At 49.6% G+C, this 56,798-nt stretch carries 57 protein-coding genes, 5 pseudogenes and 1 riboswitch (1 of these 63 running past the window's edge); of the genes and pseudogenes, 10 read left to right on the forward strand and 52 right to left on the reverse strand.

Going from position 1 to position 56,798, the window contains the following annotated elements; genetic code table 11:
- Positions 1–349: 349 nt before the first annotated feature.
- Positions 350–559, reverse strand: a riboswitch (cobalamin riboswitch).
- A gap of 58 nt (positions 560–617) precedes the next feature.
- The 14 genes from LKD71_RS11565 to LKD71_RS11630 form a co-directional block, all read right to left on the reverse strand.
- Positions 618–1,376: a class I SAM-dependent methyltransferase gene (locus LKD71_RS11565; RefSeq protein ID WP_178045279.1), complete on the reverse strand. Its 759-nt coding sequence runs from the start codon at positions 1,374–1,376 to the stop codon at positions 618–620.
- A gap of 15 nt (positions 1,377–1,391) precedes the next feature.
- Positions 1,392–2,147, reverse strand: coding sequence for an ABC transporter ATP-binding protein (locus LKD71_RS11570; RefSeq protein ID WP_227615530.1), 756 nt, complete (start codon positions 2,145–2,147; stop codon positions 1,392–1,394).
- The gene (locus LKD71_RS11575; protein ID WP_227615531.1) at positions 2,147–2,743 is read right to left on the reverse strand and encodes an ABC transporter permease; all 597 of its coding nucleotides are present in this window, start codon (positions 2,741–2,743) and stop codon (positions 2,147–2,149) included. The genes LKD71_RS11570 and LKD71_RS11575 overlap by 1 nt, the downstream gene beginning before the upstream one ends.
- Before the next feature lie 61 nt (positions 2,744–2,804).
- Positions 2,805–3,527: a class I SAM-dependent methyltransferase gene (locus tag LKD71_RS11580; RefSeq protein WP_227615532.1), complete on the reverse strand. Its 723-nt coding sequence runs from the start codon at positions 3,525–3,527 to the stop codon at positions 2,805–2,807.
- A gap of 162 nt (positions 3,528–3,689) precedes the next feature.
- Positions 3,690–4,817 carry a DUF3786 domain-containing protein gene (locus LKD71_RS11585; protein ID WP_227615533.1) on the reverse strand — a complete coding sequence of 376 codons (1,128 nt, stop codon included), beginning with the start codon at positions 4,815–4,817 and terminating at the stop codon, positions 3,690–3,692.
- A gap of 9 nt (positions 4,818–4,826) precedes the next feature.
- The gene (locus LKD71_RS11590; protein ID WP_227615534.1) at positions 4,827–5,924 is read right to left on the reverse strand and encodes an LCP family protein; all 1,098 of its coding nucleotides are present in this window, start codon (positions 5,922–5,924) and stop codon (positions 4,827–4,829) included.
- A 148-nt stretch (positions 5,925–6,072) separates the two neighbouring features.
- Positions 6,073–6,336, reverse strand: coding sequence for a heavy-metal-associated domain-containing protein (locus LKD71_RS11595; protein ID WP_227615535.1), 264 nt, complete (start codon positions 6,334–6,336; stop codon positions 6,073–6,075).
- Positions 6,337–6,364: 28 nt separating this feature from the next.
- Positions 6,365–8,911: a heavy metal translocating P-type ATPase gene (locus LKD71_RS11600; RefSeq protein WP_227615536.1), complete on the reverse strand. Its 2,547-nt coding sequence runs from the start codon at positions 8,909–8,911 to the stop codon at positions 6,365–6,367.
- Between the two features lie 146 nt (positions 8,912–9,057).
- The gene (locus LKD71_RS11605) at positions 9,058–9,378 is read right to left on the reverse strand and encodes a metal-sensing transcriptional repressor (RefSeq protein ID WP_178045268.1); all 321 of its coding nucleotides are present in this window, start codon (positions 9,376–9,378) and stop codon (positions 9,058–9,060) included.
- A gap of 206 nt (positions 9,379–9,584) precedes the next feature.
- Positions 9,585–10,613 carry a zinc-dependent alcohol dehydrogenase gene (locus tag LKD71_RS11610; protein ID WP_227615537.1) on the reverse strand — a complete coding sequence of 343 codons (1,029 nt, stop codon included), beginning with the start codon at positions 10,611–10,613 and terminating at the stop codon, positions 9,585–9,587.
- 216 nt (positions 10,614–10,829) lie between these two features.
- Positions 10,830–11,792: an ROK family protein gene (locus tag LKD71_RS11615; RefSeq protein ID WP_331466453.1), complete on the reverse strand. Its 963-nt coding sequence runs from the start codon at positions 11,790–11,792 to the stop codon at positions 10,830–10,832.
- Positions 11,793–11,868: 76 nt separating this feature from the next.
- Positions 11,869–12,075 carry a hypothetical protein gene (locus LKD71_RS11620; protein ID WP_178045265.1) on the reverse strand — a complete coding sequence of 69 codons (207 nt, stop codon included), beginning with the start codon at positions 12,073–12,075 and terminating at the stop codon, positions 11,869–11,871.
- A gap of 21 nt (positions 12,076–12,096) precedes the next feature.
- Positions 12,097–12,630, reverse strand: a complete 534-nt coding sequence (locus LKD71_RS11625) for a glycosyl-4,4'-diaponeurosporenoate acyltransferase CrtO family protein (RefSeq protein WP_227615539.1) — start codon at positions 12,628–12,630, stop codon at positions 12,097–12,099.
- Positions 12,631–12,632: 2 nt separating this feature from the next.
- Positions 12,633–12,776, reverse strand: a complete 144-nt coding sequence (locus LKD71_RS11630; protein ID WP_178045281.1) for a response regulator — start codon at positions 12,774–12,776, stop codon at positions 12,633–12,635.
- Between the two features lie 344 nt (positions 12,777–13,120).
- Here LKD71_RS11630 and LKD71_RS11635 point away from each other — a divergent pair, with 344 nt between their 5' ends.
- Positions 13,121–13,753, forward strand: a complete 633-nt coding sequence (locus tag LKD71_RS11635) for a 4'-phosphopantetheinyl transferase family protein (protein ID WP_227615540.1) — start codon at positions 13,121–13,123, stop codon at positions 13,751–13,753.
- A gap of 114 nt (positions 13,754–13,867) precedes the next feature.
- Here the strand turns inward: LKD71_RS11635 and LKD71_RS11640 are convergent, their stop codons facing one another.
- From LKD71_RS11640 to LKD71_RS11665, 6 genes are all read right to left on the reverse strand, one after another.
- Entirely contained in the window at positions 13,868–14,680 is an 813-nt protein-coding gene (locus LKD71_RS11640) for a hypothetical protein (RefSeq protein ID WP_178045261.1), read from the reverse strand.
- Between the two features lie 102 nt (positions 14,681–14,782).
- On the reverse strand, positions 14,783–16,396 hold the full coding sequence (locus tag LKD71_RS11645) for an ABC transporter substrate-binding protein (RefSeq protein ID WP_227615541.1): 1,614 nt from the start codon (positions 16,394–16,396) through the stop codon (positions 14,783–14,785).
- The gene (locus tag LKD71_RS11650; RefSeq protein ID WP_178045259.1) at positions 16,393–17,256 is read right to left on the reverse strand and encodes a carbohydrate ABC transporter permease; all 864 of its coding nucleotides are present in this window, start codon (positions 17,254–17,256) and stop codon (positions 16,393–16,395) included. Before LKD71_RS11650 ends, LKD71_RS11645 begins: the two co-directional genes overlap by 4 nt.
- 10 nt (positions 17,257–17,266) lie before the next feature.
- Positions 17,267–18,163: a carbohydrate ABC transporter permease gene (locus LKD71_RS11655; protein WP_227615542.1), complete on the reverse strand. Its 897-nt coding sequence runs from the start codon at positions 18,161–18,163 to the stop codon at positions 17,267–17,269.
- 14 nt (positions 18,164–18,177) lie between these two features.
- A complete protein-coding gene (locus LKD71_RS11660; RefSeq protein WP_227615543.1) occupies positions 18,178–19,269 on the reverse strand; it encodes an ABC transporter ATP-binding protein in 1,092 nt (363 codons plus the stop codon).
- Between the two features lie 26 nt (positions 19,270–19,295).
- On the reverse strand, positions 19,296–19,880 hold the full coding sequence (locus LKD71_RS11665) for an NUDIX hydrolase (RefSeq protein ID WP_178045256.1): 585 nt from the start codon (positions 19,878–19,880) through the stop codon (positions 19,296–19,298).
- A gap of 306 nt (positions 19,881–20,186) precedes the next feature.
- Here LKD71_RS11665 and ilvB point away from each other — a divergent pair, with 306 nt between their 5' ends.
- Together ilvB and ilvN are read left to right on the forward strand one after the other, a co-directional pair.
- Positions 20,187–21,905, forward strand: coding sequence for a biosynthetic-type acetolactate synthase large subunit (gene ilvB / locus LKD71_RS11670; protein WP_227615544.1), 1,719 nt, complete (start codon positions 20,187–20,189; stop codon positions 21,903–21,905).
- Between the two features lie 12 nt (positions 21,906–21,917).
- Positions 21,918–22,427 (forward strand): acetolactate synthase small subunit, encoded by a 510-nt coding sequence (gene ilvN / locus LKD71_RS11675; protein WP_178045677.1) that lies wholly within the window; start codon positions 21,918–21,920, stop codon positions 22,425–22,427.
- 56 nt (positions 22,428–22,483) lie between these two features.
- On the opposite strand, the gene cytX is transcribed toward ilvN, so the two are convergent.
- The 4 genes from cytX to thiM form a co-directional block, all read right to left on the reverse strand.
- A complete protein-coding gene (cytX, locus tag LKD71_RS11680; RefSeq protein ID WP_227615545.1) occupies positions 22,484–23,656 on the reverse strand; it encodes a putative hydroxymethylpyrimidine transporter CytX in 1,173 nt (390 codons plus the stop codon).
- Between the two features lie 3 nt (positions 23,657–23,659).
- Positions 23,660–24,469 carry a bifunctional hydroxymethylpyrimidine kinase/phosphomethylpyrimidine kinase gene (thiD, locus tag LKD71_RS11685; RefSeq protein WP_227615546.1) on the reverse strand — a complete coding sequence of 270 codons (810 nt, stop codon included), beginning with the start codon at positions 24,467–24,469 and terminating at the stop codon, positions 23,660–23,662.
- A 79-nt stretch (positions 24,470–24,548) separates the two neighbouring features.
- Positions 24,549–25,190 carry a thiamine phosphate synthase gene (thiE, locus tag LKD71_RS11690; RefSeq protein ID WP_178046307.1) on the reverse strand — a complete coding sequence of 214 codons (642 nt, stop codon included), beginning with the start codon at positions 25,188–25,190 and terminating at the stop codon, positions 24,549–24,551.
- Entirely contained in the window at positions 25,177–25,998 is an 822-nt protein-coding gene (thiM, locus tag LKD71_RS11695) for a hydroxyethylthiazole kinase (protein WP_227615547.1), read from the reverse strand. The genes thiE and thiM overlap by 14 nt, the downstream gene beginning before the upstream one ends.
- A gap of 533 nt (positions 25,999–26,531) precedes the next feature.
- Here thiM and LKD71_RS11700 point away from each other — a divergent pair.
- A complete protein-coding gene (locus tag LKD71_RS11700) occupies positions 26,532–27,812 on the forward strand; it encodes an amidohydrolase family protein (protein ID WP_227615548.1) in 1,281 nt (426 codons plus the stop codon).
- A gap of 3 nt (positions 27,813–27,815) precedes the next feature.
- Here LKD71_RS11700 and LKD71_RS11705 read toward each other — a convergent pair.
- From LKD71_RS11705 to LKD71_RS11725, 5 genes and pseudogenes are all read right to left on the reverse strand, one after another.
- Positions 27,816–27,929 (reverse strand): annotated as a pseudogene (locus LKD71_RS11705) (DUF6440 family protein); the annotation flags it as partial.
- Between the two features lie 12 nt (positions 27,930–27,941).
- Positions 27,942–28,343 (reverse strand): GNAT family N-acetyltransferase, encoded by a 402-nt coding sequence (locus LKD71_RS11710; protein ID WP_227615549.1) that lies wholly within the window; start codon positions 28,341–28,343, stop codon positions 27,942–27,944.
- 35 nt (positions 28,344–28,378) lie between these two features.
- Positions 28,379–28,831, reverse strand: a complete 453-nt coding sequence (locus LKD71_RS11715) for a GNAT family N-acetyltransferase (protein ID WP_227615550.1) — start codon at positions 28,829–28,831, stop codon at positions 28,379–28,381.
- Between the two features lie 4 nt (positions 28,832–28,835).
- A complete protein-coding gene (locus LKD71_RS11720) occupies positions 28,836–29,162 on the reverse strand; it encodes a MazG-like family protein (protein WP_227615551.1) in 327 nt (108 codons plus the stop codon).
- Positions 29,163–29,175: 13 nt separating this feature from the next.
- Positions 29,176–29,540, reverse strand: a pseudogene (locus tag LKD71_RS11725) (DUF1848 family protein).
- A 163-nt stretch (positions 29,541–29,703) separates the two neighbouring features.
- Here LKD71_RS11725 and LKD71_RS11730 point away from each other — a divergent pair.
- Both LKD71_RS11730 and LKD71_RS18565 read left to right on the forward strand, forming a co-directional pair.
- The gene (locus LKD71_RS11730) at positions 29,704–30,063 is read left to right on the forward strand and encodes a FeoA family protein (RefSeq protein ID WP_227615553.1); all 360 of its coding nucleotides are present in this window, start codon (positions 29,704–29,706) and stop codon (positions 30,061–30,063) included.
- Between the two features lie 14 nt (positions 30,064–30,077).
- Positions 30,078–30,284, forward strand: a pseudogene (locus LKD71_RS18565) (phage integrase N-terminal SAM-like domain-containing protein); the annotation flags it as partial.
- A gap of 168 nt (positions 30,285–30,452) precedes the next feature.
- On the opposite strand, the gene LKD71_RS11740 reads toward LKD71_RS18565, so the two are convergent.
- Positions 30,453–31,058, reverse strand: coding sequence for a glycerol-3-phosphate acyltransferase (locus LKD71_RS11740; protein WP_227615554.1), 606 nt, complete (start codon positions 31,056–31,058; stop codon positions 30,453–30,455).
- Positions 31,059–31,275: 217 nt separating this feature from the next.
- Between LKD71_RS11740 and LKD71_RS11745 the strand changes: the two genes are divergently transcribed.
- The 3 genes from LKD71_RS11745 to LKD71_RS11755 all read left to right on the forward strand — a co-directional run bounded on the left by LKD71_RS11745 (position 31,276) and on the right by LKD71_RS11755 (position 34,487).
- On the forward strand, positions 31,276–31,725 hold the full coding sequence (locus tag LKD71_RS11745) for a MarR family winged helix-turn-helix transcriptional regulator (protein WP_178045015.1): 450 nt from the start codon (positions 31,276–31,278) through the stop codon (positions 31,723–31,725).
- 170 nt (positions 31,726–31,895) lie between these two features.
- Positions 31,896–33,104 carry an iron-containing alcohol dehydrogenase gene (locus LKD71_RS11750; protein WP_227615555.1) on the forward strand — a complete coding sequence of 403 codons (1,209 nt, stop codon included), beginning with the start codon at positions 31,896–31,898 and terminating at the stop codon, positions 33,102–33,104.
- Between the two features lie 3 nt (positions 33,105–33,107).
- Positions 33,108–34,487 carry an aldehyde dehydrogenase gene (locus LKD71_RS11755; protein WP_227615556.1) on the forward strand — a complete coding sequence of 460 codons (1,380 nt, stop codon included), beginning with the start codon at positions 33,108–33,110 and terminating at the stop codon, positions 34,485–34,487.
- A 50-nt stretch (positions 34,488–34,537) separates the two neighbouring features.
- Here LKD71_RS11755 and LKD71_RS11760 read toward each other — a convergent pair whose 3' ends face one another.
- The 18 genes and pseudogenes from LKD71_RS11760 to LKD71_RS11845 form a co-directional block, all read right to left on the reverse strand.
- A complete protein-coding gene (locus LKD71_RS11760; RefSeq protein WP_227615557.1) occupies positions 34,538–34,732 on the reverse strand; it encodes a helix-turn-helix domain-containing protein in 195 nt (64 codons plus the stop codon).
- Between the two features lie 84 nt (positions 34,733–34,816).
- Entirely contained in the window at positions 34,817–36,085 is a 1,269-nt protein-coding gene (locus tag LKD71_RS11765; RefSeq protein ID WP_227615558.1) for a hypothetical protein, read from the reverse strand.
- Between the two features lie 4 nt (positions 36,086–36,089).
- On the reverse strand, positions 36,090–37,400 hold the full coding sequence (locus LKD71_RS11770; RefSeq protein WP_331466454.1) for an ATP-binding cassette domain-containing protein: 1,311 nt from the start codon (positions 37,398–37,400) through the stop codon (positions 36,090–36,092).
- Between the two features lie 12 nt (positions 37,401–37,412).
- Positions 37,413–39,161: an oligopeptide/dipeptide ABC transporter ATP-binding protein gene (locus LKD71_RS11775; RefSeq protein WP_117764194.1), complete on the reverse strand. Its 1,749-nt coding sequence runs from the start codon at positions 39,159–39,161 to the stop codon at positions 37,413–37,415.
- An 11-nt stretch (positions 39,162–39,172) separates the two neighbouring features.
- Positions 39,173–40,141, reverse strand: coding sequence for an ABC transporter permease (locus tag LKD71_RS11780; RefSeq protein ID WP_178046329.1), 969 nt, complete (start codon positions 40,139–40,141; stop codon positions 39,173–39,175).
- A 5-nt stretch (positions 40,142–40,146) separates the two neighbouring features.
- Entirely contained in the window at positions 40,147–41,718 is a 1,572-nt protein-coding gene (locus LKD71_RS11785) for an ABC transporter permease (RefSeq protein ID WP_227615559.1), read from the reverse strand.
- A gap of 98 nt (positions 41,719–41,816) precedes the next feature.
- Positions 41,817–44,063, reverse strand: a complete 2,247-nt coding sequence (locus LKD71_RS11790; protein ID WP_227615560.1) for a peptide ABC transporter substrate-binding protein — start codon at positions 44,061–44,063, stop codon at positions 41,817–41,819.
- A gap of 961 nt (positions 44,064–45,024) precedes the next feature.
- A complete protein-coding gene (locus LKD71_RS11795) occupies positions 45,025–45,666 on the reverse strand; it encodes a hypothetical protein (protein ID WP_227615561.1) in 642 nt (213 codons plus the stop codon).
- Between the two features lie 262 nt (positions 45,667–45,928).
- Positions 45,929–46,618: a DNA/RNA nuclease SfsA gene (gene sfsA / locus LKD71_RS11800; RefSeq protein WP_227615562.1), complete on the reverse strand. Its 690-nt coding sequence runs from the start codon at positions 46,616–46,618 to the stop codon at positions 45,929–45,931.
- A gap of 293 nt (positions 46,619–46,911) precedes the next feature.
- Positions 46,912–47,718 (reverse strand): N-acetyltransferase, encoded by an 807-nt coding sequence (locus LKD71_RS11805; RefSeq protein ID WP_334302594.1) that lies wholly within the window; start codon positions 47,716–47,718, stop codon positions 46,912–46,914.
- A gap of 240 nt (positions 47,719–47,958) precedes the next feature.
- A complete protein-coding gene (locus LKD71_RS11810) occupies positions 47,959–48,618 on the reverse strand; it encodes a vWA domain-containing protein (RefSeq protein WP_227615563.1) in 660 nt (219 codons plus the stop codon).
- Between the two features lie 184 nt (positions 48,619–48,802).
- The gene (locus tag LKD71_RS11815) at positions 48,803–49,819 is read right to left on the reverse strand and encodes an O-acetyl-ADP-ribose deacetylase (protein ID WP_227615564.1); all 1,017 of its coding nucleotides are present in this window, start codon (positions 49,817–49,819) and stop codon (positions 48,803–48,805) included.
- 131 nt (positions 49,820–49,950) lie between these two features.
- Complete coding sequence (locus tag LKD71_RS11820; protein WP_117765422.1) at positions 49,951–50,502, reverse strand: flavin reductase family protein; 552 nt, start codon at positions 50,500–50,502, stop codon at positions 49,951–49,953.
- A 143-nt stretch (positions 50,503–50,645) separates the two neighbouring features.
- Positions 50,646–50,822, reverse strand: a pseudogene (locus tag LKD71_RS11825) (relaxase/mobilization nuclease domain-containing protein); the annotation flags it as partial.
- Between the two features lie 239 nt (positions 50,823–51,061).
- Positions 51,062–51,364, reverse strand: a pseudogene (locus LKD71_RS11830) (ATP-binding protein); the annotation flags it as partial.
- Between the two features lie 314 nt (positions 51,365–51,678).
- Positions 51,679–53,022, reverse strand: coding sequence for an MATE family efflux transporter (locus tag LKD71_RS11835; protein WP_227615565.1), 1,344 nt, complete (start codon positions 53,020–53,022; stop codon positions 51,679–51,681).
- Positions 53,009–53,221, reverse strand: a complete 213-nt coding sequence (locus LKD71_RS11840; RefSeq protein WP_331466456.1) for a hypothetical protein — start codon at positions 53,219–53,221, stop codon at positions 53,009–53,011. Before LKD71_RS11840 ends, LKD71_RS11835 begins: the two co-directional genes overlap by 14 nt.
- Before the next feature lie 360 nt (positions 53,222–53,581).
- Positions 53,582–53,998 carry an ornithine cyclodeaminase family protein gene (locus LKD71_RS11845; protein WP_227615566.1) on the reverse strand — a complete coding sequence of 139 codons (417 nt, stop codon included), beginning with the start codon at positions 53,996–53,998 and terminating at the stop codon, positions 53,582–53,584.
- Between the two features lie 62 nt (positions 53,999–54,060).
- On the opposite strand from LKD71_RS11845, the gene LKD71_RS11850 reads away from it, so the two are divergent.
- Positions 54,061–54,498, forward strand: a complete 438-nt coding sequence (locus LKD71_RS11850) for a MerR family transcriptional regulator (RefSeq protein ID WP_227615567.1) — start codon at positions 54,061–54,063, stop codon at positions 54,496–54,498.
- 106 nt (positions 54,499–54,604) lie between these two features.
- Here LKD71_RS11850 and LKD71_RS11855 read toward each other — a convergent pair whose 3' ends face one another.
- From LKD71_RS11855 to LKD71_RS11870, 4 genes are all read right to left on the reverse strand, one after another.
- Positions 54,605–54,790 (reverse strand): hypothetical protein, encoded by a 186-nt coding sequence (locus LKD71_RS11855; protein WP_118770644.1) that lies wholly within the window; start codon positions 54,788–54,790, stop codon positions 54,605–54,607.
- Positions 54,787–55,713: a ketopantoate reductase family protein gene (locus LKD71_RS11860; protein ID WP_227615568.1), complete on the reverse strand. Its 927-nt coding sequence runs from the start codon at positions 55,711–55,713 to the stop codon at positions 54,787–54,789. Before LKD71_RS11860 ends, LKD71_RS11855 begins: the two co-directional genes overlap by 4 nt.
- Complete coding sequence (locus tag LKD71_RS11865; RefSeq protein ID WP_227615569.1) at positions 55,710–56,552, reverse strand: class I SAM-dependent methyltransferase; 843 nt, start codon at positions 56,550–56,552, stop codon at positions 55,710–55,712. Before LKD71_RS11865 ends, LKD71_RS11860 begins: the two co-directional genes overlap by 4 nt.
- 165 nt (positions 56,553–56,717) lie before the next feature.
- A protein-coding gene (locus LKD71_RS11870; protein ID WP_227615570.1) for an alpha/beta fold hydrolase crosses the window boundary here: on the reverse strand, positions 56,718–56,798 show its end. It continues 537 nt past the right edge of the window; only the last 81 of its 618 coding nucleotides appear in the window; its start codon lies off the right edge, out of view; the stop codon is at positions 56,718–56,720.

Raw genomic sequence — 56,798 nt, forward strand, 5'->3', positions numbered from 1 at the left:
TTTGAGCAGATATGCTCAGATGTGCAATTCATCTCACCACCTGAAGAGGTGGGAGAATTCTTGCTACATTTGTTAAACTCAAAAAAGGTCCACTGGACCTTTTTCTCATATGCATGGCAACAAAATGACCCGGAGAGTTCCCTGTCTGAAACTCCCGGGCCACTTCGTCCAATCAGGCAGATGCGGATTTTCTGCCTTTTTTAGAAGGAGGTATTAAACTTTGTGTATCTTAATATATGCACAGCGAGATGCATACAATCATTTCATAAACAAATGTCTGCCTACCCATGGCGACAAGCTGCGGATAACTGTGGAAGTATCCGGATTGGATGTTTGACTTTCATCGGAAGCCCATCTCAAATATCAAGCAGGTTTCCTGGCTCACAGATCATCATGTCTGCTCCCCTTCTCACATAAGTTTCCTGGGTAATGCAATGGGATAACTGAGCGACACTCCCTGTTCACAGTGACCGGATCGTCCAGGATTCTCACCTGGTTCCCTCTTCAGACAACAGTCTGCGGAATGACTGCTGGCTGCACTTGATACTGCAATATTAAATTACACGCCTATACCATAGCATGCCATTCCAAGATTGTCAAGAGTTTAACACTCTTTTTTATTTTCTTCCCGTCACCAGGAACATGGGCGTGGATTCCCCGTTGATCTGATCTGCCCGGCTTAAAATTCTCTCGTTGACGGTTTCGTCCGAGCGGCAGTCCTGAAAGCCGATTTCTTCCATCACATGAAGGTCCCAGGCCGGACGGAGGATTTCCGTCAGGGGCACAGCGGCGGCAATCCGCTCCATCTCCGCAATATCCGTTCCCTCGTAGTAATCTTCCACCTGCTGCTCTTTTGTCTTCTTCCGGTCTTCCTCATAGCCCTTCCGGAGCTCTTCATCGCAGAGATAGCGGTACCAGTTGGCATCAAAATTCAGCAGCACTCCGTCCTTTTTGAGAACCCGGTACCACTCCTGATAAGCCCTCACCGGATGCTCCAGGTTCCAGGTCACGTTTCTGGTGATCACCGCATCAAAGGTTCCATCGGGGAACTCCAGATTCTGGGCATCCATCTGCTGAAAATGAATCTTCTCTGAGAGCTCTCCGGCGTTGGCTTTCGCCTCTTTCAGCATCTCTTCCGTATAATCCACAGCCGTCACCTGAATCCCTGCCTCCGCCAGAATGATAGCAAAAAAGCCCGGGCCGGTTCCCACATCCAGAAGATGGATCTCCGTAAGGGGTTTGTCCGGAAGTTCCGCAAGGATTGCCTGCCGCCATTTTTCCCTCTGTTCTCCGGAAAGCTCTCCCTGATTGTACTCGGAATAGCCTTTCGCCCGTTTTGTCCAGTATTTTCTGATATCTTCCAGTAATTCACTCATATTTCTCTCCTCTATTTATAGTACAGAATCGATCAGCTGCCTGGTGTAGGCTTCCTTCGGCCGGCTGATGACGTCCTCTGTCTTTCCCTCTTCGACGATTTCTCCCTGATACATGACCAGCACCCGGTCACAGAAGTCCTGAACCAGGGCCAGGTCATGGGAGATGAAAAGAAAAGACAGCTTTTTTTCATTTTTCAGGCGGAGCAGAAGCTCCAGGATCTGTTTCTGCACGGTCACATCCAGCGCGCTCGTGGCTTCGTCACAGATCAGAAGCGACGGTTCCACTGCCAGTGCCCTCGCGATGGCCGCCCGCTGACATTCGCCGCCGCTCACCTCCCCGGGATAGCGCTCTGCAAAATTCGGTGTCAGGCCACAGGTAGAGAGAAGCTCCGCCACTTTTTCTCGGACTTCCTTTCTCTTCAGCCCTGAATTTCTTAAGCTCTCCCCAATTCCGCTTCCCAGCGTTTTTCCGGAATCGAAGGACTCCTTCGGAAGCTGAAACACCAGCTGCATTTCCCGATAGCACTTCCTCCATTCTTTACTCCCCGCATGGGTAAGATCTCTGCTCAAAAACTCTATTTTCCCTTTGGTCGGCGCAAGAAGCCCGGTGAGCATCCGCACCAGTGTACTTTTTCCGGAGCCCGATTCGCCCACAATTCCAATGGCCTCTCCCCGGTAAAGTGAAAAGCTTACATCCCGGACTGCCAGAAAACGTTCTCCCTTGTTTTCAAAGGCTCTCGTCAGTCCTTCTGCCTTAAGAATCTTCTCCATCAGCGCCCCTCTCCTTCCTCTTTTGCCCGCCGCAGGGTAAGGGTGGAAGACAAAAGCTGCCGGGTATAGGCTTCCTTCGGATGCTCCAGCACCTCTTCCAGCCTGCCATACTCCACCATGCAGCCCTCCTTAAGCACCAGCACCTGATCCGCCATAGCCCGCACCACACCGATATTGTGGGTGACAACCGCCATGGCCGTCCCTTCTTCCTTTCGAAGCTCCAGAAGCTTTTCCACTACCTGTTTCTGGAGCGTCACATCCAGCGCACTCGTGGGCTCGTCCGCCAGAAGGAGGGTCGCAGGAAGCTTCGCTGCAAAAGACGCAGCCACATCCTGATGCGAGACATAGCTTTCTCCCAGATTTCCTGTAAGCATTCCTTTCAGCCATTTTCCATACTGTACCAGAAAAGGCTGATCCAGACCATATTCTGCTCTGGCCTCATTGATGACCTCCTGTGAGACGGCGGTACCGGCATTTTCATACATGTAGGTCACTGCATCCCCGCCCGCCAGACGCATCATGGCAAAGGACAGGAACGTAATGCCCAGCACCACGGGAATCAGCTGGAGCAGCCTTTTTATTACATATTTTCCCATTTTTTCTCCTGTTTAAAACAGCTGTACAAACCCGCCCCGGGGGATGTACAGCTGTCTTCTTTCACTCTTTTACTGCTTTTAATGCAAACATAGGCGTAGGATTATAGAACTTGTCAAAATTCCGGTAGATCCGGTCTGATAAAGTCTCATCCACCGTAACGGAGGCATATCCCATTTTTCCCAGCACTTCCAGGTCCCACTGGGGGCGCAGCTTTCTGCTGATCTCCAGCTCATCCTTGATGGCCTCACATTCCTGCACCAGCCCCTCTTTCAGACGGCAGTGGGCATGCTCCGGAGGAAGCTTTTCCTCATCTCTCGTGAAATCATCGTGACCGTAGTCCGCATCGAAATTCAGGAGGACCCCGCCCTTTTTCAGGACTCTGGTCCATTCCCGGTAGGCTTCTTCCGCATGAGGCAGCGTCCAGGTCAGGTTTCTGGAAACCACCACATCAAAGGTCGCATCCGGGAACTCCGGCTTTTCCGCATCCATGACAAAAAACTCCGCCGAAGATTTCTGCTCCTTTGCCAGCTCTCTGGCATGGTAGATCATATGATCCGTCAGATCAATTCCCATCACCTGATGGCCTCTTGCCGAGAGCATCAGCGCAAAAAAGCCGGTGCCAGTTCCCACATCCAGAATCTTCAGTTTTCTGCCTTTCGGAAGATTTTTCTCAATCTCTGAAAGCCATTTTCGTCCCATCTCGGAGTTCTGTTCCTCCGTCCGAAGATCGACAAATTCATGGCTTCTCTCGGACCAGTAGTTGATAATACGCTCTTTTTCCATTTATCCGCTATTTTAGGCAGCGCCTGTTTTATCCGCGCTTGCGCTACCTTCCTTTCTCTGTATAATTGCCCGTTTCTGATGATTATACGTTTTTGGAAAAGAAGCCGCAACCCTGACCGGGGGATGTTTTCTGTCTTGTATCAAAAAAAATTCATGTAGGGGTTATTCCACTGTGATCTTTCGGATCACCGGCATTTTCACTGGCTTATTCCAGGTTTCCGGACCGTAGGTGGGCTCGTCGGCAATTTTATCCAGAACGGAAAAGCCCGAGAGCATCTCGCCGAAGGCGGCGTAACGGCCGTCGAGCTTCGCCGCATCCTTATGTACCACAAAGAATTGGGTGTCCGCCGTATCGTAGGCGTCGTCTCTCGCCATGGAGATGGCTCCCCGGACGTGTTTCAGGGGATTATCCACACCGTTTTCCAGAAATTCCCCTTTGATATGCCAGTCGCACTCGGCCATGATATCGTTGGTCCGGGAGCCGCCCTGGATCACATAGTCCTTCACGATCCGACACCAGCAGAGGCCGTCGTAGAAGCCCTCGTTGGAAAGCTTTTTAAAAGATTCCACAGTGATCGGCGCATATTCCGGATAAAGCTCAAAAACCATGGTTCCAAAACCCTCGGTCTCAATTGTGCAGCGGCGGGTATCCAGCCGGACAAGTTCCTCCTTAATCCGGGATAAAATGTGGCCCATGACATAGAAGGCCGTCTCAAAACGGAGATAATCCAGCGTATTTTCATCCCACATAAATTTCAGCGTGGCCGGAAATTCCTCATCGGAATGCCAGAACTGAAAGATCACCGGCAGGAAATCAAAAACCGGAAGCTTTGCGGCCGCATCCCCCGGATGGTCTTTCGTGCCGCCCAGGTTTTCCAGCACTTTCTGGAGCTTTTCCGTATTCTCGTCAAAGAGTTTCTCATAGGTAGTATAGAGGCCGGAGCCCGGCGTCGCCGCATAGCGTACAGACTTCATCCGGTCGATCGTATTATAAGTTCCGGCCAGCTGGCAGTCGTCCTTCGAGCTGCAGAGCACATCCATGATAGCCAGAGTTTCCTCAAACCCTGCCTGGGCCGGCTCAAAATAATCTTTCCCGATCTCTTCCCGGTTCCACTCGATCCTTCCGTTCTTTCGGCTGATTCGATAGTCTCTTCCCACAAAGCGGAGATAGAGATAGTTTTCATCCGCTTTCAGGCTGAATTTCCGGATCATTTTTTCCTGATCATAGGCGAGGAAACGCTGCTCCGCATCCTCCCGGGTCTTATCATAGTTTGTCTTCTTCTCTTCCATAACTGCTCCTTATTCGGTCTCGCTTTCTGTCTCAGTCTCTGTTTCAGCAACGTTTCCGGCTGCATCCACGCCGTAGATGAACTGCTGGAGGTAGCTGCTGTTGGCCGAAAGATCCGGAATCAGGACCTCCATTCCGGCAGACAGAGTCACGCAGTTATATGTGCCGTCCACGGGAATGCGGTAGCTCTCGATGCCATCGATGCCGCCGGTGAGCACCGTATAAATGTAGCCCACGATCTGGCCGATGGAAAGGTCTGTCGTAAAATTCGGGAAAATTTCATAGGCCAGCCGGATGAGATTGAAGGGACTCATATTTTTTGCTTTTTCATAGGCTGCCATCAGTACCTTGCGCTGACGCTCTGTCCGCTCCCAGTCGGAATTTCCGATAAAACGGGTCCGGGAGTAGGCCAGAAGCTGGGCCGGAGTCATGGAATTGACACCTTTTTTCAGGGTCCAGCCGTTTTCGTCAGTTTCCGAAAGATCGGAATGTGCATTCAGATACTTTGCCTCGGTGGCATTGAGCTCAATATCCAGATTTCCAAGTACGGAAAGAGACTCCATGAAACCGTCGAAGTCCACCTCCACATTTCCGTCGATGTGGACACCTAAGTTTTCCTCGATGACCTCATCCAGAAGTTCCATGCCTCCGAACTGATAGGCCGCGTTGATCCGGTTATCTTTATAGCCCGGAATCGGCACATAGAGATCACGCATAACGGAGGTCAGGATGATTTCTCCTTTATCCTTGTTGACACTGCAAATAATGATGGAATCGGAACGCTGGCGGTCTTCTCCCTTCCGGCGGTCCTGACCGATGAGAAGAATGTTGGAGACCTCCTCATCTTCCATAACCTGAATCTCTGCCTTTCCCCAGTCAATGGAATCTGCATCCAGGCCATCCACACCTTCGGCCTCTGCCTGATCCAGGCTGTTCAAAAGCTCCAGATCTTCCTGGCTGTAAACGGTCTCGGCCTCCGTTTCACTCTCCGTCTCCGCCGCCTGCACAAAGGAGCAGCTTCCGGTAAAATTCTGACCCACGGTTCCCGCAAAGCAGGCAGCTGCCAGAACTGGCGCGCAAAGTTTTTTCCATCTTCTAACGTTTCTCATCGGTATCCTCCAATCTCATCCCTTTAAAATAGGTAATATCTGACATCATTATAATATAGGAAAATCCCCTTGTCCATCCAAAAAAAGAAGACTGCACAGCTCCTGATTTTGGCACTGTACAGCCTTCTTATGAGTTTTGTCTGATGGATCAGTCTTTTTTTAAGCGGGAGAAGAAGCCTTTTTTCTCATAGGGGTTTCTCGTGATACCGGTGACGGTATAGCCGGTCTTGTCGATGACCTCGCGGATCTTCTCATCCGGAATATCCTCCTCGATCACGATGACCGTTTTTCCTGCTCCGTGGGAAGAAGAAACCTTCTTCACCGTCGGGAAAGCAGCGCGCACTGCGTCGTTTACATGGCTCTCGCACATACCGCACATCATTCCATCTACACCAACTGTAATTTCCTGCATGCTCTTATTCCTCCTTAAATACTTATCTTCAGGCAAGTACCTTATAGCCTGCGTCCTCTACTGCTTTTTTCAGGATTTCTGCCGGTACCTCTTTGGAGAGAGTTACCACAGCGGTTCCTTTCTCGTGGCTCACCTCTGCGGAGACTACGCCGTCGATCTCCTCCAGGGCTTTTTTCACTCTGGCCTCGCAGTGACCGCACATCATTCCTTCTACTTTCAGTGTCATATTTTCACCTCCTTTATTCTGAGGAGCGGCAGAACCGCTCTTTTCTATGAGTTTCTGGCTTCCCAGAGCGTCTTTTCTCTTCCTGTCATGGCTCGCGTCGCCCATCTTAAAGAGATTCAGGCGAAGGGCATTGGTCACTACGCAGAAGCTGGAAAGGCTCATGGCCGCAGCTCCGAACATGGGATTTAAGGTCCAGCCAAAGATCGGAATCCAGACGCCGGCTGCCAGCGGAATACCGATAATATTGTAAATGAAAGCCCAGAACAGGTTCTCGTGAATGTTCCGGAGCGTTGCCCGGCTCAGACGGATTGCAGCCGGCACATCGGAGAGACGACTTTTCATCAGGACGATATCCGCCGCATCGATGGCGATATCTGTTCCGGCTCCGATGGCGATACCGATGTCGGCTCTCGTAAGTGCCGGAGCGTCGTTGATGCCGTCGCCCACCATGGCTACCCGGCCTTTTTTCTTCAGTTCACTGATGACGGCTTCCTTGCCATCCGGCAGAACGCCTGCCACCACTTCATCCACACCGGCCTGTTTTCCGATGGCCCGGGCGGTACGCTCGTTGTCTCCGGTCAGCATCACCACATGGATGCCCATGTTTTTCAGCTCCTGAATGGCTCTGGGGCTGTCTTCCTTAATCACATCTGCCACAGCGATGATACCCATGAGGTGGCCGTTCTCTGCAAAGAAAAGCGGAGTCTTACCTTCCTCTGAAAGGGCTGCTGCTTTCTCGGAAAGCTGTCCGGAAACCGTGCTCTCTTTGCTGATGAAGGAAAGGTTTCCTCCGGCCAGCTTCTTTCCGTTCAGGCTTCCGGTGAGGCCATTTCCGGGAACTGCCTGGAAGTCTTCGATTTCTGATGCGGAAAGCTTTCTCTCCTCCGCCAGTGTCAGGATCGCTCTTGCCAGCGGATGCTCACTCTTCTTCTCCAGGGCATAGGCTTTTTTCAGAAGCTCCTCTTCCGTATAGCCATCGGCCGGGAGAATATCTGTCACCTCCGGCTCGCCGCTGGTGATGGTTCCTGTCTTGTCAAGAGCCACGATCTGGATCTTACCGGTCTCCTCCAGGGAAACGGCGGTCTTAAACATCGTTCCATGCTTGGCGCCCATACCGTTTCCTACCATGATGGCCACGGGAGTCGCAAGGCCCAGAGCGCAGGGGCAGCTGATTACCAGAACAGAAATACCTCTGGCCAGGGCAAAACCGATGTCTTTTCCTGCCAGCAGCCAGACCGCAATTGTGATGAGGGCGATCGTGATAACCGCGGGCACGAAGATACCGGATACCCGGTCTGCCACCTTGGCAATGGGCGCTTTGGTTGCCGCTGCATCGCTCACCATTTTGATGATCTGGGAAAGTGTCGTGTCCTCGCCTATCCGGGTGGCCTCACAGACCAGATAACCGGACTGGTTCAGGGTCGCTGCGGAGACAGGGTCCCCGAGCGCCTTATCGGCCGGGATGCTCTCACCGGTCAGTGCTGCCTCGTTGACCGCGCTGTTTCCTTCCCGAACAATACCATCCACGGGTATATTTTCACCGGGGCGCACCACAAAGAGATCGCCGATCCGCACCTGCTCGATGGGAACTTCTTTCTCCGCGCCGTCTTTTCTTAAGACTGCGGTCTTCGGAGCCAGTTTCATAAGGCTCTTGAGTGCATCTGTGGTCTTTCCCTTCGAGCGGGCCTCCAACATTTTTCCGACGGTGATCAGGGTCAGAATCATGGCCGCGGATTCAAAGTAAAACTCGTGCATGTAGCTCATGACAGCATCCATATCGCCTCTTACCTGCGCTCCCGTCATTGCAAAGAGCGCGTATACACTGTATACAAAGGATGCAGTGGAGCCCAGCGCCACAAGCGTGTCCATGTTCGGGGCCCGATGTGCCAGGCTCTTGAAACCGCTGATGAAGAATTTCTGATTTACCACCATGATAGCTACCGTAAAAAGCAGCTGTACGAGGCCCATGGCGATGTGGTTTCCATCAAAGAAGGCGGGCAGCGGCCAGCCCCACATCATATGGCCCATGGAGAAATACATCAGCGGGATCAGAAGAGCCACGGAGACGATGAGACGTTTTTTCATCTTCGGGGTCTCTGTGTCCTTCAGCATGTCGTCATAGTCGGAAGCGCCGCCCTGCGTTTTTTCAGTGCCTTTTAAGGATGCGCCGTAGCCAGCCTCCGTTACAGCAGCGATAATCGCAGACGACGAAGCGGTTCCTTCCACTCCCATGGAGTTGGTCAGAAGGCTTACCGAGCAGGAGGTCACGCCGGGCACCTTGGAAACGGCTTTTTCCACCCGGGCACTGCAGGCTGCACAACTCATGCCGGTCACGTTGTATTGTTCCATATTGTTTTGTCTCTCCTTTCCAGGGGGACGGTGTTTTTGGCTTTTTTCCTGTCCCCGTTGGTATTTTTCATAGTTGTCTGTTTCTCACGTCAAACGCCTGTTTCTGTAATCAGAAACGGCGGTCCTTTGAACTTTTCACCCAAGCCTCACTTCATCAGCTTCTGCAGTGTTGTTACCAGTTCATCGACAACTTCATCATTTCCTTCCCGGATGTTGTCGGCCACACAGGTACGGATGTGATCTGCCAGAAGCACCTTGTTAAAGCTGTTCAGTGCGGCGTTTACTGCAGCCACCTGGGTCAGAATATCCGTACAGTAGGCGTTCTTCTCCAGCATGTTCTGGATTCCTCTTACCTGACCCTCGATCCGTTTCAGGCGATTCATCAGGTCTTTGTATTCTTTATCTGTCCGTACCTTCGTCTTACCTCCGGTCATCTCACAACAACAGCAATGTTTCTCTTCTGCCATGCATTCATCTCCTCTCCGTATACCCCTCACCGGTATTTTACGAGTGCATTATATACCCCCTGTAGGTATTTTGTCAAGAGGACTATGTGAGAAATTTTGTCACTGTCAGTCTGCACCGTAAAAGCGCCGGTTAATCATTTTCCTCGTCGCCATAACAAAAAAGAAGACACCGCCGGGATGTCTCCTTTTTTTCATGTCTTCCACCTTTATTTTTCCTGTACATTGATAATCACTTTCATTGTCGTCTCTCGATTTGCATCGATGTACTGATATGCTTTCAGATAATCTTTGAACGCAAACACCTTGGAAATCAGTGGTTTCAGATATACCTTTCCCCCGTTTACCAGTGCAATACCCTCCACATAATCATCATGACGGTACATCATGGTACTCTTAATATCCAGTTCATGGTCATTTGCGACTGCAAGATCAATGGTTGCCATATCCGCAAAGACAGCTACCAGAACGATCACGCTTCCTTTTCTCGCATATTTGATGGCCTGTCCCATGGTAATATTATTTCCGGCACAATCATAAATCACATCTGCTTTATCCGGCCCAAAAGCTTCAATCATAGCCTCACCGAAATCCTTCTCTTTTGTATTTACACATACATCAATTCCACATTCCTTTGCTTTATCCAGGCGAAGATCACTAATGTCCGTAATCATAACCTTTGCTGCTCCCATTCCTTTTGCAGACTGTGCAACCAGATTGCCGATTGGTCCTGCCCCGAGAACAGCAATGTTCATTCCTTTCACATCCCCCATCTGTTTCACCGCATGTACAGCGACAGCCAGCGGCTCAATCATCGCACCTTCTTCGTAAGACATCTCTTCCGGAATCGGCGTTACTTTGGACGCATCTACCGCAAAATATTCTGAAGCAGTTCCCGTTGTCTGAAAGCCCATCACCTTCAGTTCTTCGCAAAGGTTGTACTTTCCATGGCGGCACGGATAACAGTGTCCACAATAAACCTGCGGTTCAATCGTCACCTTCTGGCCTTCATGAAATTCTGTAACATCCTTTCCGATCTTTGTGATCTCTCCGGATACTTCATGCCCCTGGGTAACCGGATATCTGGTAAAGGGGTGTTTTCCATGGTACACATGAATATCCGATCCACAAATCCCAATGTTCCGGATTTTCACTAATACCTGATCATCCTTTACTTCTGGAACCGGCACCTCTCTGAAAATAATTTCTCCTGGTTTTGTCATTACCTGCTGTAACATCCTGCAACTCCTCCTTTTTTATTATCTTTTATTAAATATTTTATTAAAGTAATTATATTATTATCTCAACAAACGGCTTTGTCAATACCTTTTCTATACTTCTGCCCATTGCACAAAATTACATAAGTAAATTTATACAATGTTTCCAACTATAAAAGCCAGCGGAAAAAACATACTTTCATACGTTTTCCCGCCGGCCTCTCATCCAGACGATTACTACATCTCTTTTATAAACTTCTGTAAAAAATATTTTGCCGCACCTACCGCAGAGGCTTCTCTTTTATAAGCACAGATTTTCAGATATCTGGCGTCATGATCAAAGCCGTTATAAGCCATCACCTTTTCTCCCAATGTAAGCATCGCATTCGCCAGATATCCTCCTACTTCTCCCCCAAGGATGATATCCATATCATAGGCCATCCGTAAGTTTGAAATCAGAATTGCCAGCTTATCCAGATATTCCTGCCAGATCTGTTCCGCCTCCCTTTCTTTTTCTCCCACCCGCTTCATAAACTGTTCCAGGCTCTGACCTGTCTCATCTGTCAGCACCTTTGCCGCGCAATAGGCATCCGCACAGCCCTGCTTCCCGCAATAGCACCTCTTTCCTCCCGGAACCAGGATCATATGGCCAAACTCACCGGCCTTCTGATTTTCTCCCGAAACCAGTTTGCCATCAATGCAAAAGGCTCCGCCAAGCGTACTATTTAAGGACAAATACAATGCATTTTTGTATGTGTTCTGGTTCTCTGCCATCATAGCCGCGTTCGCATCGTTCTCAAAATATACCGGCAGCGAAAAAATCTGCTCCAGAAACGTAAGGCTGTAATTTTCCAGCTGAAGCGCATGGGATTTGATCAGCATTCTCTCTTTTGCATTTATAATTCCCGGAATGGAAATACCAATTCCAAGAATCCGCCCGGGATTTTCCATATCTGCAAGAAAACGCTCCAGTTCTTTCCGAAGCTGTAAATAATAAGATGTTTCCGGAGAAAATTCCAGGAAAATTCTTTCATACTTTTCAATTTCATATCTCAGATTTACAAGCACAAAGCCCACATGTTTTGCAGTAATTCCAATTCCAACCGCATAACGGTATGCGGGATTCATACTGATCCTTTTCGCTTTCCGTCCGCCTGTAGACTCATACGCTCCCGTTTCCATCACAATTTTATCTGCCAACAGCTCATTCACATTTGACAAAACCGTTGGCATACTGAGATTCAGATTTTTGTAAAGTTCTACCTTTGACGTTGCTTCATGGTTTATGATATAGGTTAGGATTTTCGATTTTGTAATATTTTTCTTTTCCGCTCCGGCCATTTTTTAAGATTCCTTTTATAAAAGTTTTTATAAAAGGAATCTTAATCTCTTTTGGAAAATTTGTAAAGATCAAATTTCCCTGATATTCCTTCAGGGCATCTGCAAAGTCTTTTCCTGCTGGAAATGTTTCTTTAAAATCCAACTTCTATTCTCCCAGACGTACTCAGGAATTCCGGTCAATCAGCCTGACAATTCTCTGTCTGTTATATCTCTGCATCGCCACAAACATCAGATCAAACAGCGCTGACAGAATGGAAGTAATGACAAACACCGGATAGGCTCCGAACCAGTTTCCTGCCAGGATCGGCAGGAAGCTCAGCACTGCGATCGTTTCATGCCCCAGTTCGGCCTGGCAGGTGGCCTGGGCGATCTCATCCCAGGTGTGCTGTCTGGGATCAAAGGTATTGGGACTATAGGTTGGCATTTTATTTTTCCAGCGTTTCACTCTCAGCTTTTCATAGAAACGCATTTCCGCTTTGCTCACCTGATACCAGCGCCTGCTGTAATCCGCCCGGTTCTTCATCGCCGAATGATACAAAAAGGCCACAAGCAGTCTCATTGCAAAATGATAGGTAACCGTTCCCAGTGTAATTGCCAGCGTAAGCAAAATTTCCAGAGAAGTGTTTTCATACAGGATGCTGAACACAACAGTCCCCACAAAAGATACCGCAGGAATGATTTTTAATAATTTTTTCATCGTCATTTTCTTTTCCTCAGCCCCTCGATCAGCCCGCACAGCTTCTCCACATCCATCGGCTTGGACAGGTGGGCATTCATACCGGCTTCCAGACATTTCTTTTCGTCTTCCATGAAGGCATTGGCCGTCAGGGCAATGATGGGAATTGTCCGGACATCTGGGACAGCTGCTCTCTGGAATCATCCAGAATACTGAAACACTGTTCTGTAGCCACCTTCTGCACGGATGAAGTATAATTAAAAAGAATTCCCACAATCAGTACAATCAGAAGAGCCGTCATTTCCATATAAAATAAAATAAATATAGCGTTTATTCCCTGTTTTTTCTTTCATATTCTTCCTCGTGCTTTCATCGTTTTACTATTCGGAATCAGTGTACCATATTTTTCTGAAAAAAGCAGTATCTTTTAACTGACTTTTCATGATATGATAATTTCAGTTCGCACTTTCACAATACAGTTAAGATCTATTTCAAGAAACGGAGTTTTCTTATGCATTTAGAAGCTTTTTCCATTGTTCCTCTTCTTGATGAGGAAATTTTCCAGACTGCCTTTGAGCATCTTCCCTCTGACGGACTCTGGGCCCACAGAAAAGAAAAGATCCTCCGCCAGAAAAAAGCAGAGGATCGCTGTCTTACGCTCGCCGCCGGACTTCTGGCCCGTCGGGCCTTTTTGAAAATGAAAGTGTCTTTTTCCGCCCTTTCCCTGGAAAAAGGAGGAAAACCGGTTATCGCCGATGAAAAGCACTTTTTTAACCTTTCCCACAGCGGGATGTACGCCGTCTGCGCTTACGGACTTTCTCCCTCAGGTGTCGATATCCAGAAGGAAACGCCGGACCGCTTTCATATCGCAGAACGCTGCTTTACCGAAGGGGAACAGGCGCTGATCCGGGAGCAGGGACCGGAAATGTTTACGAGGATCTGGGCCAGGAAAGAGAGCTATTTGAAATTTACCGGGCAGGGTATCCGCGTTCCCTTAAATTCTTTTGAGGTGCTCCCGGGTGAGCAGACGCTTCCTGTTTTTTTTCAAGAATTTACCCTGGAGGGGTATCGGATTGCGCTCTGCTCTGAAGAAGAAATGGCCGTGTCCCTTAAGTTCCTTACACTGGAGGAACTACTTTTTTAAGCAAAAAAACCACCGAAGAAGACATCCCCTCAACGTCTTCCCGGTGGTTTTTCTCTTATTTGAACCAATAGGGACAGTTAAAAGTCCGAAAACACCGTCCCCCTGGCCCGGGCTTTACTCTGCTGCAGTCACAGAAGTGATGTGCGGGTTTACGCCCTCATACCAGTACAGGAAACCTTCCATGTCGATCTTATCGCCGATCTGAAGAGCCTCTACTGCTTTGTATACGTCAGTATCTTTATCGCAGAGATAGGACTCAACGGTAAAGGTGTAGGTCTCGCCATTGTAGGAAACGTTGAAGTACAGATCGTCTCCCTCGCTTCCGGAACCGTCGTAGTTGTACAGGAACGGAACGTCGTTTCCGTCTGCATCCTGGCCAGCTGCCTCAACGGTCATTCCTTTGAAGGAAACCAGCTCGTTCTGATGGTCGATGAGCTCGTCTTTTCCCAGAAGGTCTGTTACATCCAGCGGTTTTGCGATGTACTCGCCATCCTCAATCTCGAAGGACTCTACATCAGCAACCTCGATCTCACCGGACCACTCTGCTTTGTATCCGGTTACTTTGATCTTGGTTCCCGGAACGAGTTTCTCGTACTCTTCCTCGGAGCAGGGCATATTGTAAATGAAGTAAGCGCCGTCCTTATCCTGGGTATAGATGGTTGCTTTGTCCTCCCACCAGGACTGTTTTGCCTGTACATAGGTCTCGATGACAACCTCAGCGTCAACATCTGCTGCCAGGTACTCTTCGTGGGTCATAACGCCCTCGCCCTTTACATCGGTCTCAACCTCGGTAGCTTCCTCGGTCTCAGTCTCAGCTGCTTCGCTGACTGTCTCTGTTGCTGCCTCTGTGCTCTCCTCAGCCATTGCACAGCCCGGAACAGCCAGAGCCATGGAAAGTGCCATCATTAACACCAGTCTTTTTTTCATAAGTTTCTCCTTTCCGTCCGTTCTCCAGACGCGGAGGCGCCCTTCTCGGGTGTCTCTGTTAATTCTTCAAACACTTACATTATACAGATTTTTGCTTTGAAATCAATGGTTTTCCCGCTGATATTTTCTTTTTTTCACCAATTCTTTCAGAAGATACAGAAGGATCAGCGCCCAGATCACTCCAAGGGCGCCAAGAAGGGCCACGGAAGTTTTCGGCAGGGGGCCGAGATCCTTTTTCCCGTCGGCTCCTCCTGTGCTGATCTGGTCCAGATGATAGAGAGAGGTCACATCGCTGTAGAGGTTCTCGATATAGGTGTCGTCGATCTCTTTTTTCCTTCGCACCGACTTCGTCACATCCTCGATAAGCTGGCCTGCCGCGTCACGAAGGGAGGCAGAACCGTTGAAGACAGCCGTCACAAAGGTATCTTCTGCATGGGTGAGAAGCAGCTTCGAGGCCGCAATCTTCACATCGTAGAAAGTATTGTTGTCCTCTCCCGCCCTGGAAAGGTAATCCTGATACTCCGCGGAATCCTGTGCTTTCGAGGTGACGGGCACATAGCCTTCGGTCTCCGAGTAGGCGATCTGCACCTCGTTGGTCAGAAGATACTGCGTAAAGAGCCAGGAGGCCAGAACTTCCTGGGGGTCCTGCTTATTGAACACGCAGACCGACGGTCCCTGGGAAATCATTTTCGGATGCTCCGGGTCCACCTGCGGAATCATCATGACCTCCGTGTCAAACTCCTGCACTGCATCGTTGCTGATATCCACCAGCGGCGCGTTGGTTCCCATCCAGGTAGAACCCGCCGTGGAATCAATGGCGAAAATGCACTGGCCCGCATTGAGGAAGTTGGCCGGATAACCGGAGATCTTGAAGGTGGAAAAAGCTCCCGTCTTCGTGTGCTCTGCGATATTCAAAAGGAAATCCTTCGTCGTGTTGTTGAAAAGACCGATCTCCCCCTCCGCCGTGGAATAGGTTGCATCTTTCTCGGCCAGATATTCGATCATCATATTGTCGGTAGACTTATAGATGAAAGGAATCATGACGTCCTGACCATTCACCGCATAGGTTCCGTCGCTGTTTTTCTTCGTGGCCGCCTCGGAAACCTCCCAGATGAAGTCCCAGGTCAATGTCTCCGGCAGGGTGTAGCCCAGTTTTTCCACATAGGTCTTATTCACATAGCAGGCCTCGGTGGAACGCATGAAGGGCAGGGCATAATAATGGCCCTCGATGCTGCACTCGGAAAGGAACTGCGGAATGATCTCCTCCTCCGTCGGAGAGTCGAAAGCCAGACCGCTTCCGCCAAGGCCGTAAGTCTCATCCGTCAGAAGCTCATCCAGCGGCACCACCGTATCCTTGCCCGTGAGGTAAGTTGCGATGTGGTCCGGGTAGGTGATGCAGACGTTCGGTGTCGTGTCCGTGGCGATGTTGGTGATGACGTCGTTATAAATTTTTCCGTAATCCGTATACAGCTTCAAATTCACCGTGATGTTTGGGTAAAGGGCCTCAAAATCGGAAATTGCCTTCTTATAGATATCGGTCTGGGTCTTGTTCGTATCGTTTTTCGCCCAGAAGGTAAGCTCATAATTTTTTGAAGTATCAAAGGTATCCGGAAGCTCGAAGCTCTTCTCTTCCTTCGCCCCGTGGCAACCCGTGAGGGAAAGCACACCTGCTGTGAGAAGGCCTGCCGCCAGATATTTTTTCCATCTGCTTTTCATCCTTTTGTCCCTCCTCTTGATACCCCTTCCATGATCCGGCTCCGGAAAACCAGAAACAGAACGATAAGGGGCAGGGAAATGACCACCACCGCCGCCATCATGGCAGGAATATTTTCCCGGCCGAAGCCGTTTTCCCTGATCTCCTGGATTCCGTTGGAAACGAGATACAGGTTGGGATCGTCGGTGATGAGGCGGGGCCACACATAGGAGTTCCAGCACTCGATAACCTTTAAAATCACAATCGTCACCATGGTGGGCTTGCAGATCGGAATCATGACCTTACAGAGGAATTTCAGGTCCGAGGTTCCGTCCACCTTCGCCGCCCGGTAAAGCTCGTCGGGCACCTGCTCGAAATTTTCCTTCAAAAGATAAATGTAGAAAACTGAAGTCACCGAGGGGAGAATCAGTCCCGTGAAGGTGTTCCGGAGGTTCAGGTTCGTGATCGTCACAAAGTTTGTGATGACCACCAGCTCCGCCGGAATCATCATCAGAGAGAGAAAAAGCGTGAAGACCAGATTTTTTCCCGGGAAACTCAGTCTTGCAAAGGCGTAGGCCGCCAGTGTGATGACCACCATCATGATGGCCGTCGTGATCACCGTGAAAATCAGTGTGTTCAGAAGATATTTTGCCAGAGGAACGGCCGTGAAGGCATCCTTATAGTTTTCAAGAGTCGGCGACGCGGTGAAAAACGCCGGGATATGCTCCGCGTTATAAGCGCCGTAGCTTTTTACAGAAGTCAAAAGCATCCAGTAAAAAGGAAACAGGACGATGAGCGCCCAGATCGTCAGAAAAAGATAGGTTACTCCTTTTCCGAGGATCCGGCGTCTTTTTTCCGACTGCTCTATTTTTTCATAATCCATTTTTCTGTCCTCATTTGGTATAGTGAACGTGTTTCCGGCTGACCAGCAGGTTGATGCAGGTGATGGTCAGGACGATGACAAACAGGATGATTGCCGCCGCGGAGGCATAGGACGGATAGCCGCCGCTGTCTCCGTAAAGCATGTCGTAAACATAACCGACGATCGTATTCATGCCCGCCGCATTGAGGTTCGTTCCAAAGAGCGCCACAGCATCGCTGTAGGCCTTGAAGGCTCCGATGAAGCCGGTGATCACAAGGTAAAACACAGTCGGCGAGATCATCGGCAGCGTGATTTTATAGAAAATCCGGAACTTCGAGGTTCCGTCCACCCGGGCCGCATTGTAATAGGTCTGGTTCACAGAAGCCAGAGCGCTCGTGAGAATCAGAATCTTGAAGGGCATAACCACCCAGACCGTGTACACACAGAGCACCAGCATCTTGGCCCAGTAGGGGCCGTCGATGAAATCCACCGATTCGCCGCCAAACCAGTTCAGCACCAGATTGATGAGTCCGTCGGTGTAGGCTGTTTTTTTGAAAAGGATCATAAACACCAGACCGATGGCCAGCGTGTTTGTCACATAAGGCAGAAAATATACCGTCTGGTAGAGCTTCCTAAGCGGCTTGACCGAGCTTAGGGCTACCGAAATCAGGAGGGCCAGAAGCGTCGATACCGGCACGGTGATGGCCACCAGAAGCAGGGTATTTTTCAGAGCCTGGAGAAAATATGGATCATGGAGCACATAGGAATAGTTGTAGATTCCCGTGCCATAGTAAGTCTGGGAAGCGGAGTTATAGCCCTCCTCGAAGGAATAGACAAACACGTCTATGAGGGGATAGACCAGAAAAGCTCCCAGAAAAAGCAGCGCCGGCAAGAGATAGAGCCAGCCTTTGAAATCTTTCTTTTCCATGGTTTCGCCTCCCGTCAGATCCGGATCCGCTCTTCGCTGCTGCCATCAAACACAAAGAGTTTTGATGGCTTCACCGCAAAGCGGACGATTTCGGATGAGGTATCTACCTTCGTCTCCGCGCTGATGATCGAGCGGATGTTGGGATTTAAGGAAGCCTCGTGGTTCGAAACGATGGAAATGTCTCTTCCCATGACTTCCACGCCGCCAAGCTGGCAAATCAGCGGGCCGTCCTCTTTTAAAAGAAAGCCCTCGGGGCGGATTCCCACGAAAACGTCCCGATCCTTCTGACCGGGTGCGTCAAGAACGGCAGCGTCTCCGATACAGACCTTTCCGTTTTTGATTTTCCCCTGAAATACATTGATCGGCGGAGTTCCGAGGAATTTCGCCACAAAAAGATTTACCGGATCGTCGTAGACCTCCTGGGGCTTTCCGGTCTGCTGAACGACGCCGGCTTTCATCACCACAATGCGGTCGGAAATGCTCATGGCCTCCTCCTGGTCATGGGTGACAAAGACCGTCGTAATCTTCGTGGCCCGCTGGATCTTCCGAATCTCCTCCCGGGTCTGAAGCCGTAGTCTCGCATCCAGATTGGAAAGGGGCTCATCCAAAAGAAGTACATGTGGAAGTTTCACCAGCGCCCGGGCGATGGCCACACGCTGCTGCTGACCGCCGGAGAGCTCGCCGGGTTTTCGCTCCATGAGTTCCTGAATCTGCACGAGAGCCGCCGCGTCCATGGCCCTTTTTTCCATCTCCGCCCTGGAAAGCTTGTCCTTCCCTTTCAGGTTCTGCAGCGGGAAGATGATGTTCTGCCGAACCGTGAGATGCGGATAGAGAGCATAGTTCTGAAACACCATGCCCACTCCGCGTTTTTCCGGCGGCAGCGCCGTCACGTCCTTATCCCCGAAAAAGATCTTGCCGCTGGTCGGCTTTTCCAGGCCGCAGATCATGTTCAGCGTCGTACTTTTTCCACAGCCCGAGGGGCCCAGAAGGCCGATGAGTTCCCCGTCGGGGATCTCGAAATTAAAATCCTTCACCGCTGTCACCCGGCTGCTGTTTCTTCCCCTGCCGGGAAAGCTTTTGGTCAGGTCCTCCAACTGAATTTTCATATGCTTTTTCCCTCTTATCTTTCCGCTTATCTGTTCCGGCCCGTATCCGGGTTCTCCAGAGATAGCTTTTCATTCAGTTTTTTATAAATATGCTCCGCCATCCAGGGCTCGCTGCAGGCTTTCAGCGCCTCATCCAGCGCAAACCAGCGCACGCCGCTGTTCTCGTCGGGCTTGATGTGGAGCGTATCTGCCTCGTCGGCCTCCAGTAAATAGGTGACGTTGGCATGAAGATGCGAGGAAACGTACTCTCCTCTCTTCACATGGCCGTCCACCGTGAGCATTTCCAGGGAAAAAATCCCCTCGGAAACCGGCTTTAAATTCGTGATGCCTGTCTCCTCCCGTGCTTCCTTCAAAGCCACATGGAGAAGGTCTTGATCTCCGTCCGCATGGCCGCCGGTCCAGGCCCAGGAATGGTAGATGTTGTGGTAGATCATCAGCACCTTGTCATGGGCCTGATTCACCAGCCAGGCGGAGGCGGTGAAATGTGCCACCCGGTTCTTCCTCTCAAAAATGTCCGGCTGAGTGTCCAGAAGAGCCAGCATGACCTCTCTATCTTTTTCTTCCTGCTCGTTGAAGGGCTGGTAGGCAAGAAGATCCTCTTTCAAACTCATTTTCTGCTGTTCCTTTCATGATGATGCAATACGAATTGCTCCGCTTCGCTCTCGCAATTCTCCAACCATTCGGAATCCGCTGATTTACTTCGTAAATTGCTACTTCCTCATGTTTGGGCGGGTCCCAAGTTCAAGAGCCTTCTCCTGCAAGCAGGAACGGCTCTTGAGTTTGGTCCCCTGGCATCATCATTCTAACAGATAATCCATCAAAAACCAACCCACTAACACAAAAATCCGGTTGACTTTTCCACTTTTCCCCCGTATCATCGTTTTAACGCTATACAGCGAATGAAGGAGGGAACTTGTTTGAGACAGATTTCAGGAAACAAACTTCTGGTAAAGGCCTTGAAGGAGGAAGGGGTGGATACCCTCTTCGGTTATCCCGGCGCCTGTACCATTGATATCAGCGACGAACTTTACAAACAGAGCGGGATTGATATCATTCTTCCCCGCCACGAGCAGGCTCTGGTTCACGAAGCTGACGCCTACGCCCGGACCACGGGAAAAGTCGGTGTCTGTCTGGTGACGAGCGGCCCCGGTGCCACCAACCTGGTGACAGGCCTTGCCACCGCCAACTATGACAGCGTGCCTCTCGTATGCTTCACAGGCCAGGTAGCCCGGCACCTCATCGGAAATGACGCTTTCCAGGAGGTCGATATCGTGGGCATCACCCGCAGCATCACCAAATACGGTGTCACCGTACGGAACCGGGAAGACCTGGGCCGCATCATCAAGGAGGCCTTTTACATCGCCCGTACCGGCCGTCCGGGCCCGGTCCTCATCGACCTTCCGAAGGATGTCATGGCAGAACTCGGCAGCGCGGAATACCCAAAGACAGTCAACATCCGCGGTTACAAGCCCAGCACCGGCGTCCATATGGGACAGCTCAAGAAAGCCCTGAAAATGCTCCATAAAGCCAAAAAACCGCTCTTCCTCGCCGGCGGCGGCGTCAACATCTCCCACGCCAACGAAATCTTTAAGGAAGTCGTGGAAAAGACTCAGGTTCCCGTGGTCACAACCATCATGGGCCGGGGCGCCATCTCCACGGAGCATCCCCTTTTCATCGGAAACATCGGCATGCACGGAGCCTACGCCGCCAACATGGCCATGAACGAGTGCGACCTGCTCTTTTCCATCGGTACCCGCTTTAACGACCGGATCACCGGAAAGCTCCATGCCTTCGCCCCCCACGCGGAGATCATCCATATCGATATCGATACGGCCTCCATTTCCCGGAATATCCATGTGGATGTGCCTATCGTTGCCGACGCGAAGGAAGCCATCACGAAAATGGCCGAATATGTGGAAAAATGCAACACCGGCAAGTGGCTCTCCACCATCGACGCCTGGAAATCCGAGCATCCTCTGACCATGAAAAAACGCCAGCTTATGAGCCCCCTTGATATCATAAATGAGATCAACCGCCAGTACGACGAAGCCATTCTCGTGACGGACGTGGGACAGCATCAGATGCTCGTCTCCCAGTATGCGGCCATCACCGAGAAGAAAAAGCTCATCATGTCCGGCGGCCTTGGAACCATGGGCTACGGCCTGCCCGGAGCCATCGGAGCCAAAATCGGCAATCCGGACACTCCGGTTATCATGGTCTCCGGCGACGGCGGTATGCAGATGAACATCCAGGAGCTGGCCACCGCCGTTCTGGAGGAGCTTCCCATCGTCTGCTGCATTTTCAACAACACTTATCTCGGCATGGTGCGCCAGTGGCAGAAGCTTTTCTACGGAAAACGCTACTCTATGACCAACCTCCGCTCCGGCGCCCTCTCCCGCCGCACCGACGGCCAGGAATATCCGGAATACACGCCGGATTTCATCAAGCTGGCAGAAAGCTACGGAGCCAAGGGTATCCGCGTGACAGAGACAGAAGAGATCGCCGCTGCCTTTGAGGAAGCGAAAAAGAACACCAAAAGACCGACCATTATCGAATTTATCATCGATCCGGAAGAAATGGTCTATCCCATGATCAAGCCCGGCGGAACCCTGGCCGATATGATCATGGACTGCTAAGGAGGTTGAATTATGGAAAAAGAATTACAGAAACGATGGATCTCCCTCTATGTGGAAAACCAGGTGGGCGTCCTCTCGAAGATCTCCGGCCTTTTCTCCGGAAAATCCTATAACCTGGACAGCCTCACCGTGGGTACCACCGAGGACCCAACGGTCTCCCGTATGACCATCGGTACTTTCAGCGATGACGAGACCTTCGAGCAGATCAAAAAACAGCTGAACCGCATGGTGGAGGTCATTCGTGTCCTCGATTTCACGAATGTCTCCGTTCATATGAAGGAAATCCTCTACGTCAAGGTGCTGGACTGCTCCCCCGAAGATAAGACGGAGCTCTTCCAGATTGCCGAGACCTTCAAAGCCCAAGTCATCGACTACGGTAAGGACAGTCTCCTTCTGGAGTTTTTCCAGACTTCAGGAAAAAATGATTCCGTGGTCCGCCTGATGAAAAAAGAATTCCACCACATTGAAGTGGTCCGGGGCGGAAGCGTTGGCATCGAGTCCATCAGCATGACCGACCGGTAAATAAACATAAGAAAAGCGCTGCAAGCCTTTCGGGTAGGAAGCTGCAGCGCTCTTTTTTATGCGTTCTTTTTGCCTTTCACGGCGTTGACTGCCAGACAGATGAGAACGGTCAGAACCATATCCGGCAGGGTGTTTCCCAGTGCAAAATCTACATGCATCAGAATTCGGTACAACACGAAACCGACAAGCCAGATCACCAGATTGCACCAGTCGAAAGCCTGCTCCTCTTTCTTCTTTTTCAGAAGGAAGAAGTCGGCGATTTGCACGGCGATCATCGGTGCGAAGACGGAACCGATGAGGTAGAGGAAATCTGTGATGTCATCCATCGGATAAACGATGGCTCCCACCGTACCGATGACCGTCACAGCGACGGCCGCATATTTTCCCTTGAGCTTCGCCACGATGGACTCTCCGGAAATTCCGGCGGAATAAGCGTCCAGGAAGGTGGTTGTAACGGTGGAAAAGACCACGATTAGAAGGCCTGCGATGCCAAGTCCGGCTTTCATGAGGATCTGGGCGATGTCATTTTCCCCGGTGAAAATGGAAGCTCCCATACCGATGACGTACATGAAGCAGCTCACAATGCCGTAAACCACAGCGCTGACGGCTGTCGCTTTCACCGGCTCCTTCGCTTCCCTCGTGTAATCGCTGATGAGAGGCAGCCAGGAAAGGGGCATGGCCACAGCCAACTCCACAGCCGCACCGAAGGTCAGAGAATCGTCAGCGGTGTCTGCCATGGGATTACCACTGAAGAAAATGATCTTGCTCAAAATCAGCGTCAGGATGAAAAGGGCCGCCATGGCGATAGTGTTGACCTTGCCAAGATTCGTGATGCCGATGAGAATCCAGACAATGATCAGCGCGCCGATGACCAGGCACCATACCCAGTGGCCTGTGGAAAAGATGCCATTGGCTGCCAGAGCGCCGTCATAGATCATGATGGCCGTCCAGCCCACCAGCTGAAGCACATTTAAGGTAGCAAACAGCTGACCGCCGTGGATACCGAAGCTGTCTTTCACGGTCTCCATGGCGCTTTTTCCCAGTTTTCCACCGATGACACCGGAGAGAAAGAGCATGATGCAGCCGATGACATGGCCGATCAGAATCGCTGCCAGGCCTTTTCCAAAGCCTAAGGATGAAAAATAAGTACCCGTCAGGATCTCAGCGATGGAGACACCGGCTCCGAACCAGATCAGGCCGTTTTCAAAGAGAGAGGTTTTCTTTTCCATGGCTTAAACCTCCGCTTCTTTCGTGTAGGCGTTGTCGATGGCGAAGCCGTGATCCATGGGGCCGCTGCCTTTTCCAAGATCGAGCATTGCTGCCAGGGCTCCGGAGATATAGTCCTTGGCCCGCTCCACGGATTCCTCCAGTGAAAAACCTTTTGCCAGGTTGGAGGCAATGGCGGAGGAAAGGGTGCAGCCGGTGCCGTGGGTGTTGGGATTGCTGATGCGTTTTCCGTTAAACCAGCGGTAGGTTCCATCCGCATAGAGAAGGTCGTTGGCATCGTTGAGCTGATGCCCTCCCTTGCAGAGGACTGCACAGTGATATTCCTCGGAGATGCGTTTTGCCGCCTCAATCATATCCTCTGTGGTCTTCACTTCCATCCCTGTGAGGACTTCGGTTTCTGGAATGTTCGGTGTCAGGACGCAGGCCAGAGGAAAAAGCTCCTTTTTCAGGGTCTCCACTGCCTCCTCGCTGATGAGTCTCGCGCCGCTGGTGGCCACCATAACGGGATCCACCACGATGTTTTTCGCCTCGTACTGGCGAAGCTTTGCCGCGATCGTGCGGATAAGACTGCTCTCAGAAACCATGCCGATCTTCACCGCGTCAGGATAGATATCGGTGAAAATCGCGTCCAGTTCCTGGCCTAAAAATTCCGGGGTTGCGTTTAAAATAGAAGTTACGCCGGTTGTGTTCTGTGCAGTCAGAGCCGTGATGGCGCTCATGGCATATACGCCGTTTGCCATCATCGTCTTGATATCTGCCTGGATGCCGGCGCCTCCGCTGGAATCGCTTCCGGCGATCGTTACTGCTGTTCTCATTTTGATTTCTCCTTTTCAGTAAACGTTTTATTGAGCGGTCCGAAGTGGTGCCCCCGACGGGCCGCTGGATGAACGGGATTTACTCCCTGACCATCTCTTTTGTTGCAGTTTTCAGTTCTTCTGAAGCTTTCTTAATGTCTTTCTGGCCGTAAATCGCGCTGATCACGGCGATGCCGCAGATCCCGCTGCTGGAAAGCTCCTTCACATTGTCTTTCGTGATGCCGCCGATGGCAATGACCGGAATGGAAACGGCCTCGCAGATGGCTTTCAGCGTCTCAAAGGGCACTTCCACGGCGTCATCCTTGGAGCTCGTCGGGAAAACGGCTCCCACACCGAGGTAATCGGCCCCGTGTCTCTCTGCGAGAACAGCCTGCTCCACAGTCTGGGCGGAAACGCCGATGATCTTGTCCGGTCCTAATTTTGCCCGCACATCCCCGGCTTCCATATCGCTCTGGCCCACATGAACGCCATCCGCATCCATCTCTATGGCAATCTCCACATTATCGTTGATGACAAAAGGAACGTGATACTCTCTGCAGAGTTCCTTCAGATCTTTGGCTTCCTCCAGAAAATGCTCCTCGTCCAGTTTTTTCTCCCGGAGCTGAACAAAGGTCACGCCGCCTTCCAGACTCTCTTTTACCACCTCATGCAGGGTGCGGCCCTCCAGCCAATGCCGGTCTGTCACCGCATAGAGTAGAAGATTTTCCTTATCGCACTTCATATTTGGCTCCCTTCTCCAGGATCTCGCCGGTCATGTTGTAGATGGCGTCGATGATCCGGTTGCGGTAGGTGGAGTTTCCGTCGCCCTCAACCATGCGGCTCCAGCCGATCTCTCCGGCCAGGCCCATCATGCAGACGGCGGCTGCGGCAGCTTCCAGCTGGTTATCCGGGTTGGCAGCCACGAAAGCCGTCATCATGCCGGAAAGCTGGCAGCCGGTTCCGGTGATCTGTCCCATCTCCGGGCGGCCGTTGCGGATCACATAGCATTTTTCCCCGTCGCTTACCAGGTCAATGGCTCCGGTGACGGCCACGATGGAACCGCTCTCTTTTGCAAAATTCTTCACGAAACGGATGGAATCATCCAGAGTCTCGTCGGTGACTTTATCTGCCACGTCAGCATCCACGCCCTTGGTGGTGCCGCTTCCCAGAGCCAGGGTCTTAATCTCGGAAATATTTCCGCGGATCACCGTCAGCTTCAGCTCCTTCATCAGTTCCACAGCCGTATTGGTACGAAGGGCAGAAGCACCTGCTCCCACCGGATCCAGAAGAACGGGATGACCCAGTTCATTGGATTTCTTTCCTGCCTTCAACATGGCTTCGATACTGGTCTTATGCAGGGTTCCGATGTTGATATTCAGGGCGCTGCAGATGGCAGTGATATCCACCACATCCTCCGGCTCGTCGGACATGATTGGGCTGCCGCCGCAAGCCAGGAGTACATTGGCCACGTCGTTGACGGTGACATAGTTGGTGATGTTATGTACCAGAGGTACGTTCTTTCTTACATTTTCACAACAGGTTTTCAGCATGTTTTTTGCTCCTCCTTAAAGAAAGTATTCCGGCCCTTCTTCCGCAGTTGCCGGCATTTTCTGACAGCCTGAACAAAAAGAAAAAGCGGATATGCCTGACATAGACATATCCGCTTCATGATTTTTCCATCACAGAGCGAGATACGCTACGCGAATCTCGCTCTGATTAGCAGTCGTCAAATGCACTTGCACAAGTGCGTACATTTTCCTCGTTGCCATCACAAAAAGAACTCTGCGTTTATCCCTACGTTGGCATTATCCAAATCAGGTTATAGGTCAAGACGATACAGTCTACTCTCAGCCTGCTTTCCGCAAGCTCCCCTTGTCGTTCTGTATTATACGCCTCTGATCTGAAAAATGCAACCGGGAAACGAAAACTCTTACCAGAGTGCTCTCAGAGCCTCCTCCTCTTTGCCCGCAGTCTTTATTCCAAGAATTTCCTTGCTGCTTCTATTTTTAACCGTCTGAATGTTGCCAGGTCTCTCTCTATTGGTGTATAGTTAAAATACTATTTTAAGAATCGGGGAATGACTATGAAGTATGCGTTTACAAATGGAAAAATCCTAGACGGTTCCAGGGATATGCAGGTGCAGACCGGCCGCTGCATCCTGGTGAAAAATGGAAAAATCCACGATATCGTGTCTGACACGACCGATCTTTCCGGCTACACAAAAATTGATCTGAAAGGCCACTACATCCTTCCCGGCCTCATCAATATGCACGTCCACCTCGCCGGAAGCGGAAAGCCGCAGAAAAAGCAGCGTGACAATGAAAAACTGGTAAATACCATCATGAGCACCTCACTCACCAGAGCCATTGCTTACCGAATGGTTGCTGGCTTTGCCAAGGACGAACTCTTAAGCGGCGTCACCACGATCCGTACCGTGGGCGGTCTGGGAGATTTTGATACCCGCCTTCGCGATGAAATCAAAGCCGGATCCAAAATTGGGCCCCGCATCCTCGCCTCCAATCAGGGAATCTCTGTGCCCGGCGGCCATATGGCCGGTTCCGTGGCAGTGGCCGCATCATCCATTCCAGATGCCCTCAGCCACTTGAAAAAATCTGAGCAGCAAAAAGTGGATCTTATCAAGCTTATGATCACCGGAGGGGTCCTGGACGCCAAAGAAAAAGGCGTGCCCGGAGAACTCAAAATGCCGCCGGAAATGGTCCGGGCTGTCTGCGAAAAAGCCCACGCCGACGGCTATCTCGTGGCCGCCCATGTGGAATCTCCGGAAGGTGTCCGCGTCGCCCTGGAAAATGGCGTGGACTCCATCGAACACGGGGCCAAACTTACCGACGAGATGGTAAAGCTCTTCAAAGAGCGGGGTGCTTTCCTCTGTACTACGATCTCACCGGCCCTGCCCTATGCCCTATTCGACCGCTCCATCACCAACGCCACCGAAGTGGAACAGTATAATGGAAATGTTGTCTTCGAAGGAATCATCGCCTGCGCCAAAGCAGCCCTGGCCAACGATATTCCCGTCGTTCTCGGCAACGATGTGGGCTGCCCCTGGATCACCCAGTACGATTTCTGGCGCGAGCTTTACTACTTCCACAAATATGTGGGCGTCTCCAACGCTTTCGCCCTCTACACCGCCACCAAACGGAGCGCCGAACTGACCGATATCGATTCCATCACCGGTTCCATTGAAAAAGGCAAAGCTGCAGACCTGATCGTCACGGCCCAGAATCCGCTGAAGGATCTGAAAGCCCTCCGAAACCTGGAGATGGTCATCTCCGGCGGCCGCTTCATCGAACATCCTAAGATTAAAAAGAGGAAACAGGTCGAGGCGGAACTCGATAAATTTCTCTGATTTTTACAACTCGCGGTTTACAATGGGAGAAATGACAGGTTTTCCTTCTCTGTCTAAGAGGGGTGTCATTCCTCCCGCATTACCGCTTGTATGGAACACATAGTTTACGCCATTTTCGTTTCCTCCTTTTTAACACTTCATAAATCCGCGACAGCCAATTTTCGCAAACTCCGAAAAGCCCAGCGACTCATAAAACGCCGCTGTTTCCGGGCTCTGGTCTGTCGTCAGCTCGATTTGACGAACGGTCTGATAACGCTTAAGAACTGCCTTAACCAGAGCCGTCCCGACACCTTTTCGCTGTTTTTCAGGAAATACCAGAAGATCCTGAATAAAAACGATCGTAACCCCATCGCCAACGGCTCGAATAATTCCAAGCAGTTCTTCTCTTTCATACGCCGCCAGCACCAATAACGAATTTTGAAAGCCCTGCTTCAATGCCTGCGGATCATCCGTATACGCCGTCCAGCCGACACTCGAATAAACCTTCAGGATCTCCTTTTCGTTGTATGCGGAATAGTTTTTGATTTCCATTTTTGCCTCCAAGTATTAAATGTTGTTTGATGCACTCATTTTAAGTCTTTTCTCAAAATCGGCGCCTCGCTCAGTTCCACCTCTGTAAAGCTGTGATAAAACTTATCTGCATTGGCATTTGTGGCTCTGATGAGGTAATATTGGTCGATGCCATTTTCTCTGCATTCCTTTTCCATTTCTTTAAATAAACTTTGAGCGATACCTCTGTGCCTGTACTCCGGCAGAACATAAACCCAGTCAATATAAGCCATATGATAGCCATCCTGCATACAGCCATAAAAATGATATTCTATGCGCCCAAGAACTTTAGCGTTTTCCATTGCCAAAACAGAGGTTGTTTTTCTAAAAAAGGAATCCTTAATTCTTTCTCTCAGGCCTTCTTTATCAATCTTATCTACATGCATCTGCTCCGGCTCAACAGCCAGTGCATGTTCCAAATATTCTATGTATTTTTCTATATTACTCTCATCCAGTTTAACAAAAATCATATGCTCACCACCGCCTCATATTCTTATGAAATTTCTCCGTATAAGCTGCCTTCAATTCCTCCGCCGTAATTCCATAACACAGCAAAACATCGTTATAATACATGAGCACATCTGCCAGTTCCTCCACCAGATGACTTCTCTCCGTTCCTTCTTCACAGACCTTATGATCACCATTCTTTTTTATAACATCAATCACTTCTCCGATTTCTCCAACCATCCAGAGCAATTTATTCTTTCCAATCTCCGGTGAAATGCCTTCCCACTTATCCTTATATTTTTCCTGTAAGGCTTTCTGCATCTCAAGCATTTCGTTAATTCCAAAATCATTCATCGTATCTTCTCCCTCACCTGTTTTTTCTATTTATCAGTCTGTCCTTTTTTAAAACTGTTCTGGCCTCTGGAAAATTCCGTGCAACCTTCTGATAAATGTCAATAAAGCTGATCACACAGGTTTTTGTATACCCGGAAAGACAGGCCGCCATTTTTCAAATTCAGAGATATGCCATTCCACCGTATGCTCCCTGTCCAGCAAAATCGGATCATATATCCAGCCCACGCTGTCGATTCCTACCAGACCTGACAACTTTTTAAAATCTTCCATTATGATTTTCTTATCCGGCACATGCGGTTCTATCTCTTTCCCGTAAGGTGTGATCGTCACAAACCAATATTGCCCGTAAGGCTTCAGCACATCCATATGAGAAAGCATAGGTCTGGAAGTGTGTCTGATTCATAGGGCCATTTTAGCATCTCTCTGTAAGCCTCGCAAGGATTCTCTGCTAAAAGGATTCAAAATACAGAAACGGATTTTACGGAAATCCCTGTTTCTGGTAATATTTTTCACATATTAGGCGTTGCTAACAAAATACTGTTTGGATTGGGAAGAAGAACGTCTGATCAACCGCTTATCATCCATGGGACTGCTGTGCGGAAGTCAGATCGATATCTGTCAGAATTATAAGAAACAGCCTGTGCTGCTTTTTGCAAGAGACACCCTGATCGCCATCGGGCGTGAAGAAAGTAAAAAAATTATTCTTGGAGGTTCTGAACATGATGGATGTACCCTAACGCAACCATACACATATACAAAAACTGCTATGATTACTTTAACACGGATTTTTAAAACCAACAACTACGTTTTCAAAAAACTTTGTCGTCCGCCCCCTGTGAAGGACTGTTTCTTTTTCTTTCACATTTATTCACAGGAGGTTCCATTATGGACGATTATTTAAATCTTTTCCGGGAGATGATCTCCCTTCGCAGTCTTACTGAACACACAGCCAAATCTTACTCAACCTATATCAAAACCTATCTTTTTTATCTCTCCGAGATTCTTCACAAGACTCCGGAGGAGGTTTCCTGGTCTGATCTGCGTGAGTTTGTCCGGTGGCTTCAAAGAGAGAAAAGCCTTTCTGACAGAACAATCAATCACTGTATTTCCCAGCTTCGCTTTTTCACTTTGTATGTCCTTCATAAGCCCTGGGATCCCACTCAGCTTCCCATGCGAAAGTTTGATTCCTACCTTCCTTTATATCTTAATTATATTCGAAAAATCAATTGTTATCATGTTTTTTGCACTTTTTCGCAACTTTTTCGATTATATTTTTATCTCACAATTTTCTCACCTCAGCATCCCCGGCAAATCCACCTTCTTCTCCGTACCCAAAATCATATTCCGGAGGCCGGGGGCGTGCTGGCGGAGCATGATGAAGGTCATGATGACTGTCAGGAAGCCGAGCTCCGGGCCGTATTCCAGGAAGGCCGGGAGGATGAAGGCGGCGGGGATCAGGACCGCGCCTAAGGGGAGATAGCCGGTGAGTAGCACAGCCGTGAGACCAATCAGGCAGGAAAAGAGGCCGCCCATAGGCCAAATGAGGATCAGGGCTGCTGCGTTGCAGGCCACGCCTTTTCCGCCGTGAAACCAGTGCCAGAAGGGATAGTCATGGCCCAGGATGCAGCCAAGGCCGGCGTAGGCTGCAGCGAGAGTCCCGAGCTCCGCTCCACAGACATAGCGGCAGAGCAGGCAGGCCAGGAGCGTTTTGCCCACGTCGCCTGCCAGCACGCGGAAGGCGCAGCCCACGCCGCCCTGCTCTGCCAGATTTGCCATGCCCGGATTGCCTGTACCGATCTCAAAAGCACTTTTGCCGATTCGTTCCTGCGCCACCAGTTCCGCTGTCAGGAAGCTGCCGCAGAGATAGCCCGTTAATATACAGAAAATTCTTCCCATCTTTGTCTCCTCTTCTTCCGATTTATGCTTATTTCCGCTCTGCTTCATTCATGCAGAACATCTTCTTTCCCTATTATTTTTCCCGGTTAAGCGTTGACAATTCAACTTTTTTCCACTATGATTAACGTTGAAATTTCAACAAAATCAATCTATCAAAGAAAACGCACATTCCTTTGACAGATACCAAATATGAAAAATTACAAAGGATTCCCACATTATGCTCGAACGATTCGAAGATCTCACCGCCGGTGTCACCCAGGTTTACAAGAACATTCAGCGGATCAAAAAACAACGGATGAACAGCCTGGGCCTTAAGGGCACTCAGGTCATGTGTATTTATTATCTCTCCATCCACCCGGAGGGAATGACTGCCGCTGACCTTTCCCGTATCACTGTGGAGGACAAGGCCAGCATTTCCCGGATTCTCGCAGAGCTGGAGGAGGAAGGCTACATCACTTATGAAACGGAGCCTGGCCGGAAATATCGGGCTCCCGCCCTTCTCACAGAAAAAGGCCGGGAAACAGCGGTGAAAATTCAACAGCTGATTCTTCAGGCCACGGAAGCCGGAGGCCAGGGGCTCACTGACGAGGAGCGGGAAATTTTTTACCGAGCACTCTTCCAGATTGCAGACAATCTCTCCGCCCTCCTCACAAACCTGTCTAAGTGACGCCTGATGCGTGTAAAAACCTCATTGTCACTGGCAATACTTCAAAACATGGGCAGCCATATTCACGACTCTTTGCTGCCACACATTACCTTAGTACAGCGTTTTCAAACCAGCCAGACCATTGACTTATCTGCTTCTCTTTGAAACGCTATCCTGGAAAGGATCCATCCATGAACCCATTAAAGAAAATTTACTGCCGCATCTTCCAGACGGCATTTAAGCTGGCTCTTCCTCTCCTTCCCTACCGCAATCCGAAAATTCTGGGAAGCGTGAAGGAGATCCCGGCTCTTCTGGAAAAGAAAAACTGCAATACCGTCCTTCTCATCACCGACGGCGGCATCCGAAAGCTCGGCCTCACAGAGCGCCTCGAAAAGGCTCTGGCCGATGCCGGAATCCCCTGCATCGTCTACGACAGAACTGTTGCCAATCCCACTGCTGCCAACGTCGAGGAGGCCCTGAATCTCTATCTTTCCAACAACTGCCAGGCCATCATCGGTTTCGGTGGAGGTTCCAGCATGGACTGCGCCAAGGCCGTCGGTGCCCGGGCCGCCTGCCCGAAAAAGAGTCTCGCCAAAATGGAAGGAATCCTCAAAGTCCGCCATAAGCTGCCCCTTCTCATCGCCGTCCCCACTACCGCAGGCACCGGCAGCGAGACCACTCTGGCTGCCGTCATCACCGACGATAAAACCCGACACAAATATCCCATCAACGACTTTTTCCTGATTCCGGACTACGCAGTGCTGGACCCGAAGGTGACACTTAGCCTGCCGCCTTTCATCACCGCCACCACCGGAATGGATGCCCTGACCCACGCCGTGGAGGCCTATATCGGCAACTCCACCACCCACGGCACCCGGGAAAATGCCCTCCAGGCCGTGAAACTTATCTTTGAAAATCTCGACACCGCCGTCGAAAAAGGCTTCGATATCAACGCCCGCCGAAACATGCTCCGGGCCTCCTACTATGCAGGCTGTGCCTTCACCAAATCCTATGTGGGCTACGTCCACGCCGTCGCTCATTCTCTCGGCGGAGCTTATAACGTTCCCCACGGCCTTGCCAATGCCGTTCTTCTGCCCTTCGTGCTGGAAGCCTACGGCCCCGTCGTTTACCCGAAACTCCATGCCCTGGCCATCGCCGCCGGTCTCGCTGACAAAAACACCCCTGACGAGGAGGCCGCAAAAACTTTCATTGCTGCCATCCAGGCCATGAAAGAGCGCTACGGCATCGGCGATCACATCCCCGAAATCCGCGAAGAGGATATTCCGAAGCTGGCACGCTACGCCGACAAGGAAGGAAATCCCCTTTATCCCGTTCCTGTCCTCATGGACAGCAAGGAGCTGGAACAATTCTATTATCTTCTGATGGAAAAGGAGGCCTGACCTATGAATGAACAAGAAATTCATGCAATCGTAAAAAAACAGCGCGCCTATTTTTACACCGGAGCCACTTTAAACGTCGATTTCCGGCTGGCCGCCCTGAAAAAACTGAAAACTGCCATTCAGAAGCGCCAGGACGAGATCCATGCCGCAATCCAGGCAGATCTCGGAAAAAGCGCCTTTGAGAGCTATATGTGCGAGACCGGTCTGACCTTAAGTGAGATCTCCTATATGCTCAAGCACACCCGCTCCTTCGCCCGGGAGAAAAGGGTTCCCACGCCCCTGGCCCAGTTCCACTCCAGAAGCTTTACGAAACCTTCTCCCTACGGCTCTGTCCTGATCATGAGCCCCTGGAACTATCCGTTTCTTCTCACGATCGAGCCTCTGGTGGACGCCATCGCAGCCGGGAACACCGCCGTCTTAAAACCCAGCGCCTATTCTCCCAATACCAGCGCCGTCATCAAAGAGCTCATCGAAGACTGCTTCCCGCTGGAATTTGTCACCGTCATCACCGGCGGTCGGTCAGAAAACACCTGCCTTTTAAAGGAACACTTCGACTATATCTTTTTCACCGGAAGTCAGGCGGTCGGAAAGGAAGTCATGCACCAGGCTGCGGAGCATCTGACGCCGGTCACGCTGGAGCTGGGTGGAAAAAGCCCCTGTCTCGTGGACCGTACCGCCAACCTCAAGCTGGCCGCCCGCCGGATCGTCTTCGGCAAATTTTTAAACTGCGGTCAGACCTGCGTGGCTCCGGACTACATCTACTGTGATCCGGCCATCAAGGACCAGCTCGTTGAGGAGATCAAAAAAGAGATCCGCCGGCAGTTTACCGGGGATCCCCTCTCCGTATCCACTTATGGAAAAATCATCAACGAAAAGCATTTTCAGCGAATCCTGAAACTCATGGATCCCGCCAAGACCGTCTGGGGCGGCTCCACCCTGCCGGAAAAGCTGAAAATTGCACCTACGGTCATGGACAACGTAACCTTCTCCGATCCGGTCATGCAGGAGGAAATCTTCGGCCCCGTCCTGCCGGTGCTGACCTGGGATTCCCTGGAGGGCGCTGTCGCCAAAATCAATTCCATGGCTCATCCCCTGGCCCTCTACCTTTTCACCAGTGACAAAAAGACCGCCCGCTTTGTGACCTCCCATTGCGGTTTCGGCGGCGGCTGCATCAACGACACAATCATCCATCTGGCCACCAGCGAAATGGGCTTCGGCGGTTTCGGCGAGAGCGGCATGGGCTCTTACCACGGAAAAGCCGGTTTCCTCACCTTTTCCCACACAAAAAGCATTGTGGACAAAAAGACCTGGCTGGATCTTCCCATGCGCTACCAGCCCTATCGGAAGCTCAACGACAAACTCATTCATATATTTCTCAGATGAAAAAAACACCGCAGCGACAGGTCCCAGACTCTGTAGCCGCGGTGTTCTTTTTACGCCAGTTTTCCCTGACTTTTTTCCATCTCAATCCGATAAACCATCAGGCGAAAGAGATATTCCGGCATGTGCCGGTTGCCAAGCTCCCAGTCCTGTACGGTGCGGTAGGGAATTCCAAAATAATCGGAAAACTTTCTTCTGTTCATTCCGGTGGATTTACGAAGTTCCACCAACTTTTCTGCCAATTCCATAACTTTTCCTCCTCCGCTGTTAACCAAACGTTTTCTCCCGATTGACCGCCCTTACGGGCTATCTCCCATACAGTCTGTTATCTTTTATTCTGCCAAAACCGCCGTATATACCAGATCATCTTTCTGATACAGCTGCTTCAGCGTCAGTTTTTCGTCGTTGTAATGAATCACCCGGTTCTCACAGTAGATGGAATAGATGCCATCCGCCGTCCATTTTTCCAATGCCGACGCATCGAAGGAATCGGAAATATAAACCGGAATCATCGTAAGAAGTACTTCCGCGCAGCCTTTTCCCGAAGAATAGGCCACCAGATCATTTCTGGCTGTTCTGGAAAGACCATCCTTTCCGTCTATATATGCGGTCCGGATCTCGCCGGACTTCATTTTGTAGTAATGTGCCTGATCCTGGTCACTGACGGGATAATTCCGAAGATAAACGATACTCTCTGGCCCGTTGTACTCCATGACCGCCGCCGGATAAATATCCTGTCCTACCCGGTCCAGAATATTGAAGGAATAGGACTGCTCCCTCTCATCCAGATTCCGGTTAAAACCGTCATAACTGGAGATCGCTCCCCGGATATACCCGTTCTCGATCATGAGATCAGCCAGATAATCCACGATAAACGCGTTTTTCATCCAGTAGAAATCCAGATAAGTTTCGTATCCATTCTCCGCCATCCAATTCTGATATTCCTCAGAGACCTCCAGCCGCACCTGATTTTCTCCCAGAAGCTTCAGATCTACAGCTTCCGGATCCGCCGCAAAGTCCGCGATAACAGCAAACTCTTCTCTCAGAACCTCGTTCTGCTCCGGATCAAAGGATGCCGTCTCGTAATCTTCCTTACACTGGAAAAGGTTATACATTTCCTCGTAAACGGGCCCGAGATAGAGATTCCGGTTCCCATATGTTTCCAACAGCTCCAGGGCCTGATACAGAGGCTCCTCTACAGTCAGAACTTCTCCCGGATGCTGATTGAGCTCATAGAGATTCACAACGTCTTCGAAGCTTTCATCCGCACTGAAAATCTCGTAGGCTTTCACCGCCGCATCACTGTAGAGAATCGTGAGCGCCTTGTACTCTGCTGTGGCGGAAGTTTCCCCTCCGCCCAGCTCATACTGAAAGGTAAATTCATCTCCCACATTGGCCTTTGCCGCGGAACTCACCTTAATAACCTTCCAGCCTGTCTCTTCTTTGAGATAGGAAGTCAGGGCATAAGTAAAGCTCACCGCCGCAACGGCCAGGAGCAGGATCACCAGAAATACCCGCAGATGAATATGCTTTTCCGAAAGTTGGATTTTTTCGACCGGCTTCGGTCTCCGGGTATTCTGATTTTTGATCGTCCGCCCCATATCGCTACCTTATGACAACCAGAAGCAGTGCCAGCAGGAAGATCGCCAGGATCACAGCGATAACGATAAAGCCGATAATTGCGCCTTTTTTGCAGGCCTTGTAGTTGTGATAATACTGTTTGTGCTTGTAAACCTCTGACGCAATGATACCAATGATCGGCAGGAAGAAGGAAAGTACCGTATACCAGATGCTTCCGGTATCGTGAACCGGAGTCTTCAGGAATTCATCCTCAGCCTTGGAAAGATGAACCTCATGGGCGGTCTCCTCCACCTTTTCTCCGGGTTTGCGGATCGTGATGGGCTGAAGCGGCTCATTTTTCTCCCGGAGTTTCTTGTACTCCTCGATCTCTTTCTTGTTTCCGTATACATAATGGTCATGTCCGATGTTGACAAATTCCGGCTTGTCCACGGAATAGTCGTGAATGGACGGATCATAGGTGTAAAGCACCTTGTTTTTCTCCAGCTGCGGGTCCGGAATCGGGATCGCAGAAATCAGAGAATGGGTGTAGGGATGCAGCGGGAAGTTGAACAGCTCTTCTGCCTCTGCCACCTCCACGATGGTACCTTTGTAGATAACACCGATGCGGTCAGAGATGAAACGCACGATGGAAAGGTCGTGAGCGATGAAAAGGTAGGTCAGCTGTTTTTCCTTCTGGAACTTTTTCAGAAGGTTCAGAACCTGTGCACGGATGGAAACGTCCAGAGCGGAAATCGGCTCGTCGGCTACAACCAGCTCCGGCTCCATAACCATGGCACGGGCCAGACCGATACGCTGACGCTGTCCGCCGGAAAACTCATGGGGATAACGGGTCAGATGCTCGGGAAGAAGACCAACTTCCTCAATGATCTCCTCCACCTTTTTCACACGGTCTGCCTCGTTTTCAAACAGATGGAAGTTATAAAGTCCCTCGGAAATGATATAATCTACGGTGGCACGCTCGTTTAAGGATGCCGCCGGATCCTGGAATACCATCTGGATGTTACGGATAACTTCTCTGTCCAGGGAATGAGGGATCTTTCCGGAGATCTTCACTCCCTTATAATCGATCTCACCTGCGGCACAGGGGTTGACACGGATCACTGCCCGGCCGATGGTGGTTTTTCCTGATCCGGACTCACCAACCAGTGAGAAGGTTTCTCCTTTGTAAATATCAAAGGAAGCGTTTTTTACTGCCTTTACCGCATCCTCTCCTTTTCCGAAGGTGATGTCGACATTTTTTACAGACAGCAGAACTTCTTTCCCATTTTCAGCAATGGGACCGTGCTCCGGCAAATGGGAGGCACGGGTCTTTTTCTCTTGCTCTTTTGCAGCCACAGTCTGTACCTCCTAAATATTGTATGCGCGCAGCAGCTTCTCGTGGATATCTTGGATAATCTCCGGTTTTTCCACCTTCGGAGCGTTGGGCTCCAGAAGCCAGGTCTTTGCATAATGGGTTTCGGTGACTTTGAACATAGGCGGCTCTGCCAGGGTATCGATCTTCAGGCAGTACGGATTACGCGGAGCAAAGGAATCGCCCACGATCTTGTTGTACAGGGAAGGGGGGGTACCCGTAATGGAATAAAGCTTGGTATTCCGCTCAGCCAGCTGCGGCAGTGAGGAAAGCAGAGCCCAAGTATAGGGATGTCTGGGATCGTAGAACAGTTCCTCTACCGTGGCCAGCTCGATGATCTGACCGGCATAAAGAACAGCCACGCGGTCTGCGATATTCGCAACCACACCCAGGTCATGGGTAATAAATACAATCGTGTAATGGTATTCCTTCTGAAGGTCCTTGATGAGCTTCAGGATCTGTGCCTGGATCGTAACGTCCAGAGCGGTAGTCGGCTCGTCACAGATCAGGATCTTCGGCTGGCAGGAAAGGGCGATGGCGATAACGATACGCTGTCTCATACCACCGGAATACTGGAAGGGATAATCGTCAAAACGTGCTTCCGCATTGGGAATTCCCACCTTTTCCATCATTTCCAGTGCTTTGCCTCTCGCTTCCACCTCGGAACAGCCCTGATGCTTCATAATAATAGAAGTGATCTGTTTTCCGATCGTGATGATGGGGTTCAGGGATGTCATGGGATCCTGGAATACGGTAGCGATCTTTTTACCACGGATCTGGCCCCAGTCATTCTGATCCTTGACCTGTGCCAGGTTGATGATACAGGTACCATGGAGACGTTCACTGTTTTCATCCAGATAACGCACACGGAAGGTCACGTTTCCGAAAACCTGGTTCCGCTCTTCTTCACTGTTTAAGTCCACACCGAGCTGCATGGCTTTTTTCAGTTCTGCGATCAGGCCTTTTCCCATCTTAAAGCGTTTTTTGAATTTATAACGGCCAACAGAAAGGTAAACTTCCTTTGCCAGCGTTTCATTTCTCTTTTTCGTGCTGTCGCTGATGTCTTTGGAGGTTTCCTCTGCATACTGCTTTTTCAGCTTCTCCATACGCTCCTGGTAGGATTTCTGATAAGCCGCATCATGAGCCACGGCATTTTTATGCTCTTTGATCTTCTGCTCGGTAGCTTTTTCCAGAGCTTTGATCTCGGCATCCAGCTTCTTGATCTCGGCTGCTGCTGCTTTGATCTCCGCTTTTTCCTTCGCAGGATCAAGTGTCTGCTTCTTGTTAAAGGTTTCCGTCCGTTTCACCTTCAGGGCATGAAGTTCTTTCTCTTCTTTTTCCTTATCAGCGGCACTTAACGTACTTTTCTCCCGCATTTCGGATTCCAGCTCCAGCATTTTGCGGTAAGTTGCAGAACCAAGCTCCAGTCTGGAATTCTCATCCAGCTGTTTTTTATAGGAATTGATGAATTTCCAGGCTGTAGAATTTAATTTCACCACAGTATCGGAAAGCTCCGGATCGTTAAAAATAATAGAACCGTTGCTCACAAAACCATTGCTGTCCAGCATACCGGCAAAAGCTTTCGTAAATACCGATTTACCTGCACCGGACTCTCCTACGATGGCAATGGACTCATCTTCATAAATATCCAGAGAAACTCCGCGGATGGCAGAAAGGATCCTGCCGCGGACACGGAATTTCACTTCCAGATCTTTGACTGATAATAATACATTTTTCTTTTCCATTCTGCCACCTCTTACATATGTGTTCTCGGATCGGAAGCATCACCAAGATTCTGTCCGACCACGTACAGCACGATGGTAATGATTGATGCGACAGCTACCGGGCTCCAGAACTCAAAGCCCCAGCCCGGAGTCAGCATAGCACCCTCCGCCTCATAGATCAGACGGCCCAGAGACATATCGGAAAGTCCCATTCCGATGTATGCCAGGAATACCTCATAAGAGATATAGGAGGGGATCTCCGTTGCTGCCAGGGTCACGATGACAGAGGTCATGAACGGAAGGATGTTTTTCAGCGCAATCCGGAAAATCGAGGTACCAAGGCATTTGGAAGCCAGATTGTACTCTCTGTCACGGATGATGATAACCTGTGTACGGATGAAGTAGGCGATGGTCAGCCAGCCGGTAACGGTCAGGGCAAATACCATGGTCCAGAAGCTCGGGGTGAACAGCATCACCAGTACAGAAATCAGCAATACATAAGGGATATTTCCGATGATGTTGTAAAGGGCCATCATAAAAGTGTCGAACTTTTTGGAAAAGCCCCAGAGTGCACCGATGACAACACCAACCGTCAGGTTAATGGCAGCACAGATAAAAGCCAGAGATACAGAAATCCTTGCTCCTGTCCAGAGTGCATCGAATGTGGACTGGCCGCTGGCTCCTGATCCCAGGATCCAGTGGATGCTCATTCCCATCTCTTTTAAAGCCTTGGACGGTGAGAGATGCTTGGCTGCGCTGCTTAAAAGGTTCGTGTAACGGTCATATTCCACCAGAAGCGGATAACCGTAAGTCATCAGAAGGATGATGCCCAAAAGGATCAGGATCACAATATTGATCTTTTTCTTAAAAAACACGCGGAATACGGAATGCCAGTAGGAATATCTGGGAGCCGTGATCTTCTCAGACTCCAGACTGCTGTGATCGACCCTGGCAAACAGTTCCTCTTTGGACAAACCATATTTATCTAAATCATAATTCATAACTTTTACCTGTCCTTCGTAGAGAATGAAATACGCGGGTCCACCATGGACATCAGAATGTCACCAAGAATGATCGCCAGAACAGAAAGCAGGGCATAGAACAGTGTCACACCTACGATCACTCCGTTGTCATACTGGTTGATGGCCTCAGTCAATAAGTTACCGGCACCGGGAACCACATACACACGCTCGGTGATGATGGCTCCGATCAGTGCACCCAGCACACTGGCGGGAACTCCCTGTACGATCGGGATCGCCGCATTTTTCAGGATGTGCTTCGTGAAGATCTCGTTCTCGGTCAGACCACCGGAACGGGCAAATTTTACATAATCGGAATTCATCTGGTCGATCATATAACGGCGCAGCCATTTCATCAGGTTTGCCACCTGCGGAAGGGCTAGGGAAATGATCGGCAGGATATACATCAGCTTGCTTGAGGACTCCATGTCAAAGGTCGTGGGAAGCCCCATGCTTCCACCGATGGCTTTAAACAGGAAAATATAAGCAAGGGACGGAACTGCGATGATGAATACAATATAGAGGGTTCCGATCTGATCGATCAGCTTGTCTTTCTTTCTCGCCATCAGGATTCCCAGCGGAATCGCAAGGACGTAGGAAAGGATCACTGCAATGATACCGATGGTAAAGGAATAGCCGATCTTTGACTTTCCGGCTTTTACTGTGTCCACATTGGTATAGTCATCCACAAAACGGGTCTCGTTTACCATACTGGCTTCTCTGGAATCTTTCAGGTAAGTAGCAGTGTGGAGGTCGTCCGCACTGTCCTCGGTCAGACCGCTGGGATAGGTGATCGTGGACTTCACGAAGGAACCCTGGGCGCGGCTCATGGTTGTGGCCACGTCAATACCCTCATTGACTGAGTAGGATTTACCCAGATTGATTTCAATGATATTCTGGTGGAGATACGGGAATTTGTTGTCAAAATACAGCAGATATTTGTGCTGAGTACCGTTCCCGATGATCGCCGGTGAGAATTTTTCTCCGCCGTAAACAGGATCATGAAGGGTGAAGCTTATGCCTCTCTCTCCTTCCACCTCCGGCACGTCATGAATGCTCTCTACTGTAATCAGGTTTGAAAAATATTTTGCCAGACGGGTCGTCAGCGGAACATCCTTGTATGCGAAAAGCTGCTGCTGGCCGCCGGAGGCATATTTCTTCTTGTTCATCATAACAGCATCCAGACGGACTACCGTATAACCCTTCGACTCATAATAGTCGGTAAATTTCTGTACATATTCTTTTACAAGATCGGAATCTTTCTTTGCTTTTCTTCCGATGCTTACAGCGCTGGATCTGGTCTCCTCGTCGATCTCGCCCTTTGTGGCCAGATCATTCAGATAATCTGCATAGGTCACATAATCCAGATAGCCGTATGTTTCCCATTTTTCATAACGGTAAGCTACTTTCTGGTTGTTGCTCTGGTGGGAATAGTTGGTATCCTTCGCAAAGATCAGCGTACGGTCCATCAGAGAATAGATCATTACCATGACGCAGGCAACTACAATCACCACAGAAACCAGACCTTGCAGCAAACGTTTAAATAAATATTTTACCATATTTTTCCACTCATCAGATATGGCAGGGAGTCAAGTTCCCACCCCCTGCCATTCTTTCATTTGCTGTAACTGATACCGATTAACCGGTCAGCTTCTGATTAATAGATACCGATGCATTTTGCCATGTATCCAGCATAATCCGGAAGGAAGGTATCCAGATATGTGGACGGATCACCGAAGTCAGGGCTCCATCCGGATACATCGTAAACATCGTAGTTTGCTTCGTAACCGTAGTCGGTGTAGTATCCTGCATAGTACCAGCCGTCGCTTGTCACGCAGTCAACAAGGTTTACGATTACTTTTCCGCCGAGGGAAGTCTCGATGGACTGTTTGTAAGCGTTTGCCTGGTTGCTGTAAGCCTCAAGAGAGGAAGCATAGGGCATATCGATGTAGATCGGGTTCTCCTCATCAATGGTGATTCCGTCAGCAGAGAGTTCCTCGATCGCGGTATCCAGCTCTGCTACTGCGTTGTCTACGTTGTACCAGCCGTCGAAGCCATCGCTGCTGCCTGCTCCGTCGTTTCCGTCCGGATCCCAGACTTTGATTGCTACACCGTCAGCGTCGATCTGAGCCTGCTCGATTGCTCCGAAGTAGGTGCCTGCCGGGAAGGTGGTGTCGGTTCCGTTGATGGATACGGTAGTATCCTCCTCAAGAGATACGAAGTTGCCCGGTACATAGCAGTTTCTCAGGGAGTTGGTCTTCAGCTCCTCGCCGTTTACCTGTGCGTTGTAGGAAGCTCTGTCCAGACCGAAGGAAAGGGCTCTTCTGAAATGAACGTTCTTCATAGCTGCAGCCGTTCTTGCCTGCTCTTCCTCGCTCTTTGTGGAAGCTCCGGTGGTGTTGTCGTTTACGTTTGCATAAGCCTCACGGTTGAGGTTGTAGAAGTTCATGAAGGAAGATGCATCTGTATCAGACACATAAGCATAGGTATCAAACAGATCGTCATTCTTTGCTGTAACGGTAGTTGACGGAGACAGTGCGATCCAGTCAACGGTTCCGCTCTTCGCATCATTGTACCATTTGGTAACATCAGAAGCATCATCATAGAGCCAGTTCATCGTTTTGATGTTGATGTTGTCTTTGTTCCAGTAGGACTCGTTTGCCTTGAAAACGATGGTGTTTTTCTCTGTTGCGTTGGTCACAACATAGGGACCACAGTATGCGATGGAATCCGGTCCTTTACCATAGAGATAATCAGATGCAGAAGAATCATACTCTGCTCCGAATTTACCGCCTTCAGACTCATAGAAGGCTCTGCTCATCGGTGCGAAGATGCTGTAGCTGAGCATGGTGTTGAAGTAAGTGCAGGGCTCCTCAAGAGTATACTCTACGGTATAATCGTCAACAGCCTTTACGCCAACCTCTGCGAAATCGGTAACCTCACCACTGATGTACTGGGAAGCGTTCTTGATTACGCCCTCGATCAGGTACTCCAGACCGCCCTGAGCATCCATCATGTGCTGCATACCTGTTACAAAGTCGTCTGCAGTCAGATCAGCCACTTTTCTGCCCTGGGAATCTACCCACTCCAGACCCTGACGAAGGTGGAAGGTGTAGGTCAGGCCGTCCTCAGAAACCTCATAGCTCTCTGCCAGTGCCGGCTGCTGAACGCCCTCGCTGTCATACTCCATCAGTCCGTCGAAGGTATTTACCAGCGGACGGGACTCGGTTGCTCTGGAGCTTGCCAGGATATCCCAAGTAGCCGGATCTGCGGTATAACGATAGTTGTACTCATCTTTCAGAGTATAACCTTTCTCTTCCAGGTATTTCTTAGCCTCTGCTTCATAGGTGCCGGTTCCTTTGAGCTCTGCCCATTTTTCTCTCAGTGCAGCTATATCTTCTGCTTTGATGAAATCAGTAGCGATTAATGCCTGATGAATACGGTACTCATCTGTTCCCCAAAGGCTGTAGTCTGTGGTGTGCGGAGCCATTCTGCTCAGTCTGTAGTCTCCACCGGAAGTCTTGGTAGGAAGCATAACAGCAGACTCCATGAGTTTACCTTCTGCCAGAGCCATCATAGCGTATCTCTTGGAAACGTTGGTCTCCTCTTTTGCATCGCTGTACAGGCTGTAGAACTCGCCCAGCTCGGAATTGTAAAGCTCTTCGGAAGCGGTGGTGTACTCGTCGGAAACATCATCCTCATCATCGTCTTCCTCGTCTGCGTCCTCGGCATCCGCATCTTCAGCGTCTGCATCGTCGGCGTTTTCTTCTTCTGCATCCTCAACGGCTTCGGTCTCGGCAACGGTCTCGGTGCCTTCCTCAGCAAAAACTGCCATAGCCGGAGCGCCGCAGGTTCCTGCAACAGTAGCTACTGCCAGAAGTATGCTTACTAACTTTTTCTTCATCTTTTTTCTCCTTTCGTTTTTCCCAGTTTACAGGTTACATTCTGCTGGCTCATGGAAATCGGTTCAGCATTCAACAAATGGCTGTCGTGCAGTTCACCCGACACACAGCTGTACAGCCATTTATTTTATGCTGTACCGAACAGCAATTCTGCAAAATACTGCATCCGATCCAATTTATCAGAGCGTGGAATACTGCGTCAGAAATCTTTGCCGTGCGTCAGGATTTCATCCTTGTCTTTCGCACTCTGCTATATCGTCTTGACTGCATTATTTTATTGAATTGCTATAAAACACGTCAGATCTGTATTCCCGTCATGAACGGACCCTTTATTTTGTCCGCATGCGAAAAACAGTATTTTTAAACAAAAAAACAGAAAAATGTATACGCATTTTCCTGTGCCCGTCTCTTCTGCTTTATCGCGTCAACGCCGTAGCGCATCCAGAGCAAGAAAAAAGCCCCTTCGGCTCTATGGTTTAATTAGAATACAGTTGTCCGTCTTCCACTTACAACATATTTACAATTATACACACTGCTGATAGTTTGTCAATAGATTTTTGACTTTTGGTCATGACAGATGTTGGAAATCAAAAAGTCATTTTTGTTGAAATATGCATATCTCCATGATATAATAGTTTAGAACCATCTAACCTTGAAAATATTTAAAAGGATATAAACGTAGCTCCTTTCCGGGAATCGCTGTAAATCTGCGTTTGTTCCTCTTTGCTTCGATACCCGCTCACCGGAACAATTTTTCCTTCGGCGGAGATTTTTTCCAGCGCTGTCCATAAGGCAGCTGTGATCTTGCGACACAGAAGGATCTCCGGATAAGCCTGATTCGCTGCGGTCAGCTCCGATTTTCTTTTTTCCTCCTTGTTTTGTACTTTTATCCTAGCAAAAACAAGAAGAGCGTTTTCTCTTTTTCCCCGCAGAAATTCTTACAATTTTCCTACATTACTCCATTTAAAACCCATATGGAACAATCTGATGAAGCAGTAAGGCAGCCACAATTCCTATTGCGAGCATCAGGATTGTCTCCTTTACGGATGAACGCCTTAAAACGAAAAGACCGCAAAGAAACGTGATCAGCTCCAGAATCGAAATCAGATCGAAACAGAGCCAGCCGTAAATAAAGGACTCATTAAAAAGAAAGGCAATGATCAGGGCTGAAATCCCCACTGCGATCTTTCCCTTTCCTTTTGCGTACCAGCAGATCCATGCCAGAAACGGCGAAATTACCGTAAATCCTACCCAGATCAGTGCGTAGCTCTGCGGGAAGAAGCCTGCAATCCACTTGGAATATGCGTAATAGCTGGCAACCATTCCTGTGAAAAAAGTAAACACATTGACTGCTGCCCGGAGGGGCGAAGCGCTGTAAATCGCAATGCACAGCCCAAGCAGCAGCCATATTGCAAAACGTCCCAGGAAATTCCTGACATCCAGATATTCAAAAAACGCTGGCAGTTCATTGCCCGGCGTGCAGTCCAGGAATTTTGAAAAAACACCAAGCGCAATACCCAGCAGCAGGATTCCTGCCGTGTAAATGATTTGTTTCGATAATGCTGTTTTTCTTTTCCTTCGTATATTATCTAAGAAAGCTTCCATGAGATTTGCCCCTCGTACCTGTTTATTATATTCTGATTTAAAGATGTTGGGGTCAAAAGGTATTTTGCCCCCAACTGACGCCTACGAATTGCTCCGCTGCAAGGCAGCTCACACAATTCTACATAATAATTTTTTACTCATCAATTTTTTCGGCAAATCAAATTTGATCTCTGCGGAAGAAATTTTTGTAAAAATTTTTATTGCTTTTTCAATCTCACAGAAATCATTGTATACAAAAATCTTGCCCCAATGAAGAAGTATCTCAGCTGACACCCGCAATTTTTATGCTGTCGGTCTCGACCTCGCATCTGTAAAAAGCAACTTGAACACCTGCCTTCGCAGCGTTCACAAGTGCTTCTTTAAACTCCGGCTGTTTCTCCTCGTTTGGCAGTACCCGATAAATTCCATTCATCTGAATTACAAAAGCGATTGCACAATGGTACCCTTCCTTTGCCGCCTTCGCCAGTTCGTGCAAATGTTTTACACCTCGCTCTGTTGGTGCGTCCGGAAATAAACCGGTACCTGGATGCAAATCATCTGCCAGCGTGCAGCCCTTCACTTCCGTCAGGAATTTTTCTCCGTTACGTTCCATGTAAAAATCAATTCTGGAGTCCCCATAGGTATACTCCGGCTTCACCAGATCGTAATTCATACTTATTAGCTGCTGCTTCATCAAAGCATTTGGCGCCAGACTGTCGATATTCACCCATTTTAACTCCGACTTGTATACAGAAATCAGATCATATGCCGTTTTTCGATTCGGATTCAAGGTCTTCTGCAGCGTCACTTTTGCATCTGGCACCAGAAGTTCCTGCAAACGCCCTGTGTTTTTTACATGAACCATCTCAGGCTTTCCGTCAATCAGAACTTCCGCTGTAAAACGGTTGATTCTGCGGACGAAGTTCCCCGGGACGGTATTCTCATAAATGATTTTCGGTTTCTGTTTCACCATATATATATCCCATCTTTCTGCGAAAGACACCAATGCGTCATGAAACACAGGCTCTGCCCTTCGCTATCTAATTTTTTACTCTTCTGATATTATTTACTAAAACTTCCCACACCGATATGGTGTGTTGAACCTTGTAGATGAAATGGCCGACATTACTTTCAGCAGATCACTTAGCATCCTGATGGATACCTTAATGGCAAGCCTTCAGGAAATTTTTTCATTTAAATTTTCTCCATTTCATTTGATAACATCATGTTGTAACGGAAAAGCAACACAAAAATAGCGGAGTAAAATCAATTTTGTAAACCTGCCAACGCCAGGAATTTTTTATCCGACTGGATACTCTGTGTCAAAAACTGACCGTCCCAAAACAGAGCATAGGTTGTGACCGGTGCAGGTACATTCTGTGCTGATTCTTTATCAGTGATATGGATGGCCTTGAACGGAATACCATACTTCTTCGCCGCCTCCTGCACCCTTGGCACCCAATAATAGGTGTAGGGACACTGGTCGGTATAATAGAGGACAAAACCGGTTTCCTCAATCGCCGGATGCTTCGCGCATTCCCGGAACTTTGGCATCTGTGCGGTCGGTTCAATGGGAAGATACATGAGATTGATCCCGCAGTCGGATATGTCTGCCACACAGAAACCCTTATGAGTAAGAAATTTCGGGTCAGCGAGAAATTCCCGCTTCCGGCCCTCCGCACACAGAATACAAATACCTTTCTTTCCCTGCGCTTTGGCATCACGGATGCATGCCTCCAGCAGATCATTAGAGTATCCGTGTCCCTTCATGGAGCCGGATACCCATAAGCAGTTAATGTAAAGATAACCATCTGCCACAATAGGCACCCAGGCGTTTTCAGCCGGAATGTATTCGATAAAGCATTTGCCGCGTTCCTCACTCCGTTGTTTTTTGTTTTGGTAAGGCAATTCATCGTACATTGCCTCAAACAGCTTCGTAAGAAATGCTTTGCTGTCAACTTCATCCACCAGCAGCATTTCTTTTGCGCCCTCATACGGAAGATCACAGATGGCCGCAGGCATAAGTTCCAAGGCGGATCTTGTTTTCTTTACAAGCACAAATTCACAAGACACAAATCTTCTTCCCTCTGTCTTGCGCCCGTTCCGGATGCTTTAACGGCAGTTCCTGCCAGAATTTCAGAAAACATGCTTCGCGAGTTTTCCTCATTATCGTGGCATCTACGTTCCACTTCGGTCGGTGCTGAACAAGCGCCACTGGCGCTTAGCACCGCCAAGATACCAAGCAAGCTCAAACTTTGGCTCATTGCTCGTAGAAAAAACCGGAGTGAATCATCACCCCGGTTTCAAAAACACTTACTTGTGCTTGCGGCCTCCACGCTTTTTGTAGTCCTCGTCTATACGCTTTTTCCAGTCTGCACTCAGCGGGGCACTACACCGGACAGAGCTGATCGCTTCGCTGACCACCTCATAATTCAACGCGGTTCCTTCACTGTCGCACTGATAGTTGACTGCACGATCTGCGCCGATTCCGAACTGACTTGCGGTCTCAACTGCGTCAATATTGGCACCGAGGAACAAAAACTCCCAACCGTATTTCGCTTTCTGCCGCTCGATCATCTGCTTCACTTTTTCGCTGTTGTACCGGCGGCTGGCATTTTCCATTCCGTCCGTAGTGATCACAAACATGGTGTGTTCCGGCACATCCTCCGGTCTTGCGTACTTATGAACATTTCCAATGTGATGAATCGCACCGCCGATGGCATCCAAGAGTGCCGTGCATCCGCGAACCGTGTAATCCCGGTCGGTCATCGATCGGATGTCCTTTACGTTTACACGGTCGTACAGGACTTCGCTCACATTGTCAAACAGTACCGTTGAGATCAGTGCTTCGCCCTCTGCTTTTTTCTGCTGTTCAATCATGGAATTGAATCCGCCGATGGTATCCCGTTCCAGTCCGCTCATGGAACCGCTGCGGTCTAAGATAAAAACGATCTCTGTTAAATTCTTTCTCATATGCTTGTCCTCCCAAAATCTCGCCCTTGCGGGCTCGCTGTCGCGGTATTCGCCAAGGTTTCGAGCAAGCTCGAACTTTGGCTCATTACACGCGCATATGGCTGCTCGGTTTCGTACCTTACAGCCATAGTATAGCGATTTTCTTTTGTGGAGTGGTCGCATGAAAAGCGACATTTCTTTGTCCTTATGCTCCAATCAGGCTCTGGTCAAAAGCAAACAGTGCCTCGTTGATTTCATATACATTATAGTTTCCCCGTTCGACAAAATATTCTACAATGATATCGAATTTGTTCGAATGGGAAAGGGTAAAACCTGCCTTGCCGAGCATCTCCTGCATCTGGGCAAGCGGCAGTTCCAAAGCCAGGGCAAATGCCAGCACCGTAGGTTTGGATGGCTTATAGAATTTATCCGAGCGGATTTTAGAAAAGAGCTTCCGATCGATGTTTGCTTTCTTGTAACATTGGGCATCCGTCATGCCGCTTTCACCAATCTTCCGCAGCAGCATTTCCGAAAAGCTCTCATCTATCTGCCCCAGTGCCTCTTCCAGAGATTGACTGCTGTAAGATTTACCGATTGCTTCGGGCGACAGCGGGGCAGGTGCAGCTTCAAAGCAGGATTCCTCTGCCAACGCTTCGAGCCGCCGTCTCTGTTCTGCCCGGCTGTCGGTATGTTCTTCCACATACCGGTCATCTATGTACGCTGCAATATCAGCAAACAGTTTTCCGCTGATCTGATATGCCTTCCGGTCAAAGACAACGATGTAGACCATCATCTCATTTTCCAACAGAAACGCGCTGATGCTATCGACTGCAACCTTCAGCGCCTGGTCTTTCGGATAGCCGTAAATGCCGGAGGAAATCAGCGGAAAGGCCACCGACTGACAGCCATTTTCTTTTGCCAGGTTCAAAGAGGTCCGATAACAGGATTCCAGAAGCTCCTGTTCCTGATGCCTGCCATCCCGCCAGCGCGGGCCGACTGCATGGATCACATATTTGCATGGCAGGCGGTATCCCTTTGTGATTTTTGCACTGCCAGTCTCGCAGCCATGCAGCGTACTGCATTCTGCAAGCAGCTCCGGCCCGGCGGCACGATGAATGCAGCCGTCCACACCGCCGCCTCCCAGAAGGGAAGTATTGGCTGCATTGACGATTGCGTCAACGTTCATTTTTGTAATATCATTTCTGACAATCTGTAAGGGCATTTCTCTTCCTCTCCTTCTGTCATATCAATGCCGGTGTCTGTGCCAGAATGGAAACAATGGCTATCACCGCCAGAACAGCGATGAGCACAACGACAGCGATGATTATTTTCCGTTTCATCAGTATCACCTCTTTATTTCAGCTGCATTCCATCTCCAAAGGCTTTCCCTGCCACTTCGCCAAGACCGATATAAGTATTGTTGACCGGATCGTAGGTAATCGGTTTCAGTTTCTTCGGATCGATCTTCCCATCCGTAAGAATCCTTTCATCTGCATTCACATTGACAATTTCACCGATCAGAATGCCATTATCAAAGCTCTTGCATTTGCATTCCAGCGCCATTGGAAGTTCGTCGATCAGAGGTGCATTGACCTTCTCACTTTTCGTTGCATGAAAACCAGCCCTGGTAAATTTATCCGGCACCTTTCCGGCAGATTCTATGCCAACATAGTCGCACGGGATAACGGTATCTTCTGTTGCCATACTGACCGTGAATGCACCGGTCTTTGCAATGTTTTCCGTTGTCTTATGCTCCGACATACTGATGGAAATCTCATTCCTGTCCGTGATCATTCCCCATGCGGCGTTCATGGCATTCGGAACACCATTTTCATCATATGTACCGATGATCAATACCGGCATCGGATACATGACCGGCTTTACACCAAAATCTACTCTACTCATTTACTTGTCCTCCTTTAATCGTCTTTCTCATTGGCAAAACGGACATGCGCAATCCGCCTTCTTACTCTTCTTCATTATATCTCTTCCGAGCACATAATAACAGATGCAAGGTGTATTTTTATATCCGGCATGAACGGATTTTTGTCAATCGCCACACGAAGCAGCTCTCGGTGAGAGGGCTTTGCCTGATCGCTCAGCCATTTGTTATAGCTCTTTCCGTGAGGTTTTGGATTTTCTACAATGGCCAGTCCATTCTCAATACAGATAGTGTCACTTAACCGGCGAACTGCCTTGGTGCTGCCCCAAAAATTGCAGAGTTTTTAGGAATAAAGTATTTAATTCGTCCCAAGCCACTTTGTTTTTTTCATCAAAAAATCTTCCATACCACAGTTACTGTATCTGTTACGTCTATATCATCTGCTTCAATGTCCAGATTATAACCTGTCGGAACTGCACATGTGTCTTCCTCACAGCATTTCAGCATCATGTCATTCATTGGTCTTGCAATAAAATCTATTTCTCTCCAGGAATAATCTATGTTAAGGATCTATAACCGATGTCAGAACGCTAAACTATCTGCATTCAAAAGGAAATACTTCATTCCAATGATGACAAATCCCTCATCATTTCTCCAAGGTTTCTTGCTGCCATTTACAATGACAATCTTTTTGAAAGAGTCTGAGATATTACGCAAAGAGTTGAACTCCTGAGTCTGCTTTTCTTCCGAAGTCATGTCATATGCAACCTGAATATAGTACCTCTGATTACCTTGGTTAGCCACAAAGTCAACTTCCAACTGCTTACGGACACGCTTGTCCTCTTTATCTTTATCAAAGATCTGCACGACGCCCACATCAACATTACACTGATATGGATAAAGCCTGCCAGGTATCATGCGGATACAGCACCCAGCAGTGCTTTCTGAAAATATGGTTTCTCTGTACTTTTTCTTACCACCCCAGAGATGTAGGATTTCTCACAGGCGGCAGTGTGCTTCACTGCTCCATTGGAATTTAACCATTCCGCCTTCCTTATGGCCGGATTGCGAATTACGGAAGTATCATTGTCCCTGTCTGGCTTTACCATTTACGGGAGAATGCGATTGATATAAAGCAAAAAGAAACGGCTGGCCGAGGCCCGCCGTAAAATGGTTATTGTGGTTTGATAAACCGGGTATTAGAGAGCGCTCGCCGCTTTATCCATTGGCCAGGATTTTCTGAGCGCCGCATAGGAAACCAAAAAGTTGGCAAGCCAGCCTGCAGGCACAGCAAGCCAAACAAAGTCAATGCCAAAACGCGGCGCACAGATCAAAGCCACGGACAGGCGGATCGCAAGGTTTACCATGTTGGCAATAAGGAATGGGCGCATGATTCCAAGTCCGCGAAGAACTCCATCGGTCGCCATTTTAATTCCCATAAAGATAAAGAAGTAACCGAGCCACCTCATATAATCCCCAGACACCTGATAAGCCAGAGCTGTTCCGTCTTTTCCAAGGAACAGCGAGGAAATCTGCGTGTGCAGCGTTTCAATGACAAGGAAGGCAATGGCTGCAAAGCACACATCCAGCACCAATGCTGCGTGGTAGCCTTTTTTGATACGCTGCGTTTTGTTTGCGCCAAGGTTCTGGGAAACATATGGAGAAACCGCATTGCCGATGGACACAAAAATCAGAGAAAAGACATTCTCCACCCGCATCGTTGCCGCATATCCTGCCAGCGCCTGTGTGCCGAAGGGATTGACCACTGCCTGTACGATCATCATACCGATAGACACGGTAGACTGCTGGAGAACTGACGGCACGGCAATTCGAAGCATCGAGCGCAGCTCCCTCCTGCCAAACCAGGCAAAGGCGCTCTTATACCGCCGCATCCGATATAGGAAAATCAATAGTGAGAACACAGCGGAAATTCCTTGGGCAATCAGGGTTGCCAGTGCCGCGCCGAACACGCCAAGCCCCAGACCGGCTACCATCCAAAGATCCATCACAATATTCAGGATCGATGAAAAGATCAGCAGCCCCAGCGGAATTTTTGATTCACCGATGGATGTGAACATGGTAGAAAGAATATTGTACATGAACAAAAACGGGAAACCCACAAAATAGACCCGCAAATATAGTACCGCTTCCCCCAGGATATCGGCAGGGGTCTGTAATCCGCTCATCATCGCATGAGAAAAGCAAAATCCAAAGACACCAAGGATGATGCTCAGAAGCAAAAAGCTGATCAATGATGTAGAAACAATGGTTTTCATTTTGCCGTACTCTTTGGCACCGAAATAGCGGCTCACAAGCACACCTGCACCAACACCGGCCCCCAGTGCCACACAAATGAAAACATTCGTCAGGGCTGCACAGGCACCAACCGCCGCCAGTGCGGAGGAGCCCACAAACTGACCGACGATAATGGAATCAGCCATATTGTATACCTGCTGAAAAAAGCTGCCGAGAATCATCGGCATTGCAAAAACTGTCAGCGCTTTCAGCGGCGTATCGGTAATCAAATACTCATCTTTTGACATAACCATATTCCCCCACAACTTCCTGCTTTTTACCACAAAGCGCAGCCACAGTAAGAGTAGCTGTACCATCCGGTCCCGGATACTGCCCCATCATCGCCATATCTACAATCGAGTAAACAGATGAGATCCGTGTACTGCCAAAGGCCGCAGCAAGATACCCGAAATAAATTTGTTTGATATTTTCGTGAAGACAATCCACTAAAATCCGCCTCTGAACGCAAAAAAGCCGAACAAGGGACAGAATCTCAATCTGCGCCTTATCCGGCTGTTGTTTCCACGAACAACTCACCCTCCGAGTGAACACTCGAACATTATAGCATGGGTGTGCGCAAATGTCAATGGATCTCAGTACAGCAAAAAGTCATCAAAAAGGTTGTCCGAACCCCGCAGTTGGAACTTCTCAAATTCGTTTTTGGAATAGTCCGTGGTGGTTACAATACCAATACAATATTCCATGCCCCGGCAGAAAAAGCGCACTTCGATGCTGCTTTCCGGATTGAGCTTTGTCCGATGTACTACATCCTTGCGATTTAATACTGTGAAAACAATCCACTTGGCTTCACCTATTTTTCTTGAGCAGGAAATCTGCCACGGCAAGATCCAAAAGTGCCATGCCAGTAGAATCAAACACCGTGATGTCGGTATCGCTTTTACGACCCGCAGCCTTTCCAAGAATGAGATCACCAAGTTCTCCACAGATTCGATCTTCAGACAATGTGCCCTGCTTCAAGGGAATCTCAATTTCTCCGGCGTTCCTGCAGTGTTCGAGGTCGTCCACAAAAACAATGGCATCCTCAAAAATTTGGGAATCAATTTCTTCTTTGCCCGCCATATCAGCACCAATGCAGGAAAAATGTGTGCCGGGTTTGACCCATTCTTTTTGAATCAGCGGGGTGTGGGAAGGCGTGATTGTGATGATAATGTCGCTGTCGGATACGGCTTCTTGCAAATTTGATATTCTCTGTGTTATTTTCATAGTAATACCTAAACCTAACTTTAGGTCAAGATGTTTTTTGAAATTTTTTTGGAGGGAAATTTATGTATTCAATTGGACAGGTGGCAGAGATGTTCGGATTGCCCATCTCTACGCTGCGCTATTATGATAAACAGGGACTTTTTCCGAACATGGAACGGGTATCCGGCATCCGCAAGTTTAGTGAGGCGGAGATTGAAGCGCTCCGGGTCATTGAATGTCTGAAAAAGGCTGGCATGGAGATCAAGGACATTCGGCAGTTCATGGATTGGTGCCTAGAAGGACCGGCCACCTACCCGCAGCGAAAGGCAATGTTTGAGGCGCAACGGGTGCACATGGAAGCAGAGCTTGAGCAGATGAACCGGACGCTGGATATGCTGAAATTCAAATGCTGGTACTATGAGCAGGCAATCAAAGACGGCAGTGAGGACAGACTAAAGTCACTGATTCCCGACCACTTACCGGAGGGAATCCAAAAAGCATATGAAAACGCGCATAGCTAACCTTTCCCGTGCTATGTATCGTCGGATTTAGCGCAAAAAAAATACCCCGTTGGTTTCCCAACGAGGCATCGAAGACGATTCTATTCTGTTTTCTGTAAACTGGTAGTTAGAAAAACTTAGTCAGTGACCAAGTTAGTGAGCAAGATAAATCGCCGGACATCCCACACGCAGTTTTGAATCTTTGTATGGCTTTTGCAGTGTCTGCATCATAGCCCAGCACCGCGGTCAGCTGCTTTTGAAAGGAACCGGCAAACAGTGCCCACATTCCAAAGGGCATTCCAGCGTATTTCATTGCAGATACCTCCCGGCTTCCGCTTCCAGTGCCTGCCACACCGGGTAGGCTGCGCCATGTTCATCGAAAAATTTCTTAAGATCCCGGTTCAGCGCACTCATTTCGTCGATGGCGTTCATGGCATGGTCGGAGGCGCAGAGCTTGCCCAGCGAAGTGGCACACATCAGCTTGAAAAAGCGCAGGCATGTCTTGCGGTATTTCTCCCCTTCAAAGTCTGCATCCTCCTTGGGCAGAATGGTGTGCCCGGCATCTCGGATGGCGCGGTATCCCTCGATGTTGGCATCCAGCACACGGTTCAGGTACGCGGTATCTCCCCGGAGCTTTTTCAGGTCGCCGTCTGTCTTATAGCAGGCGAAGGCCGCAGGCATCACAAACGCGGCATGGCAGAGCAGATAGTCCTCCATGTTCAGCTCGTAAACAACCTTATATTTTGTGCCGTGGAAGATGCGCCTGATCAGCTGTTTATTGGAGATTGCACCCGGCAGCTGTCCGATGGTGATCTTTTTCAGGTCGATGGAGACCACCCGGTCAACCTCCCGATGCCCCGCAGAAAGCGCAAAGGCAAACAGGACGTTCTTCCCCGGCAGCGCCGCCGCCAGCGCCCTCGCCTGCACATTGTTCCCCACAAAAACGATGGTCTTCGTCCGGTTCGCCCGCAGCGCGTCCAGAACGGAATCCAGCTGCGTATAGCGCAGGACCACAAAGATCACATCGTACATTGCATCCGGTGCAAGTTCAGTCACCACCGGAATGCGGCTGACCGAGGTGCGGAGCGAAAATTTGTCCTTGATCCGCAGGCCGTTCTGCTTGATCTCCGCAGCCCAGTTTCCCCGCGCAAGCAGAGTGACATCCTTTCCGGTGCGCAGCAGATTTCTTGCCAGATTGCATCCCAGAACGCCTGCACCATATACCAGAATTTTCATAGCTTGCCTCCAAATCCGATCTTCACGATCTGCATTTTCATCCCGTTGTCCCCGACCTTGGCGAGAAATCGGAAAAAACCGCTGACGGAAGGGTCTTTCAGGTCGTTGTAGCCCATCATATAGCCCCTGCTAGATACCCGTAACCGGCTGTCCCACTCGCCAATCTCCTTGGGAGCATCCGAAACCGCGAAATATGCCCCTACATCCTTGATTTTTGCCGTTCTGAGCCACGTTTTGGCGATCATCTTCACCGCCGTACGGTTGGCAGCATCAAAGACCAGCACTCCGCCGGAGAAAGCGTCCGCCATCCCCTGCACCAGTTCCCGAACCTGCTCCGTCAGGAAGTAATAGAACACCCCGGAGGCAAAGAACACCGCCCCGCCGGAGGTATCGATCTTATCAAACCATGCGGGGTCTTTCAGGTCGCAGGGGATGTTTTGCTCCCGCTCCCCGGCGGGCAAAAGCTCGTTACGCACGGCTATGACATCGGGAAAGTCCAGATTGTAGATTTTACAGCTGCCGTTGTCGCAGGCTTTGCCGGTGTTATCCAGCCCGCAGCCCAGATTGACCACTGCCGCGCAGGGGTGGTTTTTCAGGTACGCCTGCACTTCAAAGGCAAGGTCATTCTGCCGCATGGCGACCTCCAGCGCACCGAAACGCTGCATCAGGCTGCGGGAATTTTTCTCTGCCTCTGAAAAGTCGTAGTCGATCTGGTCGATCAGACGCACCGCCGTTTCGTCCCGGTAAAGGTTCGGATACAACTCCGTACACAGCTTCCGTGAATACAGCGGGAGGATCAACGTCTCCTGCACGGTGTTTTTCTCGATTTTGTATTTCATGGGTATCACTCACTTTCTGATAAATGGCAGTTCCGGCATACAGTCACGCTCGGCGATGTGTGCCAGCATTTCGGCGAACCCCTTTGGATTGCGAATCTGATATTGCATGTGATTGTATCCCTCAAACACGGGATAATGGCCGCAGGGGTAGGCTTCCATCACTGCTTAACGGTATTTGAAATGATCTTCTATACTGCCAAACTCGAAATAGGTATGTTTTTGCAATTCTTTTGAAAGCAGCGGAAA

The sequence above is a fragment of the Fusicatenibacter faecihominis genome, assembly GCF_020686945.1.
GTDB lineage: Bacteria > Bacillota > Clostridia > Lachnospirales > Lachnospiraceae > Limivivens > Limivivens faecihominis.

What these genes read in the sequence shown, in the direction of transcription:
- LKD71_RS11565 (WP_178045279.1), bottom strand. Translation starts at nt 1,376, where the DNA reads ATGAGTGAATTACTGGAAGATATCAGAAAATACTGGACAAAACGGGCG.
- LKD71_RS11570 (WP_227615530.1), bottom strand. Translation starts at nt 2,147, where the DNA reads ATGGAGAAGATTCTTAAGGCAGAAGGACTGACGAGAGCCTTTGAAAAC.
- LKD71_RS11575 (WP_227615531.1), bottom strand. Translation starts at nt 2,743, where the DNA reads ATGGGAAAATATGTAATAAAAAGGCTGCTCCAGCTGATTCCCGTGGTG.
- LKD71_RS11580 (WP_227615532.1), bottom strand. Translation starts at nt 3,527, where the DNA reads ATGGAAAAAGAGCGTATTATCAACTACTGGTCCGAGAGAAGCCATGAA.
- LKD71_RS11585 (WP_227615533.1), bottom strand. Translation starts at nt 4,817, where the DNA reads ATGGAAGAGAAGAAGACAAACTATGATAAGACCCGGGAGGATGCGGAG.
- LKD71_RS11590 (WP_227615534.1), bottom strand. Translation starts at nt 5,924, where the DNA reads ATGAGAAACGTTAGAAGATGGAAAAAACTTTGCGCGCCAGTTCTGGCA.
- LKD71_RS11595 (WP_227615535.1), bottom strand. Translation starts at nt 6,336, where the DNA reads ATGCAGGAAATTACAGTTGGTGTAGATGGAATGATGTGCGGTATGTGC.
- LKD71_RS11600 (WP_227615536.1), bottom strand. Translation starts at nt 8,911, where the DNA reads ATGGAACAATACAACGTGACCGGCATGAGTTGTGCAGCCTGCAGTGCC.
- LKD71_RS11605 (WP_178045268.1), bottom strand. Translation starts at nt 9,378, where the DNA reads ATGGCAGAAGAGAAACATTGCTGTTGTTGTGAGATGACCGGAGGTAAG.
- LKD71_RS11610 (WP_227615537.1), bottom strand. Translation starts at nt 10,613, where the DNA reads ATGTTACAGCAGGTAATGACAAAACCAGGAGAAATTATTTTCAGAGAG.
- LKD71_RS11625 (WP_227615539.1), bottom strand. Translation starts at nt 12,630, where the DNA reads ATGAAAAAATTATTAAAAATCATTCCTGCGGTATCTTTTGTGGGGACT.
- LKD71_RS11635 (WP_227615540.1), top strand. Translation starts at nt 13,121, where the DNA reads ATGCATTTAGAAGCTTTTTCCATTGTTCCTCTTCTTGATGAGGAAATT.
- LKD71_RS11640 (WP_178045261.1), bottom strand. Translation starts at nt 14,680, where the DNA reads ATGAAAAAAAGACTGGTGTTAATGATGGCACTTTCCATGGCTCTGGCT.
- LKD71_RS11645 (WP_227615541.1), bottom strand. Translation starts at nt 16,396, where the DNA reads ATGAAAAGCAGATGGAAAAAATATCTGGCGGCAGGCCTTCTCACAGCA.
- LKD71_RS11650 (WP_178045259.1), bottom strand. Translation starts at nt 17,256, where the DNA reads ATGGATTATGAAAAAATAGAGCAGTCGGAAAAAAGACGCCGGATCCTC.
- LKD71_RS11655 (WP_227615542.1), bottom strand. Translation starts at nt 18,163, where the DNA reads ATGGAAAAGAAAGATTTCAAAGGCTGGCTCTATCTCTTGCCGGCGCTG.
- LKD71_RS11660 (WP_227615543.1), bottom strand. Translation starts at nt 19,269, where the DNA reads ATGAAAATTCAGTTGGAGGACCTGACCAAAAGCTTTCCCGGCAGGGGA.
- LKD71_RS11665 (WP_178045256.1), bottom strand. Translation starts at nt 19,880, where the DNA reads ATGAGTTTGAAAGAGGATCTTCTTGCCTACCAGCCCTTCAACGAGCAG.
- ilvN (WP_178045677.1), top strand. Translation starts at nt 21,918, where the DNA reads ATGGAAAAAGAATTACAGAAACGATGGATCTCCCTCTATGTGGAAAAC.
- cytX (WP_227615545.1), bottom strand. Translation starts at nt 23,656, where the DNA reads ATGGAAAAGAAAACCTCTCTCTTTGAAAACGGCCTGATCTGGTTCGGA.
- thiD (WP_227615546.1), bottom strand. Translation starts at nt 24,469, where the DNA reads ATGAGAACAGCAGTAACGATCGCCGGAAGCGATTCCAGCGGAGGCGCC.
- thiE (WP_178046307.1), bottom strand. Translation starts at nt 25,190, where the DNA reads ATGAAGTGCGATAAGGAAAATCTTCTACTCTATGCGGTGACAGACCGG.
- thiM (WP_227615547.1), bottom strand. Translation starts at nt 25,998, where the DNA reads ATGCTGAAAACCTGTTGTGAAAATGTAAGAAAGAACGTACCTCTGGTA.
- LKD71_RS11700 (WP_227615548.1), top strand. Translation starts at nt 26,532, where the DNA reads ATGAAGTATGCGTTTACAAATGGAAAAATCCTAGACGGTTCCAGGGAT.
- LKD71_RS11710 (WP_227615549.1), bottom strand. Translation starts at nt 28,343, where the DNA reads ATGGAAATCAAAAACTATTCCGCATACAACGAAAAGGAGATCCTGAAG.
- LKD71_RS11715 (WP_227615550.1), bottom strand. Translation starts at nt 28,831, where the DNA reads ATGATTTTTGTTAAACTGGATGAGAGTAATATAGAAAAATACATAGAA.
- LKD71_RS11720 (WP_227615551.1), bottom strand. Translation starts at nt 29,162, where the DNA reads ATGAATGATTTTGGAATTAACGAAATGCTTGAGATGCAGAAAGCCTTA.
- LKD71_RS11740 (WP_227615554.1), bottom strand. Translation starts at nt 31,058, where the DNA reads ATGGGAAGAATTTTCTGTATATTAACGGGCTATCTCTGCGGCAGCTTC.
- LKD71_RS11745 (WP_178045015.1), top strand. Translation starts at nt 31,276, where the DNA reads ATGCTCGAACGATTCGAAGATCTCACCGCCGGTGTCACCCAGGTTTAC.
- LKD71_RS11750 (WP_227615555.1), top strand. Translation starts at nt 31,896, where the DNA reads ATGAACCCATTAAAGAAAATTTACTGCCGCATCTTCCAGACGGCATTT.
- LKD71_RS11755 (WP_227615556.1), top strand. Translation starts at nt 33,108, where the DNA reads ATGAATGAACAAGAAATTCATGCAATCGTAAAAAAACAGCGCGCCTAT.
- LKD71_RS11760 (WP_227615557.1), bottom strand. Translation starts at nt 34,732, where the DNA reads ATGGAATTGGCAGAAAAGTTGGTGGAACTTCGTAAATCCACCGGAATG.
- LKD71_RS11765 (WP_227615558.1), bottom strand. Translation starts at nt 36,085, where the DNA reads ATGGGGCGGACGATCAAAAATCAGAATACCCGGAGACCGAAGCCGGTC.
- LKD71_RS11775 (WP_117764194.1), bottom strand. Translation starts at nt 39,161, where the DNA reads ATGGAAAAGAAAAATGTATTATTATCAGTCAAAGATCTGGAAGTGAAA.
- LKD71_RS11780 (WP_178046329.1), bottom strand. Translation starts at nt 40,141, where the DNA reads ATGAATTATGATTTAGATAAATATGGTTTGTCCAAAGAGGAACTGTTT.
- LKD71_RS11785 (WP_227615559.1), bottom strand. Translation starts at nt 41,718, where the DNA reads ATGGTAAAATATTTATTTAAACGTTTGCTGCAAGGTCTGGTTTCTGTG.
- LKD71_RS11790 (WP_227615560.1), bottom strand. Translation starts at nt 44,063, where the DNA reads ATGAAGAAAAAGTTAGTAAGCATACTTCTGGCAGTAGCTACTGTTGCA.
- LKD71_RS11795 (WP_227615561.1), bottom strand. Translation starts at nt 45,666, where the DNA reads ATGGAAGCTTTCTTAGATAATATACGAAGGAAAAGAAAAACAGCATTA.
- sfsA (WP_227615562.1), bottom strand. Translation starts at nt 46,618, where the DNA reads ATGGTGAAACAGAAACCGAAAATCATTTATGAGAATACCGTCCCGGGG.
- LKD71_RS11810 (WP_227615563.1), bottom strand. Translation starts at nt 48,618, where the DNA reads ATGAGAAAGAATTTAACAGAGATCGTTTTTATCTTAGACCGCAGCGGT.
- LKD71_RS11815 (WP_227615564.1), bottom strand. Translation starts at nt 49,819, where the DNA reads ATGCCCTTACAGATTGTCAGAAATGATATTACAAAAATGAACGTTGAC.
- LKD71_RS11820 (WP_117765422.1), bottom strand. Translation starts at nt 50,502, where the DNA reads ATGAGTAGAGTAGATTTTGGTGTAAAGCCGGTCATGTATCCGATGCCG.
- LKD71_RS11835 (WP_227615565.1), bottom strand. Translation starts at nt 53,022, where the DNA reads ATGTCAAAAGATGAGTATTTGATTACCGATACGCCGCTGAAAGCGCTG.
- LKD71_RS11845 (WP_227615566.1), bottom strand. Translation starts at nt 53,998, where the DNA reads ATGAAAATAACACAGAGAATATCAAATTTGCAAGAAGCCGTATCCGAC.
- LKD71_RS11850 (WP_227615567.1), top strand. Translation starts at nt 54,061, where the DNA reads ATGTATTCAATTGGACAGGTGGCAGAGATGTTCGGATTGCCCATCTCT.
- LKD71_RS11855 (WP_118770644.1), bottom strand. Translation starts at nt 54,790, where the DNA reads ATGAAATACGCTGGAATGCCCTTTGGAATGTGGGCACTGTTTGCCGGT.
- LKD71_RS11860 (WP_227615568.1), bottom strand. Translation starts at nt 55,713, where the DNA reads ATGAAAATTCTGGTATATGGTGCAGGCGTTCTGGGATGCAATCTGGCA.
- LKD71_RS11865 (WP_227615569.1), bottom strand. Translation starts at nt 56,552, where the DNA reads ATGAAATACAAAATCGAGAAAAACACCGTGCAGGAGACGTTGATCCTC.